This window comes from Leptospira harrisiae, from assembly GCF_002811945.1.
In the GTDB taxonomy this organism is placed as follows: Bacteria; Spirochaetota; Leptospiria; order Leptospirales; family Leptospiraceae; genus Leptospira_A; species Leptospira_A harrisiae.
This window is the reverse complement of the sequence record NZ_NPDX01000007.1, coordinates 115343-167900: the sequence shown is the minus strand read 5'-3', so window position 1 is coordinate 167900 and position 52558 is coordinate 115343. Positions and strand designations below refer to the sequence as shown.

Genomic DNA, 52558 nt, shown 5'->3' with positions numbered 1-52558 from the left:
ATTAGGGCGGGGAAATCTACTTTCTAATACCGTACGTTAAACTGCAGATAACCATAGCCTTCGCGTGAATTCTGGCCATAACTAACTGTAGACGGATTCAAAGGCAAATATCCAAACTCTAAGGTCTCTTCATCAAGCCCAAGGATATAAAACGTAGCTGCAGATACGAGCATGAGTCCCATCAAAATCACCATGGGACCTGCTACCAATTGACGATCTTTGCGGTTTTCCATTGGCAAGGTTCCCGCAGCACGTTTCAAACTCCTAGCCTTTGATTCTGCATCATCAATTACATGATTTTGCACACTATACCAAAAGAAAAATTCATTGGGATTATTTTGATAAAAAGAAGAAATTGCGCTAGCATTAACAAGAGTTACTTGTGATCTTGCAGCCGAATAGGCCTGCCTAGATGCATAATTCAAATATACATAACTTGCATAAAACAAAAGAGAACCATACAAAGAATAGGTGGCAAAATCCTTATACGTATGATCTAAAAAAACATTTTGTTTATTCTTATAATAGACATCAGTTTTTCCCTCTCGCATCACCGCATCAACCACGACTTCCTCGTTATCATGTGCATCAATACCACGAAAATAATCAATATGGCCTTCTTTGGATACCCGCAATCGATTCATACCAGAAGGAATGGCGATACGTTCTAACGGCGTTTTTCCCAAATATTGAATTCCTAAATAAACATCAGCTTCGACATTTGAATGAACAGAAATATATGAGTTACTAAGTTTGAGAGAAAGTTTGGCATCGAATTGAAACGGTTTCCCTTTATCTAGCTGGATATCTTGTTTGTGAGGATGAAAGCCTTCTTTAAAGATAAATAAGGATCTTTTGCCAACTGGAAACTTTTTACCAATTAACGGCGTTTTTCCCAAATATATACCATCTAAATAAACAAGGGCACCCTCTTCTCCTTCCGTTGAAACGGAAACGGTAGTTGTATCCTTTCCTTGCAACTTTTCACGAATGGATTCTCCGAGTGGCCCCATTTCCTGGTAAGCACGAATTACAGATGTTTTGTGTTCAAAAGGAATTGTTTTTCCTTCAAAATCATCAAATAAAAATACTTTTGTAAAAAGTTCATTTTCACGCACTTCATAACTACCTGTAATAATATAGTCACAATTTAATTTAGAAGCCAAACCAAATGATTCATCCGGTGTAGGGGCCTTCCTATCAAGAAGTTGTTTAATTGTAACTTTTACATAACGAGGATCTTTTTCGGGAGCCAATTGTTTTTTACCAGAACGTAGATCATCCAAATCTTTTTCATCGTTGATTTCTCTCTTTTTCCGTTTTACGTTCAAAGACTCTGCATCAACTTTCTCTTGCAAAGTTTTATCCGGTGAATCGCCAAAAGAATGATATACTACGTTTGGTTTGGGATATTCCACATAAGTATATTCTAAACTTCTTAAGTCTGAAAGTAATACCGAAGGAATTCCTTTAACTAAATATTCTTTCGTTGGATCTGGTGTGACTGCAACAAAAGAAAACAAACATAAATTACGAGAAGACTCATAAGTCACACTTCCCTTGTAACTTTGTTTGGGAAAATTGTAATAATCATCAATAGAAAATAAAGGCAGTGTATTGAATACAAGGCAGAGGATAATGAATGATGCGGAAATTTTATGTTTCATTCTTTTTTAGGTTAGATCCCAAAGAATACACCAAAGTTAAAATGGCAACGATCGGAAGCAAAACGGAAACTGGTGACTTATCAAAATAATCTTTAGAAAATGCGATTTGTTCTCCAAGCCCTGGCCCCGTATCACCAAGCGAAGTTTGGATTCCCAGATAGGAAAACAGGGCTGTAGTCATCACTACTGCCGGCAATCCAGAAAAAAACAAAAAACCAAAAATATCGCGAAGGGCAGGCAAATAATGCAAAAGAACTAAGTGATAGGATTTTGCTCCCATACAAAGGGATGCCGAAAGATAAGAGCTTTGTTTGATCTCACGAATTTTAGCAGTCAATGTTTCATAAGACAATGCCCAATCGGAAACCAAAATCGCAATAAAAATTGTAAAAGGACTGTTTGGCAACAAACTGATCACGATAAGAGCCGACAACAAAGATGGAATAGCTAAAGAAACAGAAACAATTCCAGAAAGTACAAAGTCCGTTTTTTTAGGGAAAAAGAGTGCAAATGAAGACAAAAGAAACGAAACAAAAATAGTAAAAATGCGCGCAGGAATCACAAGTATGATCGTTGATAAAGATCCATAACAGAATAACGCAAGATTGTCACGACCCAGTCGATCTGTACCCGCAAAAAAACCAGGAGAAAAAATCGGCAAGTTATTGTTTACTAAATCTACATTTGTGGGTTTTGGCAAAAACAAAACACCCGCTGTAACTAATCCAAAAAATAAAAATCTAACAATGGTAAGTAAATGACTCACTATAACAAGCCTCCAGAAAAAAATCTCTGAAGATAAAATCCAATACGATTCAAAATATAGAACAATATACCAGAATACATTAGTAATGTTGCAAGTAATCGTGTGTCCATCGATTTAATAGAATAATATAGAGACTTTCCGATTCCTGGGTAAAAGAAAATTTCCTCTACTACCATAGCTCCTGACAACAAGGATCCAAAGTCCAAAATCAAAAGAATCAGAGCAATCGGTAAGACTTTTAAAAAAATTTCTTTTCCGACTATATGACTCCAAGGATAGGATCTAGTTTTTAATAACTGAACATACTTCGATTCTGCTTCCTTGTGAATTTCTGGCAATAAATACAATGACATTCGAGCGTATACTCGCGAACCCAACGTAATCCCCGGCAAAACAACATAATATGTGTTCCCCGATTCGTAACCACCTGGAGGGAACCATTCCAATCGATAAAAAAATAAAATCAAAAGTAGAATAGCAACTATAAAGACTGGAGTAGACAAAATCAAATTAGAACTAAACGAAACCATATCATACAAAACTTTTGAACGAAAATAAGTAACGCCAAGAGAAAGCGCAAATGCAAAAATGGAACCAAAAAGAATACTAAATAATGCTAAATGTAAGGTTGGAAGAAAACGAGTTAGAATATGCGAATATACAGTTTCGCCATTTTCCGTTTTTCCACCAGATTCAAACACCAATGATTTCCAAAACTGAAAATAGGAAGATAAAAAATCTGCTTCCTTGTTTTGAACTTCTGAGATCCCAACATCTGCATAAAGATAAGATTTATCTTTTGTATGAAACTCAGATACAAAACTACTGATACAGGATAACAGCAGTAAAAAATACAGAAAACGGAATAGTTCCGACTTCACTGGATTAACTTTTCGAAAGGAATGCCTTTTGGATTTCTTCGAAATTTTTGGCTTTGATGAGTTTTTCTCTTTCTTCGGGGATATTTAGAGTTTTTGCAATCAATGCAAGTGTTTTGATATGATCCTGGAATTTGTTTTTCGGAACTATCAGCATGATAAAAATTTGAACTAAACCATGATCAAGTGCATCAAAGTCAATTCCTTGTGGTGCAATTGCCATTGCACATTTCAATTCATTTACATAGTGCACCGAACAATGGGGAATGGCAACCCCACTCCCAATTCCAGTCGACATTGATTTTTCTCTGTTCATTAAAGAAGAAACAGTCTCTTCTTCGTGGATAGGATCTAACGATTGTGTGGCGACCATATGCGAAATCATCTTACGAATGGCATCCTCTTTCGTGGTTGCTTTAAAATCGAAAATGATATTTTTAGGGTCCAGAATCTCCAGAAGTTGATTCATATGGTATAACTTACTCCCACCTTTTCAAGATAGACTTATTTTCCAAGAAAAACCCTAACTAAGAGACCTTCTAAAAGAAAAAAAACAACCAATACGGAAACTGCACTCGCACCCATTTTACCTACAAAAAACGCAATGGGAAGTAAAATGACAAAACCCAGCAAAGAAACATAATAGGATCCATAAAAATTCCTTCCTGGGCCTACATGTAAAAAGAAAGCAAGAGCTGAATAGGAAAGAATCCAGTTCAATCCTAATTGGCCGGAACCAATTCCCCAGATGGAAAACAAAATAAGCCAACAGAGGAAAAACCCAAGTAAAACGGTTCTTCGAAAAGATACCCAAGCAATTCCAACTAAAACATAAATCCCAAGACAATCCACAAAAGACAAATAATCAGTGAGTCGAATGGGAACATTTGAAAACCAAGGACGTGTGAGAGGTAAAATAGAATTTTCAAAGGAAATCCCAACCCAAGGGACAAACTCCACTGGGGTTCGAAAGGAATATCCTAACAATGAAAATACTGTATCCCAAATTAATACGAAAAGAAACACCAAACTAAAGAGAGGCACTCGCAAAGAATATTGTTGAATCAAAAAATAATGCACAACCACTGCGAAAAGATAAGCAACCGGTATTAAAATAGGATGTAACCACGTAGTAGGTAAAATCAAAAAAACAATAAGTAACTGTGACAGTAAACCCAACCAATAAGGGGACTGGTTGGCTCGAATACAAAATCCAAAATAAACTAAAGTGATAATTGATGCTATTGCGATCGGCAAAATTGGAATCGGTAAAACATGGGCCAACGAATACCCTAAAAACCCAATCAAAGTTAAAAAATAAAAAAAATCGGCAAATACTTCTGAAGATTTCACACCCCAACTATTTTCAGAAAGAATATAAAGATTCTTTAACATATAATAATGGTCGGTCGCTAAACCAAAACTCCTTCAATACGTTTCCGAATATCAATGCCTGATGGACAGTAAACTGTACAAATTCCGCAGGATATACATTGGCTCTTTTCGAATTCTTCAGTTTTCCCTTTGATCAGTTGCACAGGATTTGCATTGGTTGGGCAGTAGTTATTACATTCCATACAATCAATACAACTGAATTCTTTTCTGGATGCAGGAAGTTTTTCATAAAGTGTGATGGAGTATTGTTCATAAATATTAAAATAACCTAACGAAGCAACGTCCATTGGTTTTACTTCTTCAAACACGGTTTGGAATGATGCAATTTTATATCGTTTGTCTAAATTGGCTGGAATGAACGCCAACGATTGACCATTCGTTAAAAAAAACTGGCGAGGTTCCAAATCCATTCTTCCTTTACGATCTACTAAAAAAACTGCTAAATGTCGTTTCGTAAAAGGTTCATTATAATATAACATTCTTAAGATATGAAATATCGATTCAGCACCTAAAAATAATACTTCATGATTGATTAGTGATTTTCTAGTTTTGTCCACAGGTTCGTGAAATTGTTTGTGGAGAAAAAACTCAGGAATTCCATTCGGATGTTCAAAATCCAACGTTGGTAGTTCAAAAAAATTAGAGACTACTGCCTTTGGAAAAATTTGTTTGAGAAGTTCATTGAATGCTAGATAAGCATCCTTCATATCTCGAAGAATCATTTCTTCAAAGTTTAGATGTTGGTATCTGCAAAATGGTGATAATACAATTTTAAAAGTAGAGTCTTTCTTAAATTTTTGAAAGTAATCCTTTAGTGGAGTTTCAATCAAATCCAAAGAATACAAAGCACCCAAGTCAAAAGATTCCAATAGAGTTGGAAAATCAAACTGACGGAATTGATATGGTGAAGTAGTAGACCAAGATCCATCTTGTTTGATTTGAAAGTGTTTTTGGTCTGGAGTGAGACTAGCGACTCCGTTGACAGGTGCAAGCACCTTTTTTCCGTTATGCGCGAGCATAACCTGACCATGAGTCACTCGTGTGGGATAGGAATCAGAGAGAACGCTGCCCGCAGGAACGGGGATCAGGAATTGACCCTGAATCGTCCGTTCTTTTTTGTTTTCAGTTTTATGAAATTTGCGAGCGAAGGCGCGAGGTAACCTGGGAAACAACACGCCGGTAATGATTTAGACGGCTTTCACCATGTAGATTTCGTCTTTGATTGGGAGTTCTTTTTTCAAGTTCTTGATATAAGGTAGAATCTCTCCCATTTCTTCATAATACTCGCAGTTTGTTTGCATACGACGAGCTACAGTAAAGTATTTATAAAGTTTTTCTTCACCAGAACGTTTTGACCATTTCTTCTTGTTACATTTGACTCGAAGAATGTATTTATCTTGCTCCGATTCGTATTGGCGAACGACAACACAATGCAAACAGTTCGCGCAGTAGACTTTTTCACTCATGGATGACCCCTGAACCTAGGTTGAATTTACAGCTTTTTGGAAGGAAAGGTTTCGTCAAGTAAGTACCATCGCTCTTTCCTTAAGCGACGGCACGTAGTTCCTTTTCTGCTTTGGTCGCTGGTTTGAATTTCCAGAACGACTCCGCCACAGAAAGATAAGAGACATAGAAAAATCCGATGGAATAGAGAACCATAAAACCAATCATGTACGGTTTTCCGACCATGAAGGATAAATAAATGCAGAACACACAATAAGCGCCCATAAAAAATTCGAGGAACGCTCTGTAATCCACAGGGACCACATATTTGATTTTGTCCTGTAAACTATCTCCTTCTTTTTCAATTCGGAGTTTAGGAGTGCGTTTGAATCCCGATTGGACACCAAAAACGGCTTCGACCCAAGCATAGGTATTCATCACAGCAATCCCTGTTCCAATCATTACAAGAATAGGAAGATAAACCAATTTGGATTTCCAATTTTTGTGAATTTCTCTTTGTGAATAGGCGTAAAAAATCACAGGACCCATCGATCCGATGGATAGAACTGCCGCCGAACCAAAAAGAATTTCCATTGGGAGGTCATCCATTTTGAACCCTGCCCAAAATTCCATAAGAAGGAGAGGAGCTGTGAGAAGGATGTTGATGATCATAAGCGGGTGAACAGAATAATTGATTAAGTGAGTGATCGCCTCGCCTTTGATTTTCCAAGATTCTTTGGACTTCCAAATTCTTGGAATGAGTTTGACCGCAGTTTGGATGGAACCTTTGCACCAACGGAATTGTTGTGCTTTATAAGCGTTCATAGTAGCAGGAATTTCTGCCTTACAAACCACGTCTTTGATGTAACGGAATTTCCAACCTTTGAGTTCGGCACGATAAGAAAGATCGAAATCTTCCGTGAGGGTGTCATGTTCCCATCCACCAGCGTCTTCAATACAAGAACGTCTCCAGATACCGGCAGTTCCATTGAAGTTCATCCAAAGGCTTGCACCGTTTCTTGCGACTTGTTCGATCATAAAGTGACCATCGATTCCAAAACTTTGCGCTTTGGTTAAAATATTATATGTTTCGTTGATATGGCCCCAACGAGTTTGGACCATCCCAATGGATTTATCTTCAAAATATCCCATTGTACGAAGGAGAAAGTCGGAATCTGGCGTAAAGTCAGCATCAAAGATAGCAATGTAGTCACCTTTTGCTTTTGCCATACCTTCATCCAGGGCACCTGCTTTGTGGCCTTTTCGATTGGTTCTATGAACGTGTTCGATCCAAATTCCTTTTTTCTTGTACTGGGCAACTAAAGTTGCCACCTTTTCGATGGTTTCGTCAGTGGAATCATCCAAGACTTGGATTTGGAGTTTTTTTGCAGGATATTCGAGATTACATGCAGATTCAATCAATCGATCGACCACATAAAATTCATTAAAAATAGGAAGTTGGACAGTTACCGTAGGAAGGTTTTTGTCCTTTAAGGAAAGGACTTTGGTTTCATCCTCCGCACAGTTTTGTTTGTATCTGCTATACAGAAAAACCATGAGGTAAGTATGTAATCCGAAGTAAAACAGAACCAAAATATCAAAGCCGTAAAGAACCAAAAACGATATAGATAAAAACGTGAGCATAGTTATAGTCAAATTCGGCAAATAGGTCGTTTTGGTCAAACATTTTGTGCACCGCCAAATAAAATTAGATTTTCTTTGGTTTGCGAAAGTGACCCATCCGACATCTTTGGTAGCAAATTCTATGGATTCTCAATGGAAACGTTTCTGGGAAACCGGCCTCTTCCCCTCACTCGAGTTTAGTCTTAGCCTATCGATAGGTTATGTTCTTTCTCTATTTTTTTATGTAGCCGGATCTGAACTTGCACTCATCGATCGTACGGACACTGCATACCCTGTGCTACAAATCCTTCTTATTATTTTCTTTGCAGTAGGATTTATCTACAGGAAATACAAACAAACGTTACCTCTAAGTTTGGCACTTACTCTTCTTGTGGCAGCCATCATTCAAATTTTTTGGTTTTTACGTGCCAATTCTGCAGAGTTTCTTATCGATTATATTTTTTCCTTTGAATTGGTTTTATTCAGCGGAATCATATCTGCATTCGCAGTTGGGATCTATGGTGGGTCATTACGCGATTTCCGTTTTTTGAGTTTTGCTCTTGGTGTGACCGTATTCACATTTTACTCACTCTTTGAACCAAACCAAAATTACTCCATGAAAGTTCTGTTAGCGGTATTTTACATTTTGTTGTCACTGTATTTGATAAGCACGTTTGTACAAAGAAGCCCCTACGCTAGTAAGTTTTACAAAATTAGATCAAAAATCGGCAAACATCCGTTATTTGCTCCTTTCTATCGATCTGCACTGTCTTTACTTATCTCATACTGTATTTTACATTTATACTTCCAACCTGGCCCCAAGATTCCACTCATCCTTTCTGTTTCCTTTTCAGTAATCTTTGGAAGAGTTTTATCTCTACTAGGTGGTTTAAAAAAAGAAACTAAAGCTGTGTTTTTAATTGGAAGAGTTGCTCTTCTTTTTGCATTTTTCTTCTTTATTTACCAGACTTACTGGAGTTCTTTTTTTATCGCACTTTGTATCATCACAGGATCTATTGTTGGATTTTTTAAACCAAACAAAACTGCTTATAAAGAATATCTATTAATTGGATTTGAAACAAGTATCTACCTTGGTCTTTCTTTTTTGTTATACTTCTGGAATTTACCAATGGGTATCAGGACCATCTCAGCTCTGTTATTTGTTCCTGTTCTAGTATATCCTTACCTAATGCAAAAACATATTGTGCGTTTGCCAAGAATTATGATGTTGGCTGCAGCTACTTTCATTGTTTTACTTTTCTTTTCCCCGCCAACGATCAGAACCAACTCTCCGTTTTCTAAAAAAGAAATTTTTGATCCAATCCCATTTGCAATTACCAATATAACTTTCAATAACAAAGATTATATTTATTATAAATCTTTTTTACCATTTGAATCAAATCCATTTTTACCAAAACATTCGGAAATCAAAGATAAAACCGTCGTTTTAGGCCTTAGTTCCAACCAATCACAAATCATTTCTTACATTGAGAGATTGAGCCAGGAGCAACATCCATTCCTAATCTTAACAACTAGAAATAAATCCAATCAATTTCATCACATCAATGCCTTATCACTTTTGAGTCGAAAGTCATACTGGAATTTCGATATTTATTACCCAAGTTATTTAGAATCAAAAATTGGCTTTGCTAACACTTTGCCATCAGATTGGAAATTAAAATACTTCGCAGAAAAATTAGATAATGCAACTACCTTAGAGGTAGTAGCAGTCATTGATTCTGTATTGAAATATTCATCGGGTGATTTGAGAAAAGATGCACTTGAGATTAAACATCTTTATTACGAATCCTTTGCAGAATATGCAAGGTTTTACCATACGATTGGACAAAACAAACTAGCTTTGGATGCCATTGCCATCGCAAGGAAATTTGAACCACCAAAACCTGATTTACTGAGAATTGCTTTTAATAGTTTAAAATTCACAACGCCGGAAGCGGAATACATTCCCATTCTCGAGGACTTAAGTTCCGATGTTGAATTCCAAGAATTCGCTTGGAATTCTTTGATACCTATGTTTGAATCTTTAGGCGATTGGAACAATGCCCTTCGTACAATGAGTTCCTTGGAAAGATTTTATCGGATAAACAATCAAACTGACCAAGCAAATGAACTAGAGTTAGCGCGCGTTCGATTATTCATTAATCAGGAAAACTGGAAAGAAGTAGAACCTATTATCAGTGCAAGAATAAGAGAAAATCCTGATTCTGTGATTTGGGAAAGACTTAAAAACGAAGTTATAGAAAAAAAAGATTCACTCAGAAGGTTGAGTGTTCGACCAGATTTGAGAGAGGCAAGAATTCAATGATCCATTCCACATTACTCGGAATCCTCGCAGCCGTTTTATCGGTGTTTGTTGCAATTTTAATCGAAGGTGCATCGTTACGTTCCTTTTTTCATCTTCCTGCAATGTTGCTAATCGTAGGCGGAACGTTAGGTGCCACCTTTGCTTCCTATTCCATTTCACAAGTGACTAAAGCTGTTAGAGATACACGATTTGCACTTTCTAGAAAAAAAGAAAAAGATCTAAAGCTAATATTTTTTCGATTTTGGGAAAAAGCTAGAAAAGATGGGTTATTGTCATTAGAAGATGAAGCTAAAAAGTTAGAGAACCCGTTTTTACAAAAAGGGATTCAATTGATTGTTGATGGGTCAGACCCCAGAACCATTGAAGAAATTTTGTGGGAAGCACACGAAGAGGAAGAAAAGAATGATATAAAATCTGCAAAAGTTTTTGAAACCGCTGCAGGTTTCTCTCCCACAGTGGGAATCATTGGAACTGTTCTTGGACTTGTGACAGTTCTTGAAAATTTAGATGGAGGGACAAAAGTTCTTGGCCAAGGAATTGCAACTGCCTTCATCGCCACCTTTTACGGAATCTCATTTGCGAATTTAATCCTACTGCCTATCTCGAACCAACTCAAAGTGGTCGCCAAACGAGAGAGTAACGAACGACAAGCCATCATGCGAGGGATATTGTCTTTACAGTCTGGCGAAAACCGCAGAATTCTCGCCGAACGGATTGATCCTTTTGTTAAATATTAGTGGTTAAATATTGGGTTCTGGTTGGATGCAGAACAACTGATGAATTTTTTCATCACGAAAATCTGCTGGAATTGATTCTTTGGAACGGTTGACACAAATAAAACCACGTTCGGTCCACTCTTCCTCTTCAACTTCCATTTTGAATTTCCTAAAATTGGTAGAGAACCAAATTTCTCCATTATCAGAAAGAAATTTTGTTAAAAGTAATAACAGAAGATTTTTATGTTTTGTTTGTACATCCCATTCCTCTCGCATTTTTTTACTATTGGAAAAGGTTGGAGGATCTAGAAAAATTAAATCATAACGTTCCCGGTTAGGATTTTTTGTTTCTTCTTCGATCCATTGCAAAATGTCAGCATTTATAATTTGGTGATTGGCAGATTTAAAACCGTTGTGTTCCAAATTTTTCAATGCCCAATCGCAATATGTTTTGGAGAGATCTACACTTTTGGTTTTGTTTGCACCACCTGACGCTGCATAGACGGAAAATGCACCTGTGTATGAAAATAAATTCAAAACAGATTTACCTTTCGAAACTTTCCTTAACCAATCTCTTGTGATACGATGATCCAAAAAAAGTCCTGTATCCAAATAATCAGACAGATTGACACGAAATTCTAAATTAGATTCTTTTACCCATTGAAAATTTCCTTCAATAGCAAATTTGTCATATTGATCTGATCCTTTTTGTTTTTTCCGTCTTTTTAAATATAATTGTTCTTCTGTAATTTGAAATACTTCTCGCGCAATTGCAGCGATACGATCAAAACGTTCTTCGTGACCTTCCTCTGCTTGGAAACGTAAGGAACTTTTATCATATAAAACCAATCCATTGGGATACCGATCCAAAATACAAGGCACCTGAGGGATGTCTTCAGAATAGATACGGTAACAATCAACAGATTCTCGTTTTGCCCATTTTTCGCGTTCCTTCTTTAGTTTGCGAAGGCGATTTTCAAACATGGTAAGGGCACCAAATCCCCGTTCGGTCATGCATTTTCCTTTTTGGGCTGGATGGGATTTTTGGATAGATCTCCCCGCCCTATTGAGACTGGGTGGGGTTATCCACCCGCCACCCAATACGCTCCGTTTACCACGACACCGAAAAAAAGTCCTTCATAAATCAGAATTCAAAAGATTTTTTTATAACCAGTTCGTGTTTTTGATTGGTGAGGATTGAGTCACTAGAAAGACTGTCGGCTATGTCGACAAAAGATACCACCTTCATTTATTGTGACGGTAGTTCCCGCGGAAATCCAGGCCCTGCTGCCATTGGTGTTTCATTTCAAGACAATGATGGAATCGAATTTTTTTTTCTTTCTGAAAAAATTGGAACCGCCACAAACAATGTGGCAGAATGGCAAGCTTTGTACCGTGGGATGGAAGAAGCCATAAAACAAAACTTACAAAAAATTCGTTTCCGATTAGATTCTGAACTCGTCGTTAAACAGATGAAAGGCGAATATAAGGTAAAAAATAAAGACTTACTTGTTTTCAAAAATAAATGCGAAACCCTAAAGTCTTCATTTCAAAATTTTGAAATACAATATATTCCTCGAGAACAAAACTCACGAGCAGACCAACTCGCAAACATCGCCCAAGATAAAAAGGATTGATTGTGAAAATTAGTTTTTATCTTCTGTTTAGTTTTTTTTTGATTTGCTCCTTATCGAATTGTAAGAAATCAATCACGAAGCAGTTGGATGATCTTTTAGAAAATAAATCGCACTTCCAATCGGCAATTTTTTGCGAAAAAAACAAAACCTTACTCGTAGAAAGAAAAGATGACTGTGACAAAGTGACTCAAATGGCCAAAGAAGAAATCGATACCATTCTCAATCGAAAATTGGATTTAGGAATAGCGCCTGTCATTGTCGAAAAAAACAAAGGAAAAGAAATTGAGGCGCTTTTACAAATCCACACTCGTTTAGGAATTCGGTATTGGGAAATCTGGAAAGCAAACGTGATTTTAGAATAGACAATCTTCCCCCATCACAGGATAAACAAATCATGGCTGGTGATCCTTCTCAAATACTAAAAAAAATCGGACTGAAAGTTACGAAAAATCGTGAACAAGTTCTTTCCATTCTACAAGGATCTCCAAGGCCCCTCAACCACCAGGAAATTATGGAAAAACTCCCAAAAGAGGAGTCTTGGGACAGAGTAACCATCTACAGAGCCTTATCTGATCTAGAAGAAAAAAATCTTTTAAATTCCCTTCATTCCACAGATCGAGTCACCTATTTTGAGTTAAAGTCAGATGGGAACCATATAGTTTCTGCAGCACATGGACATTTAATCTGTAATGTTTGTGGTAAAATAGAATGTATTGATGATCCATGGAATGGGATTCCTTCCGCCAAACAACTAAAAGGTTTTTCTACAGAATCAGTTGAAATTGTTTTTAGAGGCAAGTGTAGAAATTGCCAATAGATACCCAATCGTTAATTCCCAAATTCAATTTAAACCACTTATTACAAATAAACTCTGCACTGAAAGGTGCAGGTTTTGAATGTTATCTAGTTGGTGGATCTGTGCGTGATTTGGTAATGGGCAAAATTCCAAAGGAATACGATTTAACGACAAATGCTGAACCAAAACAAGTAAAACGACTCTTTCGAACCGTCATCGATACAGGAATCGAACATGGAACAGTAACGATTGTTTTAGATAAAGTTAACTATGAAGTCACGACCTATCGGATAGACAAAGATTATACTGATGGCAGAAGGCCCGATCATGTAGAATTTGGTACAACATTATCCGAAGATTTAAAACGCAGAGATTTTACTATGAATGCATTGGCTTTTGATTTATCTACGGGAATTCTTGTAGACGAACACTTTGGTCAAAAAGATATCCAAGAAAGAACAATTCGTACAATTGGAAATCCAATCAAACGTTTTTCAGAAGATGGATTAAGGCCCATTCGTGCATTAAGATTTGCCAGTACTTTAGATTTTTTCATTGAAAATGAAACAAAGAAAGCAATTCACGAAACAAAACACGTCACCAAAAAAATATCTTTAGAACGATTTCAGGATGAAATTTTAAAATCATTTATGGGGCAAAATCCTGCTCGAATGATCCAACTCCTTAGTGAAGAAGGTATCTTTCAAATTTTCCTTCCCCAACTTCCAACAGAACTAAATCCCAAAAAAAATATTTTAGAAAGGTTGAATCAAACATCTAAAGAATTTATTGGATTACAATTAGCATTGGCTTTTTATTCGATAGCTGATAAATCCACTGCTAAGGAACTAGAATCAATATTACGAACTTTAAAGTTCTCAGGTCAAAATACCAAAGATGGTTTGTTGTTTTTTGAATTTATTTCCAAGTGGGAATCAAATCCTAACTTAATCAAAGTAGACGACTTTACTTTAAAAAAAGAATATTTAGCACCAGTTAAACGACATTTCCAAGCAAGATACCAAATCAATAGAGAATTCATCCTCAATCTACAACCAATTTTTGGAGATACAGTGAACCAATTGGTTCAGATTTGGGAGGAAGGGCCTCCATTGCTTCTCACTGACTTGAAATTAAACGGCAATCACCTCTCCGAAACCTTTCCAGATCTACCAAAAACCAATTATGGAAGCGTCTTAGCAAATCTCTTAGATCTTGTCCTACACTCGCCTAAAGAAAATGAATATTCAGGACTATTGCGTCACTCTGCTCAATTAATAAGCAAACTGATCAAATAAATTCAAAATTCCCGCTGATTTGGATTTTTTTTTGTTCTTTTATTAATCAAAATTTTATTTTTTTTTCGCAAGAACCCATTCAAATACAGTGTTTCTCTTTTTTCTTCCGAGCGCTGAAGGAATCTCCGCCAACCTGGTACACAACTTGCACAACAAGTTCACATAGGAGAAATGGCAAATGAGAAATAAATACACTCTGTTGGCGACGATCGTTGCTACCTTATTTTCCCAAGCTTCCCTTTTTGCTCAGGATAAAAAGGAAAAGGATAAGTCTTGGTATGAGTTGGTAAATTTTTCCGGATATGTGGATGTATACTATAACTATACTACAAACAACCGGCAAGGTGCTACCCAAGATACAGCGGGAACTTTCCACACTTACAACAAGCAGTTTGCTGTGAATGCAGTAAAACTCTCTATGGAGAAGTTGGCGGATAAAGAAAGTCCATGGGGTTTCCGTTTGGATATGCAAAACGGACAAAACAACATGTATCAAGAACGTCCGTATCAAACAACGAACTCTCTTCATAATATGCAGTTGTTACAACAAGCTTATGTTTCAGCATACTTCCCAGTACTCAAAGGGTTGACAGTTGACGTAGGAAAGATGGCAACACATATTGGATTGGAACTTCTTGACTCAAAGGATAACATCGCTTATACGATAGGTTACGTGTTCTTTAACACAATCCCATTTATCCATACTGGTGCGAGAGCAAACCTCCAAATTAACGATAGACTATCTACTGGTTTTTACCTTTACAATAGTGCCCAAGGAACTGGCTATACAGGAAATGGCCAACAATTTGGATATAGCGGATTGGCGCCTTATGGTGATCCAGTTGGTGGATCTAGTTTAACTAGCACACAACAACACGCTTACGCTGATGGTCCAAACCCTACGAGAGCAATTGGAACACAAGTAAAGTATGATGTAGTACCTGACAAATTCCAAGTAGTTTGGAACACATTGCAAGCGAATGATAACATCAAAGGTAGACAAGATAACTCCCTTTACTATCTAGAGCAAGCAACAGGAACTTCATTCCCTAAACAATCAGCTTTCAAAACTGACCACTGGATGATTCAAAACTTGATTTTGATCTTCAAACCAACTGATAAATTGACTACCATCTTTGACTATACTTACGGTGAAAGAACTGGTCAAACCAATACAGCTGCGTTCGGATACGAGGCAACTGGAATCACTAAAGCAAAATTGGATGCCGCAATGCCAGGTCTTGTTCCTGACTTAGACCCGGGGTTAGTTGCTGCTGGATTCACAAAAGACACAAGTTTCACACGTGAAAACAGAGTAAAACGAGTTTACCAAACTTACCAATTTCAAGCGAAGTACCAATTCACAAATTTATTTGCACTTGGTTTCCGTTTTGAGTATCTTGATGACAAACGTTACGGCGGATCACTTGTAGTTAACCCTCCTCTTTTTGCAGTAACACCTGCGGACAGATATGACCTCAAGTTCCAAGATGCGATTGGCGCAAGAGCAACAAGTAACTACGGACAAATCAAAACCCTCACTTTTACACCTACGTTTGACTTAACGGAAAACCTTCAAGTGAAAGTAGACTTAAGAAGAGATTGGGGTCCTGGTCAACAATTCGTAGATACTTCTGGAAGACCGGCTTCCCACCAAAATGGTATTATCGTCGGTATGGTAGCAAAATTCTAAGGAGAAAACGATGAAAAAGAATATGAAATCCTTTAAATCAGGTTTAGCAGGAATCTCTTTAGCACTTCTTTTGGCAGCCGGTATCGTTGGCTGCACGGAGTCTGGTGCAAAAAAAGAAGATAATAATTCAGCTTTACTTTACCTTGTTAACACTGGAAGTTTCAATGAAGTTCAACAAGTATGCCTAGGCGCTTACGTCGCAGCGAACTCTTGTGTTGGAGGAAAAGAATACTTCAACCCAGGAACAGGTTGTTCTTTAACCAAATTGGATGGTAAAACAAAAGATGATTTGAACGCACTGAAAGAATGTGTGCTTAAAAAAATCAATGACCCTATCCAACCATGTAACTTACCACAGTTTACTTATGGCCTTGCGCAACAAGCCCTTGCGGGTGCATTTGCAGCATGTAACGCTTCGTATACGACTTCAGCCGGCACAACAGTAGATTTGACCGGTTACTTGGTATACTAATAATAACAAAACCTAAGTCAGGAGATTTCCTCTCCTGACTATTCCATTGAAAAATCAGCACCAAACAATCCTAATTAAAAACGCTGAAGTTGTTATGGTTTTTTGTATTCGACTCTCTCAACAAATGACCTACGAAAGATCACCGTAATTTCTTTATCAGGAAGCGAATCTCCGGAAAACTTACTAATGGGCCTTTTATAAACCCAATACTCTCTATCACCACCATGTTTTACTTCATCCGGATCACCAATATACTCACGAACAAAATTTCCATTTTTACCTGGCAATGTGTCCTTGATATCTTTTCGAAGTTTCATTCCGGCAAGTTGCTCCACTGTTAGTTGAGCTAATACTTCTTCACGTTTTTCATCATCTGATTGTATGTCTTTTGCAGATTTGGACATAAATTCTCGACATTTGATTTCGTCTTGGAATGTCTTCATACAATTTTCAAAAAGGTTTTCTTGGTTTTTGACTTCTAATGTGCGAGCACAAGAAGCAGTTACGAACAATGTAATCAATACTAGGGATTTGTTCACAAACCCTCCCATTCTTACACCTATAAAATTAAATGATTGATTTATTGAAAATCAATTATCGTTAGAAGATAAGTGGAATTTTAATTCGTCCACTAGAGGAAGATACAGAGTTTTATGTCAAAATTTCTTTCTAGGTTTTCGATTCAAAGTAGATTGTTACTTTTACCGCTTCCTCTCATTGCATCACTATTCATCATTTTGCTTATTTTAGTGCGTTCACTCAATGGAACGATTCAATTTGCAGAAAAAGAACAACAAGGAATCCATACTCTAAAACCAATTTACCAAGCCTATCAAAAAGGATTAGAAAGACTTAAAATCGGACAAGAAAACACTGCTGACTTAATTCCCTTAATAGAAGCAGCAAAAAGAAAAATCAAAGAAACTGATCTACTACCTGATAACACAAAAGAATTAACAGCATGGGAAAAATATACGAAAGTAGATTTTTTTAACCAATCAACAAGCATTCTGTTTCTCGGAGATACACAAGAACTGGCATTGAAAATTGGAGACTTCTCTAACCTAATCCTTGACCCAGAAGTAAACTCTTACTATCAAATGGAAATTATATTCTTTAGAGTACCGGATATATTAAAGAATATTGCAACTTTAAAGGAAATAGCTCGAGAAGAATACACTAATGTAACTTACAAAAATAAACAGTTCACTAGCGTCAGTTTCACCAAAGCGCTCATTTCCATTAATTCCATTGAAACCACATGCAACGAAATTCAAAAATCGTATACAAAATCAATTGAGGACACTACACCTTATCAAAAAGAGCTAATGGAAGCGAAAGATCTTGCGAAATCATCATGTGAAAGTTATACACGAGATCTCAAAGATACTTTTATTAAAGCAACTACAAAACCTACCTCTTCCGATACATTGTTTACTACAATACATAGAGGTACGTTGATTGCAGGGAATATTCAGGATCGCTCCATTGAAATCCTTGAAAAATTAGTTTATGACCGAATCCAACTATTATCTTTTCAAAGAAACATAAACATTCTACTTGCCTTATTTTCATTAATGGTATCGTCATTTTTTGTAATTTCTATTTTTCGAAGTATCAATAATCCACTTGTGACTGTCCTTTCCAAAGTAAATGAACTTTCTAGCGGGGAAGCAGACCTAACTAAAACACTACCAAACTTCGGAACAAATGAAATTGGTAATATCACAGAATCGATTAATCGTTTTTTAATAAATCTAAATCATATCATGAATCAATTAAAGATTTCAGTTAGTGGTGCAGAAAAAGCGGCGTATAAATTAAAACAAGATGCGCTTTCTGTTTCAGACAATGCGTCATCGCTTGCTTCTATATCAGAAGAATCTGCTGCTTCACTAGAAGAACTTACCACATCTTTTGAAATCATGTTTGAATTTATTACGAATGAAACCAAAAACATTGTAAAAATTACAGAAGAGATGAAAAATATCGAAGGATCAATAACCAATATCGAAAAAGCACTCTTACAATTATCTGAACAATCCAATTCTTCTACAAATTTGGCAAATCTAGGTAACTCTTCGGTTCAAAATACAGATAATGCAATGACAGAAATTCGTTCTGTAACTAAAGAAATCACAGGAATTGTAGATCTCATTACTGAGATTTCAGAGAGGACCAACTTACTAGCATTAAATGCAAGTATAGAAGCTGCTCGTGCTGGTGATGCAGGAATGGGATTTGCTGTTGTAGCCGAAGAAATATCAAAGTTAGCAGACAAAACCCAATCTTCTGTTAAAAACATCAAACGTCTCATTGATAAAAGTAATTCAGTGGTAAATATTGGTGCCAACCATGTTCACGAAACGGTAAATGCATTAAGCGAAATTGTAGAACAATCAAAAAGAATGCAAGATAGCGTAGATGGATTAAAGGAAGAAATGTCAACCCAAACAAATAGTTTAACTAACGTTACAATTGAATTAAACGGTTTGCAAGAGATGGCCGAAACCATTGAATTTTCAAGCAGAGAACAGAAAAAAGCTTCTGAAGATATGGTAAACACAATCAACACACTTTCCACCAGCGCACAAGAACTCGCAAACAATTCGGCGGACCTAAACCAAGTCAGTCAAAAAATCGGGGAAATTGCGGGTACCATTGCTGCTGTTACCAACTCCTTTCGCACCCACTAACAAAGAAAAACGGCATTTCCCCAGAAAATACTAAAAAGAACCTTCACTTTTTTTAAAATTCATTAAAATCGATTTTAAAAATAGAATTGATGGATTGAGTAAGGTTTCCCTGTTTGGTTCCTATGTCTTCATTCTCTTACCAAAACCAGAAAAAACCAAAAGGATTTTTTTTTAGAATCTGTATATTTCCTTTCTTATACTTAACTCTTGCTAGTTGCAATTTCAAGAACAAAGACCTCAATCAAAATGAATTACTCATCAATTTATCACTTATCAATATAGTTTCCAATCATTTATCTGCAACGGAATTGCAAGCAGTAGTTAGAGAAAAAATTGGTATTTTGCCAAATCAAATCCCTGGCTCGGAAGTCGATACACTGGAAAAAATATCTTTAGGTAAAAAACTATTTAGAGATAACAAATTATCATCTAATCATGTCCAATCTTGTCACACCTGTCATCCATTAGATGGTAATTCTGCAGGGATGGATCGACAATCAACGTCAAGAGGAACATTCGGCCAAATTGGAAAAAGGAATACACCAACCATTCTCAATGTTGGCTTTTTACCTATTATTTTTTGGGATGGAAGGAGAGATACTCTATACAACCAAGCAATTGATCCATTTGTCAACCCGTTGGAGATGTCTTTACCTTCCGATACAGAATTATTAAATCGAATTCAGAATGATTCAAGTTACAATTCCTTTTTTGCAAATGCCTTTCCCGAATCTCCGAACCCTAACATAGATTCTATCCGTCTTGCTTTAGTTGCCTTCGAAAGGTCCCTGGTTTCAAAATCTCGATTCGATGATTTTGTAGAGTCAAATGTTCAGGCACTAAAAAAAGATGAAATGGATGGGCTCAAATTATTTTTAGAAGTAGGTTGTAACAACTGTCATACTAATAATCTACTTGGTGGATCACAATTTTCAAAATTAGATTCAAAATATTCTTACAATCCAAATGACTTTGGTAGATCTGAGTTTACAGGAAATCCTGCAGACAATTTTTTCTTTAAAGTTCCCCCGTTAAGAAACGTCGCATTGACTCCGCCTTATTTTCATGATGGCAGTGTTTCTTCATTGAAGGAGGCAGTAAAACGGATGAACCAATACAATCTGAACCGTAATATCAATGATTCAGAAATTGAATTGATAGTTTCCTTTCTAAAATCTCTTTCAGATAAAACAAAGAGTAATTAATTAGATTGACAAATAATATTGAGGTTGGAACTGTGGCATTACCTTCAGGGAGGAAACAGGTGAAAGTCCTGTGCTGACCCGCAACTGTGATGCACCAAAAATAGTTTAATCTATATTAGGTGATAAGCCAGATCTTCCCCGCAATGTTTTCTCGTGGATTGGGAACTTTGCACACTTATACCTTCGTATATCGAAGTTATAAAGGGGCCCCGAAGGTAAACTCGGGGCACCCGTATGGAAAAAACACTACTTACATATCTATCTATAGATTTTAAGACTCCTCGTCTTCTGACGTGGATAAACCTATTTCCTGTCCGTGTTCCCCTAAATTCAAACCAAGATTTAGGAGAATCTAAATGAAAACGACTACCAAACTAACAATCGTGATGTTATTTGCACTTTTTATCACTGCATGTGCAGATAATGGCAAAGTAGACAAATCAGAAGCTGACAATAATTTAGTATTAGGATTATTGAAAACAGCAGAGGCATCTGCAAAAGAAGCAGGTCAAATTGAAATCAGAGGAACATACTTTCAAGCTAGTTGTTCTGCGGGAACATGTAACGCTCCAGGTTCCAACACAGTTTCTATCCAATCCAATTTCGGAACCACAACAGGATATTTGTATGTTGATTATGTAAATGGTGCAGGTACATCAACCTATCGAGTAAACGCCGAAATCGTAGAGTATAACAACACGGATCGAGTGCTTTATTATAAACCAAAAAACAGTGCAAACATTTCGGCTTTAATTTGGACAATTACCGCTGATAATGAAATATTAATTTGCGATGTATTTAACGGAAAACCAACGTTAGCTGAAACTAAAACAGATCTGGCTTCAAGAAAAGCATCTGGAACAGTTTATACCACAAATCCCAAAGCAGCAGGCTGCAATGGATCATTTGCATTTAATTTTTTAACTAAAACTTTTTAATTTCAAAATTTTTGCCTTTGTTCATTTGGATAAAGGCAAATAGGAGACATTTCGTGAGTAGGTTCCATACAAAATCAAAACTATTATTCCTGTTCTTAATCACTTTAACTTTTTCACAATGTACCGAGAAGGAAAATAATAATGATCTCTTATTGCCATTATTAGCACTGCCACTTACAAACTCTTCTTCTGTGGGCCCGTGCCCACCAACATCGCTACCGATAACTATCCCAATTGCAAATACAGTTGTCTCTGCTAATTCCACTGTGAGTGGATTCAACGACTCATCGAAAGCAATCAATGGCATTTGTGGTGGTGGAGAGTTTTCCGGATCTTTAGATGTTTATGCATTAAATTTAACGGGAGTTGGCGCAACTATCATTTTGTCTTGGGCTGGAAAGACAGTAAAGAATGTTTCCGGAATTGATTTTATAGTATATGAAAATCCCTTCAGAGTTTCAGAAACTAGCGATCGATATGCGTTTGATCCAATGGTAGTTCAAGTTTCCTTTGAAGGAACAAATTACTGTGGATTTGATCTCAGCGGTTTTAATTCAAGTGTAGTCGATAGCAATAAAATTTCCTCTTGGCCTGGATTTGGTGGCCTTAGACCAGTTCTTTACAATATGGCAACGAAACCATTTACTTTAAATGAATTATTTACATCGACAGGTAGCGGATTTTTGTTAGGTGGCGGAGATGGATTCAATCTTGATGATTTAATCGTTGGTGGCCCTGGTGCCAATTGCGATTCGACAGCTCGTACAAATATCCAAACCAATGGATTCAAATTTATAAAAATGATTTCAGCTTCGGCTGTCACTAATCCAAATACGGGTTCGGGATATGCCTACCCGCACTCATATAACAATGGGCCTGACATTGACGGGGTCGTTGCCAAGTCTGTTGAATGATTGGTGATTCGTCAACTTTCGATCCATAAATATGGATAACTCTGATTGTAATGATTTAAAGATAAAACTTCTAACCCAGAGACTTAAAAATAAAAAAATATCACTATCAATTTGCTAAATCCAACTCTTATGAAACGCGAAAATATTCCGTTAAGAGTTGGAGTTGGATTTAGTCTTCTAAAAAGAAGTGTTGATTCGTTTACTTCTTTCTTCGACTCGATTTCCTTTCCGATCCACCACCAGAACTAGTGGTGGATGAAACCTGAGCTTTGGTTTTGTTGGATTTAACTTCATTCCCAAACATATCCACTTCTGCCCGTTGTTCTTCTCCAATTTTTTTGTATTCTTTTGGTGAAGAATCATCTTGATTTCTATCTGACTCGGTAACTTCAATTTTTAAAAGAAACGAAACTACTTCATTTTTAAGATTTTCAACCAGTTGATCAAACATCTTAAAACCTTGGAGTTTATACTCTATCAGAGGATTTTTTTCTCCATAACCTACGGTCCAAATCCCTTCTTTTAAATGGTCCATTGCATAAAGATGTTCTTTCCAACGATGGTCTAGAATGTCTAAAAATACATTCCTTTCAATCGATCTCCAAACATCTTCACCAATTGAAGATACTTTATATTCATAAAGATCTTTAACTAATTTGGATACAATTTCAAATACCTTTAACTGCGGATTTGATTCTTTTTTAAATTGTTTTGAATCAATCGACTCAGAAATACCTAAACTTTGTAACCATTCATTTAAAGAATCAGTTTCCCAAGCATCAACATTATTACCTTCACAATATAAAACTACTTGGTTCTCAACAACTTCATCAAAGAAATCCGCGATGGTTCGTGACATATTCCCTTTGTCTAAAAGTTCGTTACGAATTCCGTAGATATAAATCCTTTGGCGGTTCATCACATCATCATACTCTAACAAATGTTTTCTGATATCAAAGTTATGACCTTCCACTCGTTTTTGTGCACGGGCGATTGCATTTGAGACCATACTATGTTCTAACTCTTGGCCTTCTGGCATCTTAAGAGTATCCATAATACGTGCAATACGGTCGGATCCGAATATCCGCATCAAATCATCTTGTAAGGATAAATAAAATCTAGAAGAACCCGGATCACCTTGCCTTCCTGATCGACCACGAAGTTGGTTATCAATTCGACGTGATTCATGTCGTTCTGAACCAATGATATGTAAACCGCCTGCGACAATTACAAAATCATGATCGACTTTCCATTTTTTAGCTTCCGTTAGAATTTTATTACATTCTTTTTTGATATTTTCGTTTTTGATTTCAGAGGTTTTGGCTTCAGCCTCTTCAAACTTTTGTTTGATCAAATGTTCCCGAAAACTATAAATCACTTCCAACTCTGACTTAGCTTTAATTCCTAAAGAATCACTGAGATCATCTAACTTTTCTAAATCTTCTTTGTATTTAGGTGCCCCACCAAGAACAATGTCTGTTCCTCGACCAGCCATATTTGTCGCAATGGTAATGGCACCAGGACGACCTGCGTTCGCAACAATTTCCGATTCTCTTTCGTGTTGTTTTGCGTTTAACACATTATGTGCAATTCCATGCGAAGTTAAAAGTTTAGATAAAACCTCTGATTTTTCAATGGAGATAGTACCCACGAGCACTGGTTGTTTTTTAGATACCTTCTCTTGAATGTCTTTTACTACTGCATCAAATTTTTCGCGTTCAGTTTTATAAACCCGGTCAGCCATATCCAAACGTTGGATTTTCAAATTGGATGGAATCACAATCACATCTAAATTATAGATTTTTTTGAATTCTTCTGCTTCCGTATCAGCAGTTCCTGTCATCCCCGCTAACTTCTTATAAATTCTGAAATAATTTTGAAAAGTAATGGAAGCCAATGTTTGAGACTCTCGTGCAATCGGGACACCTTCTTTTGCTTCCAAAGATTGGTGTAATCCATCAGAATAACGTCGTCCCTTCATCAACCGGCCAGTGAACTCATCCACAATGATGACTTCTCCGTCTTGAACTACATAATCTTTGTCTCTATAAAATATTTTATGAGCTTTGAGTGCTTGTTGTACGTGGTGAACAAGTTCTATGTTTTCTGCTTGGTAAAGGTTTTCAACGCCTAACAACTCTTCGACATGATGAACGCCCGCTTCCGATAAAATTACATTTTTTGCTTTTTCATCAATTTCGTAGTCTTCACCCTCAATGAGTTTAGGGATGATTTTATTCACTTTTAGATATTTGTCTGTCGATTCTTCTGCAGGTCCAGAAATGATGAGAGGAGTTCTTGCTTCGTCCACTAAAATGGAATCCACCTCGTCCACAATAGCAAAGTTATGTTGCCTTTGTACACGGTGTTCTTTGTAACTCACCATATTATCACGTAAATAATCAAAACCAAACTCGTTATTTGTTCCATAAGTAATGTCAGAATTGTAAGCAACCTTTCTTTCTTCATGGTCCATATCATGTTGGATGACCCCAACAGAAACTTTTAAAAATTCAAACACTGGACGCATCCAATTGGCATCACGTTTCGCCAGATAATCATTGACCGTTACAACATGAACTCCTTCGTCTGAAAGCGCATTTAAGTAGATAGGTAAAGTAGAAGTAAGTGTTTTACCTTCACCCGTTTTCATTTCAGAAATATTTCCCCAATGTAGAGAAATACCTCCCATCATTTGTACATCAAAATGGCGCATTCCTAAAGTTCGATAGGCAACTTCACGAACTGTTGCAAATGCTTCAGGTAAAATATCATCTAGAGTTTCGCCAGACTTAAGTCTTTCTTTAAACTTTATAGTTTGCAAGGACAATGTTTCATCATCCATAGCTTTGATTGTTGGCTCAAAAGAATTGATTGCATCTACAATAGGATTTAATCTTTTTAAATCCCTTTCATACTTACTGCCGAATAAAATTGTTAATATTTTTTGAAACATACCAGGTCCGTTATAATTTTATAATATTTCGAAATATAGTTTTAGCAGTTTCTGCCATTACTCTTTGTTTATCTGCAATTTCAGAAAAATCGCCAGTTCCTTTTGCAATAAAATCTTTATGTACAGACTGCCATACATTCAGCATTTCTAAAGTAGGTTCTAAATGAGTTTGGAAAGCAAAAAGTTTATTTTTATAAGAAAACATTTGGTTTGCATAAAAATCACTCGCAAGTAAATGATCCGCACCAACGGGAATATCAAAGATATCTTCGTGAAGGTGAAATGCAAGGATTGAATCTTTTTCTATACCTTTAAAAATAGGATGTTCTGGTTTTAATAGTTGCAAATCAGAAAAACCTGTTTCAGGACCTTTCGTACCAGGCCGCACATTTGCACCTAAAGCCCTTGCAATGATCTGAGAACCCAAACAAATCCCTATTAATTTTTTATTGGGTAATGCAATTACGTTGTTTACAATATCATAATAAGGTTTAAAAAACTCTTGTTTCGCCGGATCAGCAACTGATTGCGGACCACCTAACATGACAATCAAATCAAAATTCAAATGAATTTCTGGCATCAAATGAATTCGCCTGTCATAAGCATTTTGATAACTAATACGATATCCTGCTTCGCGAAGTAAGGGTTCTAAAATTCCTGGACCTTCACAATCGATAAATCTTATGAATACTGCTCTCATAATGATTCCATTCCAAATTGATAACGAAAAAAATTGAACTTGGCTTCTTTTCGAATGAGATCAGTCGATGTTTGTTCTGAAATTGATCCTAAAAAATTATAATACAATCGCATAGGTTTTGTTACAAACAACATAGTTTCCGGAGTCCCAGTGATCAAACCCCCTTCCTTTACACGAAAAGGTGGTTTCATAAACAAAATTGGAACTTGAATTTTTCGATTTTTAACTTCAACTTCCATTCTTGCTTTTGCCAATTGATACACTTCACCAAACGGACGCTCGTCGGTTACATCCGGAACGATCTGATATGGATCGACAACCATGTAAAATGCTTTCGAAGGAAACCGACTTTCGATTTCTGCATGCAAAAGATTGAGAGCAGGTATCTCTTTCCAACAAGGAACACAGTCAGGCGAATAAACATTGATGGCGATTTGTTCTTTTTCCAACCTGGAAAAAGAAATTTCGGCACCAGAGGCAGTAAGCCCGGCCCAAGACTCCTCTCCAAAATAGGAAGATTTCGCCGGGGCACAGCTAATGAGACATAAACTAACAGTTAAAATGAGGGAGGCTTTCATAAATCCCATATGTTGGACGGTCCTTCCCCATGGTTTGGACTAGGAGAAGGTCTGTAAAGCCAGTTTTCGAACTTTCCCTTGACATCTGACCCCCACCCCTCAGTCTGGTCTAACATTCCACTCACTTCCTCCAGGGAATCTAAGAAAATGAGCCAATCGCACAAAGAAGACTTCGATATCGTATCCTTAATAGAACTTTGCCGGGAAAAAAAATACGAAACTTGCGTGGCCGGTTTCAGCACGATCGACAAAATTGATAAGATCACTCTCCCTAAAAAATTAAAAAACCGTAAATTGACAGTGCAAGCATTGTATGCGCTGACAAACGATATGGTTCAGTGGAAATACCTTTCTTCTGAAGAAAAAGCACTACTCCAAGCAGAAAAAGACAAACTGGCAGGTGTTACATCTACAGCCGGAACTTCCTTTGCTCCTCATGCTGAAGAAGATATTGAAGAAGATTTTATCCCTGAAGAAGAAGCTCGCAAACCAGAACTTGAAGATGGTTTTGAAGACGAATTCGGTGATGAAACAGAGGAAGAGGAAGAAGAGGATGATGACGATTTCGACGACGACTCTGATGACGATGATGATTCAGACGAGGATGAAGAGGACTAGAGGTTACTCCCATTCCTCTAATCCCTCACTTTCAAAACAACCTTCTCTATAACTTTCAAACTTCCGATCATTCTTATTTACACTCAAAAGTCTCCCCTGAAAAGGAGGCTTTGCGATTTCTTTCCACATTCTCTGAAGATTCCATTCCAGTGGTCCTTGGTCTCGGTGCTTTACATGCCGTAAGATCTTTCATTGCCAATCCGAACCACCCAATCATCATCTTTTGGGAACCCGAAAAAGACGTTTATGAATTAAATGAATTTCAAAGGGAATTGAATGAGCTGAAAGACCAAGCAAAGACAAAGGGATTGCTTTTACTTTGTCACACAGGTCCAACACCAAATTGGTCCGAATTAAAATCGGAAGTTCAAACGTTCCAAACGAAAACAAATTCATCTTTATCAAAATGGAAATTATACGTTACCCCAAGTTATGAACGGTTTTTTCCTGAGTTGGTATCTACTTGCAAAACCAATTTTTTATCGCAGTTTGTTTCCAATGGAATCAATCAAAATACCATCCAACACTTTAGTAAGATATGGACTCATAACTACTTAAAAAATAGAACGGGGCTTTATAATAACGATACAAGTATCCGTTGGTTCCAATCCTTTTCTGGAAAACGAACTTCTGTTTTATTTGTGGGTGCAAGCCCTGGTTTAGAATTGGATTTACCTACCATTAAAAAGGATCGTTCTTCTTATCTTATTTTTGCAAGTGATACCTCCATTGGTTACCTTTTGCCAAATGGAATCATACCCGATTATATAGTTTCTTTTGATTCTGGCCGGGGAACAACCTATCATTTTTTAACGGAAATTCCACCAAATATTCCCATCATTACTTGGTTAGGTGGAGCACCATATATCTTTGAACTGAAAAATCCAAAGATTTTGGTCAATACAGGTCATCCGCTCGACCAAATTTTGGAACATTTATTTCAATCTGAAATCGGTTCACGGTGGCCGCATTATCCCAATCCCAGTTTGAATTTACTTGGAATGGTTTTGTCGATTACGGATCAAATAGAAGATAGAGAATTTTTTGTAAGTGGAGTGAGTTATATTTCAGAGCGAGGAAAATCCCATTGCTCAGGAACTGGATATGAACGGTTTTATCTGCCAAACACCAATAGAAAAAAAAGTTTAGAACTTGCCACCAAACGTTTGTACTCTGGTGAACGAAAAGGCAAAAATCAAATAGCCTGGGAACAAATGAACCAAAAAGAATCTAATTTAGTTTTTTTAACTCTCAAAGGAACCAACGAAAATAATTTCCAAACCAAAACAAACTTAGGTCATTTTCTTAAATCTTTTCAGGGTTTTCCCCCATCTCTTTCGAATTTGGCAAAGTGGGCTAACCAAGACCAATCCGGTATCATTCATCAAAAAACCTTAACCACTTGGTTGCGGTTTTCACTAAGTTAAGCACCGAATAGAACTGGTATTTCTTGTAAGTTCCACTCCGCACGTTCTTTGTTTGCGGGAATTCGATCAAAATCTTTTGTTTTTTTTGATTTTCCCTTTGGCCTTCTTTCCATATCTTCAATAATTTTTTCCAATCTCTCTTGCATAAGCAAATGCAAATTCATTTGGTCTAACATATCCATAGTGATTTCCTCCACTGTTATCATCACTATACAAGTCCCCTGGGACAAATTAGAAATTGGAGGTGAAAAAAATATCTATTGCCTCCAAAAGAAATTAAAATATAAGAGTGTTACGGGAAAAAGCGTTTGTGAATTTTCAAGATATTATTTCTCAATTAGAGACCGCAAAAGAATCCAGAATTAACTTTTACTTTGTTACTGAAGAACAAAATCAGGAGATATACGCATTGCTTGTCCATGTAATGGGGTATATGGACAAACTCTATTTAGTAGAAGTCATCTTCACTGTCCTAAAAGAACTCCTCATGAATGCCAATAAGGCAAATGCAAAACGCGATTACTTTACCCGAGAAAATTTAGACATCCAAAATGCTGGTGATTATGCGAAGGGAATGTCTCGATTCCAAGAAAACATCATCATGAAATGGAACGAACAATTGGATCGTTTAGAAGGCGGAAATTACTACATCAGCCTTCTCATGAAAGTGGAAGGTAAGTCCATCCACTTTGCTGTAGAAAACAACGCACCTATTACAAAAGAAGAACTAGCAAGGATTAATCGAAGGATCGAAGTAGCAAAGAATTACAATGACCTTTCAGATGCCTTTACGGATGTTTCTGACAGTACTGAATCTGCTGGATTAGGATTAGTACTGATTCAACTCCTATTAAAAAATTCAGGAATTGGTTCTGAAAAATTTAAAATATTTACAAATGAAAAGATAACACGCGCTACACTATCTGTACCAGAAGTCACTACGCCTGTAGAAATTCAAACAGATCTAAAAACAAAACTTCTTAACGAAATTGATGGATTACCTCCACTACCACATTCTCTTACAAAAATCATTCAACTTTGTAACAATCCCGATTCTGACTTACATATGATATCTCAGGAAATCGAAAGAAACCCTGCTCTATCTGCTGATCTATTAAAACTTTCCAACTCTGCTTTTTTTGCGAATCGAAGCCAAGTTAGTTCCATTTTACAAGCGGTTAAAGTAGTGGGTCTAAAAAACTTACGAAACCTACTTTATGTATCTGGAGTCCGTAAAATTATGGAAGGCCAATATGGAAAGATGATGGATGTTTGGGATCATTCCAGTCGATGCAGTTATTACGCGCGTTATTTGGCTACAGAAAACAATCATACAAATAAAATTGCAGACATCATTGCCGTTAGTGCATTGTTACACGACATTGGAAAGTTCCTTTTACTATCAGTGGATCGAGGTTTTTTCAAAAAAATTGAAACCTACCAAAGAGGTGTCGATTCTGGAAACTCAACTCTGTTAGAGGAGATGGCAATTGGACTTAGCCACCCGCAACTTGGTGCCCTCCTTGCAGAAAAATGGGAATTCCCTCTAGACCTCAGAGTTGCCATTGAATACCACCACAAACCTTTTTTGGCACCAGCAGAACTACGTGATCTTGTCGAAGTCATCTATATGGCAAATATGATGGCCGATTATCATGAACAGAAAAAAGGGTTTTATGCCATTGACAAAATCCTACTCGCAAAATTTAATTTAGATAATATCGATGTGTTCTCTGCCGCAGTGAATAAAATCGAACTTCTATTTAAAAAATCGAATGAGTGAAGTGATTCGTTTTGATTCTGTTTCGTTTGTAAGAAACGACAAAAAAATTTTAGACAAAGTTCATTTTTCTTTAAACAAAGGTGATTCTCTCGCCATCATTGGAAGAAATGGTGCAGGAAAAACTACACTCATCAATTTGTTATTTGGTTATTCTTGGCCCACTACGGGTTCCATTTCTGCCTTTGGAGAAACCTACGGTGAAACTCCTATGGCCCCTCTACAAAATCGAATTGGAATGGTGCAACCAGGCCACCAAGAAACATTATTACAAAGACTCACTACAATCGAAATGGTTTTGACTGGAGTTATTGGAACTCTTGGACTTTATAAAGATCCAACGAAAGAACAGGAAAACACCGCAGAATCTTTGTTAACTTCTATTGGCCTTGGACATAAAAAAAGCCAAACTTACTCCACACTCTCGTCCGGCGAAAAAATGAAAGTGCTGTTATTACGAGCCTTCGGAGTGGGAAAAGAAATTTTAGTTTTGGATGAACCCACGGCGACCTTGGACATTACGGCAAGAACTGATTTTGGAAAATCCTTATCTCAATTAAAAAGTAATAATCCCAATCTCACAAGAATTCTCATCACTCATAGAATCGAAGAAATCCCCGAAGATTTTTCCAAGGTTTTGTTACTGAAAGAAGGAAAGGTGATTAGTTTTGGAAAAAAATCCGAAGTATTAACTGATAAAAATCTTTCAGATCTTTATGATCTCAATTTGCAAGTGGATCAAAAAAAAGGACAGTATTCCGTTACTGTCCTTTCGTAAAAATATCTGCTAAACTAGTTTCTTATTAAAAAGAATACATTGATCTTTCAATAAAGTTGGAAGCATTACATCCAGCAGTTCCCACATCAGAGATAGATTTATCCTGTGCGATACAGAAAATTTTCCACCAACGATTGGAATGGTTGGGCGCAATGGAATAATTTCTAACTTCCCCTACACTTCCTTTAAAGATACGAACGTTTGCACCAGAGACTCCCATAAGAGCTTCCCCAGACCAATTATAGATACTGTAATAACGGTTTGGTTGGTTCCAAATAGATCCTTGTACGGTGATCGTTTCCGGTCCGTATCCAGTAGTGATATCGTAGTCTAAACTTCCGTTTCCAGAACCAAGTGGAGTTTTATTGTTCCAAACAATTTGATCATTTGCTGCATTTCCATATTGCAAATGAGAATCCAAATCTCGTGGTTTTGCACCCCAAGAGAGTACGACTCGAATTTCGTTATCTGCAAGTATTGGTGTGACAAGAATGTTTTGGTTCGCAGGTGTTTCTGAACCAGCAGACACTACTGTCCTATATGTGGTTGCATAATTTTCTGAGATGGAAGTACAATCTCCTCTTTTTCCTGAACCAGAAACTTCCAAAGTATAGTTTCCAGGTGGAACCGAAGGAATCACATAAGATCCGTCAGTTGAAGTTTTGGCACTTGGGATTGTAACTCCATTGGCATCGATGGCATAAGGACCGGATTTTACATTCACACCAGGTCGAATGCGTGTTGTTAAGTTACAAACACCAGTATTATACAAAGCCGACAAGGCACGTCCAGAAATGGATCCGCTGGTTTGGCTTCCAGGAACAAAGGTAATGATATCGAAGTTCGTAGTCACATCGGCTTGGATGTCAACAATACCTTCTACCGTTTGGTATCCTGCAGAAACGAATCGAACCTTCCAACGACCTGCGTTGATATTGAAAATTGTGTATTGGCTTGCATTGGAAAAAATCGTTGATCCTGTTGCGATAGAAGCCGGTTGTACTCCTACTGATGGACGTAAAGTCCCACCATTCGGATCAACAATCTCTAAAGAGTATGTTCCAAGGAAAGAAAATCCGCCCGGTGTTCGTACTGATCCTGTTAAATGACCACGACCATCATTGGTTATGACCGGAGTATTCACAACTACAGTTCCGCCACCAGTTCCCACTTCCACAGGGAAGTAAGTAGTGATTCCATTTTTTTCAACACGGAGTTGGTATGAACCTGGAGAAAGGAATGGAAAACTATAACCTCCGTTCGACTGAGAAGAAATTGATCCTACTACTTGGTCAGATCCAAAAGTTCGTGTCGCAGAAACATTGCAATTAGGGGAATCAAAACCACCTGAACAATCTCTATGAACATCCGCTGTAAAATTTCCACTCACAAGACGTCCCAAAGTGATAGTGGCACCACTGATATTTTGAGTGGAGATTGCATCTGTCACCACACCCATAACAGTTGCTCTTGGGCTATGCATTACGGTACCATTCACATTATAAAGCGCAGGCGAAGACATATACTGGTTTGTTGCCACAGAAGATGTATCCACTCTCAAACTTGTAGAAGTTAAATAACTAACTTGATAAGAAGGAGCGACTCGATCCACAACGAACAGTTGGTAAGAACTTTGTCGGAAATTATACTCAGTCCCTCCGATGATATCGATTGAAGCAGTATTGTCATTAGCTCTGGCAACACTTGGCGTTTGTGCTAAGGTTGTCGCAAGGCCTGAACCTAATTGGTATAGGGCATAACCAACTCGACCGGCTTCATCATTCGTAAACGGTGGTGGTAGTACTGCAGGCAAAGTCACGACGTAAGAACTTCCACCAAAACTAAATTGGCCACTGGAAGTTGTCGTGATATGTGCCAAAGCAGAACCGTCGGAAGCCGTATTCCCTAACAATACGAGATACAATCCAGATTGATTGGAATGGACTGAGTTGGCAGTAGGTGCCGCATCACGAACCGATATGGTTCCTGTAATTTGAGAACGTGCGGCAATGGATGTCAGAGAAATAGTCCCCGCATTGTGGTTGTTTCCATTCAAACTAATTTGTAATGGATGCGAAGAACAAGGAGACACATTCGAACCACAGTAATTTTCAAACCCAGGAGCAGAAATATAATAAGCCCAAAGTCCACTAGCCGCAAGAAAAGAAACTTCTTTAGTGGTTGGATTGATCTCGTAAAGTTTGTTTCCATAGGTTTGGTATGACCATGGCACTGAACCTTGGTTTGCCACCAAACAAGAAGCAGTCGGATTGATCGCACAAGAACAAATCGACCCAGTTGAATTTACGGAACAATTGGTGCCTGCGACGGCACTCAACGCTTCAACAATCCAAAGTTTGATCGCATTTCCAAGAATTGGATCGTCTTTCAAATACAACAAACGTGATGGAGCTTGGTTTGCCGATGGTTTTACGTTGATGACAGTTCCAACAACATGATTCCCACTTAGATCTTTTACAAATCCCGTGACAAGAGATGGTTTGGCAACAATGTAGATAGGATCAACTAAGTTTATGTTTTTGGTTCCTCCGTTCGGGGAAGCAGTAAACAAAAAGGATTGAGAGACAGTATAAAAAACTGGATTGGATACTTCTAAATAATATACGCCATTAGAAAGATAACTGCCTTCAATGGCAAAACTTCCATTCCCGGTAATTTGTACGGATTGTAAAATAGCACCTTGTTCGTTCTTCAATTTGATTGTGAAAACAGAAGTGGAATCAGATACTACGGCACCATTCAGAATATTTCCAGTTAAGTGGAGATCACTTTCGGTTGCGGCCTTCCAAGGAAGGCTAGTTTCTCCCAAGTCCACGATTGCCACTGTATTTGGATTGGTACCTGGAAAGGTAAAATGAATGAACTCCGTTGTATTGGCAAAAGGTTGCCCAGAAACTTCTACTGAATCTCCAGAATACACAACCGTATAATTACCGTTTGGTAGTGGATTGATGTTTATCGCATAAGATCCATTCGTATTGGTCACACCAGTTCCTACAGTGTTTCCGTTGGCATCGATAATAGAAACTGTGATTCCTGCAATTGGACCTGCTGGTATTGTAACACCGCCACCAGAAAATCCAGGGCTTGTGACCACACCTACAAACTGAGCCGGGCCTTGACCATAGTACAGACGTTCAGCGAGAAGATTTCCAACATTCACTAAAGTATAAGGATTTTGTGTAGGATCAAATACGTAAGAAAAATCTTGGTAAGTATAATTGAGCCCAAAACCTGTATTGATAAGAACTCGATAATTATTGTTTGGAAGGTCACTGAGATCAAATTGAAACTTTCCATTTGATTCCGCATACGTAGAGGCAACGAGGGTATTTGTCTCTCCATTTGCCACTTCAATTTTAACAGAGATTAGAGTAAGATCGATACAACCAGGGGCCGCAGGAGCACCAGGGTTCCCACAAACAACATTGGCAGGGGTACCAGATACAACAGGAACTATGGTTCCTATGACACGGGCAGGTCCATGGTTTGGAACTTCTTGTTCCGAATTATTGCCTGGTACTTCGTCAGGGTCTGTGACGCCGGTAGAATCACCGGGAGTAGGAAGAGGAACGCCGTTAGAGTCAGCCGGAGTGTCAAGTCCCCCACTGGAACCAGCCACTGCACCACCAGCTCCCAGTAGGAACCAAAATGGCATCGATTTCTTTTTTCTGGAACAACCCACAAATACCAAAGAAATGAGAACGAGAACAGTAAAGATTCCTCGAACACGCATAGACTTACCCTCTAATCAAATTCGCTTTGTGGCAGAACCACAGTCTTTCAAATGCACTTCGGGAAATACCTAAGACTGACCGAAGTGTACCATTTGTAGTCTGTTTCCGTACAGAATGCAAATCTTTTTTAGGGGTATCGGCAAAAATTAGACAAAATTAACGAATCTTGGGGAAAAATAACCTGGGAATAGAATTTAGATTGCCCTTGGTTCCCTTTTTTTAGCCTACTCATAGCGGAATATGTGGGAGAATTGGTTAACACCAGAACAATGGAAGCTCCTCATGATTCCCTTCACTTATGGGTTTGTGGGTTGGGTGACTAACTGGCTTGCTCTAAAGATGACCTTCTACCCGATCCAATTTATGGGGATCCCTCCCTATTTGGGATGGCAGGGCATCATTCCGAGAAAGGCTCATAAAATGGCGAGTAAGTCCGTCGATGTCATTACGGAACGCCTTCTCAACATCAAAGAAGTATTTTTAAAAGTAGATCCCAAAAAAGCAGAGTTGGTATTTTTACCTGCACTAGACTCTAGCATTCGTTACACGATGAAGGAATTTTCCGATAGTTTGGACCCTAAACTTTGGGACATGATTCCTGAAATGGTTCGGGAAGAAATTTACCACAAAGTCAGACGTGAAAGTGGAGTGACCATTAGGAAGGTGATTCGAAAACTCCAAAAGGACATCGATTCATTATTTGATGTAAAGGCTTTGGTCTTGAAAAAACTTTCAGGGAAAAATGTTGGTCTTGTGGTAGAACTTTTTAAAGAAGTGGGGGCTCCAGAGTTTCGATTTATTGAAAGATCAGGGTTTTATTTTGGATTTTTACTTGGATTTGTCCAAATGATTTTTATGATTTATTTTCCCTTGGTCTGGACTCTTCCCATCCAAGGAGTGATCGTTGGATATCTAACCAACTACCTTGCATTAGAAATGATCTTTCGTCCCCTTTTGCCTAAAAAGTTTTTAGGAATTTTTACGTATCAAGGTTTGTTTTTAAAAAGACAATCCGAAGTATCCAGGCTCTATGCGAAACTAGTGAGTGAAAAAATTCTCACTCCAAAAAATATTTTATCAGAACTAATTTTTGGAAAAGCATCTGCAGATATCAACAACATCATTCGTAAGGAAGTAATTTCTCATGTGGACACAATTACTTTCCTTGCAAAACCAGCCCTTTTCGCTGCAGGAAAAATTGAAGAGTTTGATGCTGCCAAGGAAAGAATTGCGATCGCGATGGCAGACAACGCAGTGGAAAAATCATTCCATTTAGAAGCCTATTTAGGCGAAGCTTTGGAAATTGAAAAGATGATGGGAGATCGAATGTCGGCCCTTCCACCGAAGGAATTTGAATCCATACTTAGGTCTGCATTCCAAGAAGATGAGTTATTGTTAATTTTAGTCGGTGCTGCACTCGGTGCTATGGTCGGATGGTTTCAAATGGTATTTATCGTATGACAAAAACAATTCTTTTAACAGGTGGAAGTGGTGTTCTCGGAAAAAAAATTTTGAATGGATTGATCGATGAATATAAAATCATTGCGATTGGAAAAAACTATTCCAATTTTCCCGACTCCATTCGTTTTCATAAAAATTTTAAGTTTTATGAAAGGGATCTTTCTAAAATCACAAACCAAGAAGAGTTTTTAATTCCTGAATCTTTGGACTTAATCCTACATTTGGCTGCCGTTGTATCTGGGGCAAAAGTCACAGAAGAAATTTACCACCAAATCAACGTTAACTCTACAAAACTACTTGTAGAATTTGCAAAAAATAAAAATGTTCCCCACTTTGGATTTGTTAGTTCTGTTTCCGTTTACGGATCCAAAGAAATAAATTTGAATATCAACAGCGAACGAATGGGTACAACCATCTATGCAAAAACAAAAGCTTTGGCTGAAAACTACGTAATCAACTCGGGGAGACCTTATTCCGTATTTCGACTTGCAAGTATTTATGGCAAGGGAACAAAGAGTTTTATCTCTAAACTTCGTTCTTTGGCCAAACTAAAAATATATCCTTATATTTCTTCCAATCGGAAAAAATCTCTTCTCCATATCGAAGATGCGACTAATGCTATCCTCACTTGGACCAAACAAACATTAAATGGAAAACAGCCGAAACCTATTTATGTATTTTCACACCCCGAATTTGTAACGGTAAACCAAGTCATCCAGGTTTTCCGAGAATTAGGCATCACCAAAGGATTTCTTTTTCCCATTCCCGTGGGAGGAATCTGGTCCAAATTTGTAGAATTCTTTTTTAGATCGGTCTCGTTTTTAAGGAGAAAACCATTTCACGGGTCCCCACTCCAACCCCTTTTGGAATCAGTGGCTATCTATGATGCGCAGTCCTTTGAAAATTTAGGAATTTTTCCAGAACGAGATTTAAGAAAAGGCCTCACCGACTATCAATAATCAAGGTATTGGGGGCCGATATTCTAAGTATGAAAAAGCGACTTTGCGTATTAGTTTTATTATGTCTTACTCTTTCTCATTTGGATGCTGCAACTTGGATTGAAGATTCTTTAAGTTTTGCATTTGAATATCCAAGGGGCTGGGCAAAGTCCGTTCTGCGTTATCCCGATACAGTCCGAATTCAATTTTCCAAAACCAATCGAGAGGCAATCTTACAAATTGATGTGGCACGGAGAACAAAAGATTATGATATCGATCGTTTTATTGAAGAAACTGTAGATACATTTTTGACGAAATACCCTGATTTAAAGTTAGTTCGCGAAAAAGTATTGGAAAATGAAGTAGCAGGTTTTGATGAGTCCGTCTTTGTCGTGTTACACTATACTGAGCAAAAACAATTAGTTTCGAATCGATTTTTATTTCACAGAAAAGGTGGATTGTATTACGTAATTCAGGCAAAAACACCGAGATCCCTCTTTGCAAAATACTCTAAAGATCTAGACTTAGTGATGAAGAGTTTTCGCAGAGAATCACGAAGTAAAAACAGGTGGCGTAACGATAGTTTGGCGCATCTAGATCCAGTGAAAGATGAAAGAATCATTCAATACATCTCCATTACCATAAGACCCATTGACTCATACCCACATGAACAAGGTGCAGTCAACAAACAAGATGAAGGTTGGTTATTTTCTGTAGAAGGAAATAAAAAACCAAACCCTGCCGAATGGGACAATCGAACCAAACCTTCTCAAAATGACAGCAGTTATACTCCCGCAGATGTCAAACCAGATACACCTAGTTCCGACGAACCCGTTGTCATTCCAGATAGTTCGGGACTATAAACTACTCGTTTTTGGTTCGCTGACAATCGGCCAACTCTCCCCTGGAAATCTAGGGGAGCCTCTTCCCACCAAATCCAATGCACGTCTCCAAAATTCCATTTTCCCTTGACGGAAATACTAGGATTCCTTTTATCGTATATTTACGATATACTATGGCTTTGAACAAAAAAACAGAATTTCCCGAAGACATCCAAAGGATGGCGTCTTTTACCAAACTACTAAGTCATCCTGCAAGGCTTGCCATTTTGGAAGTTTTGGCGAAACGACAAACATGTGTTTGTGGAGAAATCGTTGAAATCCTCCCGCTAGCCCAATCGACAGTTTCTCAACATTTAAAGGAATTAAAAGAAGGTGGGCTTGTGAGGGGAGAGGTGGAAGGAACTTCTTCTTGTTACTGCATTGATTGGGAAAATTTAAGCAAAGCCTTTGATGAATTTTCAGGACATATCGCACTCATCAAACAATACCAAAATAAAAAAGAAGGAAACTGTTGTGAATAATCCAAAGAATATTTTAATCCTTTGCACTGGGAATAGTTGCAGAAGCCAAATCGCAGAAGGTTGGATGCGGTTTTATGCTAAGGAAAAAGCCAATGTTTATAGCGCAGGGATAGAAACCCATGGAGTCAATCCCAAAGCCATTGCCACAATGAAAGAGGCGGGAATAGATATTTCTAAACATACGTCCAACCATATAAATGAATACAAAGACATCCCTTTTGATTTTATCATCACTGTTTGTGACCATGCAAAAGAAAACTGTCCCTACTTTCCCAGTGATGCCAAAAGGCTACATCATAACTTTTCCGATCCTTCAAAATTAGTAGGAACAGAAGAAGAAGTAAAGGTCGCATTTGCGAAAACGAGAGAGGAGATTCGAAACTACTGCGAATCTTTTGTAAACACGGAACTATAGGAGAAAAAAATGAAAACACTTACTTGGAATGATTTGATCACAAATTTGGATTTGTATCCTGAACTTCATTTAAACTTTGAATACGAAAATAACCAAACCATATTCCCTAACTACCATATTACCGAATTCAAATTGGCAAAAATTCAATCAGTCGATTGTGGTGGGAATTCTGATTCTTGGACAGAAATTATTTTGCAAGTATTAGAACCAAAAATTGGAAAAGATACAGAATCGATGACACTCTCAAAAGTGAATTCCATTATCAAAAAAGTCACGAATGCAATGGAGATACCATCAAATGCAATTTTACGCGTTGAATTTGGGAACGATTCATCGGCAATGCGGCAATACTTTGTGTCGGAAATGATTCCAATGGAAAATGCACTTCTCATCCAATTAAAAGATGGAAAAACAGAATGCAAAGCATCAGCAACTTGTGGTCTTCCCAAAGATGTTGTTAGTTTTCCTAAATTAGAAAAATCAAACTCAAGCTGTTGTTCTCCAAAACAAAAAAACAAAACGAATGAACCAGCAGGATGTTGTTAGGTGAAAGTTTTATCTTTTTTAGACAGATTTCTTACACTTTGGATCTTTGGAGCAATGGTGGTTGGTTTACTGATTGGAAAATTTTTACCATCCGTTGTTTCCGGATTTTCCACTCTTTCCATTGGAACTACCAATATCCCATTGGCCATTGGACTCATCCTTATGATGTATCCTCCTCTTGCGAAAGTAAAATATAGAGAGATGGGAAAAGTGTTTCAGGATGGAAAATTATTAACTCTTTCACTGTTACTCAACTGGGTCATCGGTCCCATCCTTATGTTTTTTCTGGCGATTGCCTTTCTTGGGGATGAACCAGAATATAGAACCGGATTAATTCTCATTGGCCTTGCTCGTTGTATAGCGATGGTGATTGTTTGGAATGATTTAGCAGAAGGTGATCGTGAATATGGAGCGGCACTAGTTGCTTTGAATAGTATCTTCCAAGTTTTCTTTTATAGTTTTTATGCTTATTTGTTCATCACCATTTTTCCACCTTATTTTGGTTTGGCTGGATCGGAAGTCTCAATTCAGATTTCAGATATTGCAGAAACAGTGGGAATTTATTTAGGGATTCCATTTTTACTCGGATTTCTATCTAGGTATGGATTCGAAAAGATTGGAAAAAGAGACTTCTATGAAACAAAGTTCTTACCAAAAGTTTCACCCTTAACACTGTTAGCACTATTGTTCACGATTATTGTAATGTTTAGTTTAAAAGGCGAAATGATCTTTGAACTAAGTGACGACGTGGTTCGAGTGGCAATTCCCCTACTTTTGTATTTTGGGATTATGTTTTTTCTAAGCCTTTGGATCGGATACAAGTTAGGAGTGGATTATTCTAAAAATGCGGCGGTGAGTTTTACTGCAACAGGGAATAACTTTGAATTGGCGATTGCTGTGGCAATTGGTGTATTTGGAATCCAAAGTGGTGCCGCCTTTGTTGGTGTGATTGGTCCACTGATTGAAGTTCCAGCACTTATCATACTCGTTAAGTTTGCGATTGGATTTCGGAACAAGTTCTATAAAGAAAATAACAAACCTTTATAAACAACAAATTTTTAACTTTAGTCATGCTTGTCTAAAACTAAAGTTAAAAACAGTTACTTACTGATCATACAGATACTTCCATTTTTTTTATTTAGTTCGGCTGCGAATCCAATTTTGGTACCGTTTTGTCAATCGCGTCAGCCTAATCTGATCCATAACAAGCCTAATGATAGGAGATACTTTGGCTGTGGGCTTCCTATTTTCCGACAATCGATTCAATTGGTAACGAACCATCGCCATATTAGCCAAACCTTTTAGAGTTTTTGATTTCCAACTTGGGTCAGGCAGACGATTTTCTAGTTCTTGATTTTTTTTCCAATCGTTGGGAAGATTCGGGTTAAGAGCCAAGGCAGTGGCAATTCCTACCAATGGAACTCCCGATTCCAAAACTGATTCTGCAATTTGTTTTCTATGAATTCCGCCTGTCACCAAAATGGGAACTGTTGCAGTTTTTGCGGCCTCACTTGCAAATTCTAAGAAGTAAGCTTCCCTAGATAAAGTGGATCCATCACGAGATTCTCCTTGCATGGCAGGGGCTTCATAATTTCCGCCAGACAATTCAATAAAATCAACACCTAACGTTTGTATTCTGGATATTACTTCTTTGGCATCCTGAAACTGAAATCCACCTTTTTGAAAATCGGCAGAGTTTAATTTTACTGAAACAATGAAATTGGGTTTCACATTTTTCCTTACTGCTTTGATTACTTCTTCCAAAAACCTAGACCGATTTTCTAAACTACCACCCCATTCATCCTTTCTTTGGTTGGCAATCGGTGATAAAAATTGACTGATTAAATATCCATGAGCCGCATGAATTTCCACTCCATCGAAACCTGATTCCTCGGCCAACGAAGAAGTTTGTGCAAACCGCTGGATGGTTTCTTCGATTTCTGTTTTTGTCATCGCTCTTGGTTTTCCCAAAAGTTTGGAAAGTTTTCCAATATCCACTGCAATCGCAGAAGGAGCCCAAACTTCCCCACCTAACTTTGCTAATACTTGTCTACCGGGATGATTGATTTGCATAATGATCTTTCCGCCGGCAAATTTGGCTTTGGATGACCATTGGCGAAATCCTTCTAATTGGGAACCCTCCTCTAAAACCACACCACCAGGTCCAGTCATGGCTCTATGGTCCACCATTACGTTTCCGGTAATCATTGTCCCAACTCCACCTCGTGCCCATGTTTCATATAAATTCCAAAGTGCTTTGTCTGGTTCTAAATTGGGATTGGAAAGATTTTCTTCCATTGCTGCTTTTACAAGTCGATTGGGTAGGGCGACACCATTAGGGAGAGGGAACGGAGAAAATAGGAGAGAATTGGAATTCATTTGTCTAGATTAGACAAAAACTCAAACCCAGAGACGAAAGAATCCTTTAGGAATTTTCTCCTTTTTTTCGCGCCCTTTTGTTTTCGTACATACGGCTATCCGCTACCGCCACCAATGTTTCAGGTTCATATCCGTCATCGGAAGAAAAGGAAATGCCTATACTGGATTTGATTTGGAGTTTGGTCGTTTCGAATTGAATTTCTACTTCCACCATGTTTCTGGTCTGTTCCAACCGGTATAAAATGGATTCTTTGGATTCCTTATGGATGAGGATCAAACCGAATTCATCTCCTCCGAGCCTTGCCAAAATATCTTGGTTTTGGATGAGACGTGAAAGTCGTTGAGCAAACTGAACAATATAAAAATCTCCTGCCGCATGCCCGTAAGCATCATTTATTTTTTTGAGTCCATCCAAATCAAATAAAGCAACCGTTAACGAGGATCCATCGTTTGTAATTTGAGTGAGACCCTTTCTTAAACTATCATAAAATGCAGAACGGTTGTGAATACCAGTGAGTGTATCATGGCTTGCCAAATATGCCATTGATTGAAGCTTTTTTTCTTTTTCCGCCCAACGATATGCGTTGTGTAAAACTGCTGCCATTGTGCCAGATAACATATTGAGCACATAAGTATCGTTAGATGAATAAAACCCAACTTTAGAACTATAAACTTTTAACACACCTAATACTTCAGTGTCAAAGTATAAAGGAAGAACAATCATAGACCGAAGTCCCACAACACGGCAAGCCTCGCGGTTGACACGATCATCCTCTTCGGAATCAACACAATATAAAGTGGATCTTGATTGGAGGCTGAGACCAGAAAAACTACCTTTCATTGGTAGTCTTAGTCCAATTTGTTTTTCAGCTTTGCCACTGGCCGCACGGTAAACCAAATCATCGCCTTCCACAAGTTCGAAAACAGCACCTTCAGAGCCAGTAATTTCTTTGGCCCGGAGAGTGATGAGATCTAATAAATAAGGAACTTCTGGTTTAGCAGCCGTTAACTCTGTTTGGAGTTTGAGTATTCTTTCTAATGTTGAATCAGAAGAGGAGCTTTCCATAGATACTTAGGAAAGATTTTTTATTCTCCTCTATTTTAATCTAGCTTAATTTGCGAATTCCCTCTGCGATACAATAATTGGCGATCGCAAGTAAGATATGGAAGATATCAACGTTCAGGATAGGCCCTGTTGATCCTTTCGTACCAATCACAAGACCAGCAACAATAAATAAAACAGAACCAATGATTCCCATAATCGCTGCATTTGATTTTCTAGGGAAACGAACTAGTGAACTAATAAGAATGATAAACATGGCAATTCCACCAACGACTGTCGAGTAAATGCCCAGTGGGTAGAGATAAGAAAATGCTAGGTAAAGAAGAAATGCGACAGCTATGAAGAGGAAAAAAGTTTTTTCCGATAGAGAACGAAAAGTGAAGTGGAAAAAGGCGAGTCCCAAAAGAGGAACACCCACACAACCTGACAAACCCACAAAAAAACGATAGATAGAATCCAGTGTATTGATCCCTAGAAAATGGATCGAACCAAGACCAGCAGAAATTCCAATGATTGCAAATCCATACAAAGCGGAACGAGAAGGAATGGAAGACTTTCCGACGAACCTGTAGGCCATCGCCAAAGAAACTAAGGAAAGAATTAAGTCTGAAAGAAAAGTTGAGAAAACCATGGCACGAATTAGAACGAATTGAGTACAAAATACAAGATAAATTAAAGCTTCAGAAGAATTAATTTAAGGAACAATGACACGTTGGGATTTGAGTACGATGTCCTGAATGATATTGTCCAATTCCTTTGCTGATTCAAGCAAATGGTCCAAACTCCTACGTTCTTCCTCTATAGACAAAGTCCCCATTTTGATTAAATCAACAAGACCCATAATCCGAGCCAGAGGATTCCTTACTACATGTGACTGGGTCCAAGCAATGGCCTTTAGTTTTTCGTTTTGCGTTTGGATGGCAGTAATTTGGAACACTCGTTCTGTCACATCATGAAAATTATCAACAATTCCACCAATGGATTCATCCTCGATTAAGTTGGTAATTGTAGACTCAACCCACCGCCAAGATCCATCTCGATGTTTGATTCTAAAATTATAACTAGGGAGGGAACTTCCAATAGGTATATTACGAACCTCTTCCAATCGTTTGGAAATTTTGGATACATCATCATGATGTAAAAAATCGAATAAGTTCATATGCATGGCATCTGATTCCGAATAACCCAGAACTTTTGTTATGGAAGGAGATACATATTTAGCTTTCCCTTCCGTGCTAAGAATCGCGATGACATCAACCCCATTTTCTACAAGAGCTCTATATCTTTTTTCGCTAGCAACGAGTTCCATTCGTTTTGCCATCAAATCGGTGATGTCTTTTGAAAAGCAAGCTAGACCTGTGATTATATTTTCAGCATTACGGATAGGATTAAAAAATACTTCTCTATGTTCTTCCTGTCCTGTGATCGGACTAATGAACCTTTCATAAGTTTTGAATGACTCACCGGAAAGACCTCTTTCATAATATCCTTTCCATTTTTCATAAAAGGCTTCACCTTGGCTCATGATAAGAACGGAATCTCCTTCTTTTGCAATTGATCCACGAAGAAATCCCATCACATCTAAAAATGATTTATTTGCAGCTATTAAACAAAAGTTAGAATCTAAAGACCAAATCAAATCAGATGTACTATTGATCAGGGCATCTTGGTTTCGTTTGATCCGAATTAATTTTTCTTCAGCGATGACTTTTTCAGATATATCTCTTGTGACACTAAGAACAGAAATGATTTCTCCAGTTTGGTTTTCTAAAGGAACCGCCGTACTTTCCAACCATCGTTCCGTGCCTTTAAACCCGATGATTCGAAATCGAGTACTCGACTTAATTCCTTGCAGAGCATTGTTATGAATTGTTTGATAAAATTTTAAATCTGCAGGGTTTACTAATTTTTCAACTTTTTGTCCGATGGCATCTTCTGGACAATTTGCTTCGATCATTTGTAATCCTGCAGGATTCATCTCTACAAGAATTCCATCTGGTGAAACTACTTTCACACATTCTGGTTCAGATTGAAGGATTGTGCTAAGTCTTAATTCTTGCGCGAGCAAAGTTTGATATGCTTCTCTTTGTTCGGTGACATCTTGAAAAATTCCTACGATTTGTTGGGGTTCATTTTTTTCATTTCGAACCACTTCCGCAAGAGAATGAACAAATTTGACTTTTCCCGTTGTGGTAATCAGTCTACATTCCAAATCGTAACGAATTCCTTTTTCCAAAACCTCTTTCATATGTTGGGTAGCAATGTCTCTGTCTTCTGGATGTACAAATTGATATCCAGTCTCTAGGTCGACAGGCATGGAAGAAGGATCCATTTCTAAAATGTGAAACACTCCTTCTGACCAATGTAAGGTTTGGCCTACAAAATCGACTTCCCAGTGCCCCAGTTTTCCTAGGGTTTCCATTTGTCTTAGGATGAGTTCTTGTTTTTTGCCTTCTGCTTTTACGGTGGAAGGAGGGATTAGATTGTCGTTTTTCTTCTTTTTCACAAAGAGCCACCCCCATAAAACAGAAGTATGATTTTGTCAGAGTGAGAAAACGAAGTCAGCCCTTTTTTTATAGAAAAATTAAAAAATCAACCTAATGATTTCCTATGGATTTGCCGCAAATTCTCCAACTAACAATTTCATGTCGTTAAGCATGGTTTTTATCGATTCACTCCGGTTTCCATTATAGACTCCTCGAAAATTTAAATTGGGATCTATTAAAAAAATTTGTTCTGAGTGAACGAAGTCCTTCGTTGGATTTTTGTTAGTTGTATTTGTATCCGCTTGGAATGTATTACGAGCAATTTCGAAGATTTTTTCTCTATCTCCAGTTAACAAACTCCAATACTTAGCATAAATCCCCTTTTCCTCTGCAAATTTTTTTAATTCAGGCGGAGTATCCAAATCAGGGGTAACAGAATAAGAAACAATCTGAATGTTTTGAGATTTGGTAATCTCCGATTGAACAAATTTCAAATTTCGGATGATATTTGGGCAAATCCCATGGCACCTAGCAAAGAAAAATGATACGACTGTTATTTTTCCTTTAAAATGTGATTCATCGATATTTTGACTGAGTTGGTTTTGAAATACAAAAGGATCTACCTTTCTTGCAGAATTTGGTGTTTGGCCTTTATCCACCCAAAATGCTTCTAAATCGCGACCACGAAAATAAGGTAGTGAATCTTTTTTAGGCGTATCAAAAAAAGTTATTTTAGAATCTTTTTCTCCATCTTCGCGTTGGAACCAACCACAAGAGAATAATTGTATGCTGATTATGAAAAATAGAAAATTAAATCGAATCAATTTGATCATGGATTGATAACTGTTTTTTTATTTGTCTCATCACCTTTGAGTTTAAAACAAAGTTTGGAGCCAATCACTCCATACAACCGCTCAGGAGTATATGAATAATTGGAATATATTTTACCGTCTTTTCGCCAAACTTTTGTTCCAATGTTGGTCCCATTTTTAAATTTGGCAAACCGATAGACAGTTCCGTCTTCGTGCCATTCCCAATGGTCACCTTCCGCTAAATCATTCTCATATGAAAACTGGAATCTGGCTTTGCCGTTTTCATACCAACCTCGATGAGTGCCAGTGCGTTTCCCTTGTTTGTAAAAATACTCTGCACCCAATTGACCGTTTGCATAGATATCAACGGTTGGTCCATCTTCCAGGCCGTCCCTAAAAGATGTCATACGAATGGTTCCGTTTGGATGGATTGATTTCATTTTTCCAGAAAATTTTTGGCCCTTATAGTAATAGATACTTTCCAATCCAAGACTCAAGTCTGGATCATTATCCATCACCACCTCTCCGCAATGAACAAAAGAGGTGAGAAGAACCAAATAAAGGAAAATTTGACTTCGTTTTACCAATTCCATGATTTTAATTTTGGAATTTAGTTTGCTGATCCACCGGATCCAATGAGTTTTCCGGAAAGTAGAATTCCGTTTACCTCGGAACCATTATTCACATGGTAATGACGAGCTGATCCAGCTGTTTTTTGATTATTGTAATCGGTTGCTCCAGCCCAAGTGGTTGGCACAGCAGTAGTTAATCCACCACCCGTACACTGTGTACTACTAGTGGCTCCACCTAAAGTAAAACCAGTAGTTAAACCCGCTGTGGTCGAATCATGTTTTTTTCCAAAAATCAAATAACCGTCTTGAGCGATACCTACTAGTTTGCTGTCGTTATTGGAAATTTTTGGAGGTTCCACGTGATAATGATAAGATCCCGTATTCGTAGGGTGTCCTTGCGAAGAATCGAATGTATAATACTCAGTCGACAAAGAATCACCGGGTGCGGCTTGGTCATTATAAATAGCAATTCCATTAGTTGAAACTCCAATCATACCAAATCCAGAAGACGGAGCAGAAGTATTTGTATTATCGGCTGGAACTGTCAAAGTATAGTTTTGAGATTTAATTAAATTGGGGTTTTTCGCATTTGCTTGACCCGAATTCACATACATCGTCGATTCATACCCTGCACTAGAGGAACCCCAATAAATACTTTTGTATGTTGGCAGTGAGTTAAATTTAAAAACATAATTAGATCCACTGACAGACACAGTCACACATGTAAAACTTGTTTGGATCCAAGAAGGAACTCCGGCACCGAAGGTTGTTGTACAAGTTCCTGTATATCCTGAGGAAGAACTGCTAAGTAGACCAAGCAGTGCTAAGGAAGTTACATCTGTTTCTTTTTTGTCACCAGCACATTGAATTGCAAAGAAGAGAGCGAAGATAAGTGAGAGTGTTTTTTTAAACATAGGGAAAAACATAGGAACAAAAATTCGTATGTAAAGTTTATTTTTAAGCGATTAGGTTTTTCGATAAAACAACTTGATAACAATCGAGTGGATACACTAGGGAATTATCCGCAAATATTTCTACTTAGCAAAGAACGTTTTTAATAGAAAATCTGAGAATCCCGAAGTATAAATCGCTCAGATTATTATTTTCTCAAAACAGATAGCAGTGGGATCTGTTATCCATTTACCAAAAGCGGGAATTTCTTTGAATCCAAAGTTTTTATATAAAGTTAATGCCTCTGGTTGTGGGGCACCAGCTCGTAAGATCAAGGAAGAATAATGGTCGGTTTGTGCTTGTTTTTCTAAGTCATTTAACAAAGATCTTGCGACATTGTTTTTTCGAAACTTTGCAAATACATAAACCGCATCCAACTCACACTGCGTATCACTGAACTTTGAATATGCGGCCGATCCCATCACTTCACCCGTTACGGAATGTTCGGCGAGGAAAAACCTTCCCAGAGGTGGCAAAAAATCTTGGAAGTCCATGGGATTCGGCGCTTGGAATCCATATCGATTTTGGATTTCTTCCCATAGATGGTGCAAACAAAGACTGGCTTTGGGATGATCTAGGGAATCGACCACTCGGATTGTGAAATTTTGATTCATGGATGTAGAAAGATGAACTTCCTTATATTAAAATTTGCAAATACATTTTTTAGGTAGTGAGAAATGGGAGGATGTTGTATAGGGAAGTTATTGGGTGGCGGGTGGTCACACCCCACCCAATCAGGGTGGGGATACGTACATCCAATCCTGTACCCCACCAAACCCCAAATCCTCTCCCAAAATAAAAAAACCCCCTGACAAACTTGCCAGAGGGTTCTCTCTAACCATTCGATTCTAAAAATCGAATTAGTCTTTTTTAGAAGCTGCTTCTTTGATTACGTAAGCTGCAATTTCGTTCTTTTGGATTTGAGTGGTTCCTTCAAAGATTGTGAGGATTTTTGAATCTCTCATTAACTTCTCAACTGGATACTCTTTCGTGTATCCGTATCCACCAAAAATTTGAACTGCATCAGTAGCACACTGAACCGCACATTCAGAAGCGTATGCTTTTGCAATTGCAGAGTATTTTGGAAGGTTAGGATCGTTTGCATCAGAAAGACGAGCTGCTTTGTAAGTGATTTCTCTTGCAGTTTCTACTTTAATAGACATATCAGCTAACATGTGTTGTACTGCTTGGAAAGTTCCGATTTTAACACCGAACTGTTCTCTCTCACGAGCGTAACGAGCTGCGTGGTCAAGTGCTGCTTGCGCTACACCCACTCCCATCACCGCTACGAACGGACGAGAAGCATTCAAAGTTTGAAGAGCGTAAACGAAACCTAGGTTTTCTTTTCCTACGAGTGCGTCTTCACCGACTTCACAATCTTCAAAAATAACTTGGTGTGTGGAAGATGCTCTAATTCCGAGTTTATCTTCTTTTTTACCAACAGTTAAACCTTTTGCGTTACGTGGAACGTAGAAACAAGAGACTCCACGTGTTCCGCGGTTTTTATCAGTATAAGCAAATACAGTAAAGGCTTGGGCATCAGAGGCACCAGTGATCCATTGTTTTGCACCGTTGATGATCCATTTGTCGCCTTTTTTCTCAGCGCGAGTGGTCATACCAGGAACGTCAGAACCAGCACCAGGCTCAGACAAACAGAAAGAAACTCCGAACTTACCGTCCGCAATTTCAGGAAGCCATTTTAATTTTTGTTCGTGAGTCGCACCTTTAAGAATTGGAAGGATTCCAAGACCAGTGTAAGCAAATCCTAATGCGATTCCAAGGCATCCACGAGAAAGTTCCTCGATGGCCAAACACTGTTCTATCGCACCAAGTCCCCATCCACCGTATTCTTCTGGAATGACAAGACCGTTAATTCCAAGTTCCGAACGCATTTTATTGATGAGTTCAGTTGGGTGTTGGTTTTTCTCATCCCAGTGCAATGCGACTTCATGTGGGATTTCTTTTTTTACGAAGTTACGAACTAAATCTCTGATTTCAAGTTGTTGCTCTGTGAATTGGCTATACATTCCGGGATGTTCCTTATGAGAATGGGGTATTTACTACCTTTTTTCGTACGACCCTTCCTATGCCAAGGGTTTTTCTCTCTTTACAAGAAAGCAAATCCAATGTAATATTTTCCATTTGTATGGCTAAATCGTGTTCTTTATTCCACAACCTTCGACAGCTGTCTGCTGTTTTCCTTATCACCGTTTCCTTTGTATTAGTTTCCTGTGCGGGTCGTCCCAAGTATGAACCAAAAGCAAATCTAAGTTATGCGAACTTTGAAGTTTACTTCCAAGAGAAGTTAGCCGAGAGTAAACGTAAAAACCATAGACCGGGAAACGAAGAACGTTATATCAGTTTTGGTAAAAAAACTCCACTGGCATTTTTATACATCCATGGATTTGGTGCCTCTCGTGCGGAAGGTGAAGAAGTGATGGAAAAACTGGCTAAAAAATTTAAAGCCAATACTTACTTACTTCGATTGCCGGGTCATGGAACGAACAAAGAAGACCAAAGAGATCAAAATTTTAACAACTACTTAGATGCTTCTCGTGAAGCTTTATACATGATGCAATCTCAAGGAGATCGCGTGATTGTGTTTGGAAGTTCGATGGGAGGCCTTCTTGCTACTTGGCTTGCTTCCGAATATCCCGAAGAAGTAGATGGGCTCGTTTTAGCGAATCCGTTTTATGCACCTGTGGATGGAAGTTTGAATATTCTAAATTACCCTGGTGGACTCACTTTCATTCATTTACTAAAAGGAAAAGTTAGATCATCCTCCCACAATAATAATCCCAAAGTATTACCAGAACGAAATAACTTTTGGTATCCAGAACAATACTTTTCAGCTCTTGTGGGTGTGAATGATTTAAAAAACTATGCTGCGGTTCCTTCTGTCTTTCGTAAGGTAACTTCACCCGCCTTACTCTTGTACTACTATAAAAATGAAAAAGAACAAGATCCAACAGCGAGTGTCCCAAAGATGTTAGAAGGTTATACTAACTTTGGATTAGATAAAACTCCAAGTCCACTCAATCGTAAGGTGGTCGTGGAAAATGGAATGCACGTTCTTATGTCGAAGTGGGTGATCACAGACAAAGCCTTTATTGAAGCACAAACCGAAAAATGGCTTACAGAACTATCTAAGGCCAAGTAAAAACAGTCTATAGTAGAGCAGTAGGTTTGAAAAACTACTAAAGGAGATTTGATTTCTATGAAAACATCCAAGGAACGCATTGCACTGGTCACAGGAGCCAACCGAGGGATTGGAAAACAAGTCTCCGTCGATCTGGCAAAACAAGGAATCTATGTTCTGATTGGTGCCAGAAATCCAGGAGAGGCCGAAGATACTTTAACGGCAGTGAAGGCTGTCGGAAAAGGAGAAATCCTTTCTCTGGATGTTTCGAAAGAACAAAGTATCAGTGCGGCTCTAGATACCATCACAGGCAGTTTTGGAAAACTCGATATCCTTGTGAACAATGCCGGTATCTTTGCCGATCCTGGTTCTTTTTTTGATACTACAAGCGAAGATCTTCATAGAACCCTTCTTGTGAATCTTTACGGTCCCCTTCGTTTGATCCAAACATTTCTACCTATGATGATTCAAAATGATTTTGGTCGCATAGTGAATGTTAGTTCTGGGATGGGACAACTCTCCGAAATGGGCAGTGGGTATCCCGCATACCGTATTTCTAAAACAGCCATCAATGCCCTTACCAATGTTGCAAGTGCTGAAGCCGTTGGTAAAAATATTAAAATCAATTCGGTATGTCCTGGTTGGGTAAAAACCGATATGGGCGGGGCCAGTGCCACAAGGCCTGTGGAAAAAGGGGCAGAGACTATCGTTTGGGCAGCAACATTACCTGATGGTGGACCTACAGGAAAATTCTTTAGGGATAAAAAAGAGATAAGTTGGTAGGTGGGGAATTCCGGTTTTCTTTTTATTCCATCACATTCGATTCAAATAGTTTTGCAAAACCGATTGGTATTTCCAAACTAGAGGAAGGTGATATTATCTTCCATGAATCACTCTCTGAACAAGCAACGGCCATTAAATTAGCAACAAAATCTAGATACACACATGTCGGAATTATTTTCAAATATGGGAATACTTATAAAGTTTTAGAAGCCGTTGAACCGGTAAAATTAACAGACTTAAATTCTTTTATTACACAGAGGAACAAAGGATCAGTATGTGATCAAACGCATTCACAATTCAAAACAAGTCTTAAATCCTGAAACCGTTCGCAAAATGAAAGATTATGGAAACTCTCTTCTCGGTAAACATTATGATCTTTATTTTGAGTGGTCAGCGAAACATGTCATTTCACCAATTGACATGTTCCAGTCAAAAGAATTGATTACAGTGAGAGAGTGACATGTAAATTCCCTGTTAGGAGTGGTTTAATTTTTTTGTGACAAGTTTGACAATGTCGTCAAAAGAATTTATGTTTTCAGCTTCTTCATTACTAATTTCTATTTTGAAATTATTTTCCAACCTTTCGATGATT

The 52558-nt window shown here is 37.8% G+C and carries 50 protein-coding genes, 1 pseudogene and 1 riboswitch (1 of these 52 only partly in view); of the genes and pseudogenes, 26 read left to right on the top strand and 25 right to left on the bottom strand.

Annotated elements, in window-relative coordinates:
* Positions 1-23: 23 nt before the first annotated feature.
* From CH364_RS18150 to CH364_RS18115, 8 genes are all read right to left on the bottom strand, one after another.
* Positions 24-1667 carry a PEGA domain-containing protein gene (locus CH364_RS18150; RefSeq protein WP_100744197.1) on the bottom strand — a complete coding sequence of 548 codons (1644 nt, stop codon included), beginning with the start codon at positions 1665-1667 and terminating at the stop codon, positions 24-26.
* Positions 1657-2433: an ABC transporter permease subunit gene (locus tag CH364_RS18145; RefSeq protein WP_100744196.1), complete on the bottom strand. Its 777-nt coding sequence runs from the start codon at positions 2431-2433 to the stop codon at positions 1657-1659. Before CH364_RS18145 ends, CH364_RS18150 begins: the two co-directional genes overlap by 11 nt.
* Entirely contained in the window at positions 2433-3314 is an 882-nt protein-coding gene (locus tag CH364_RS18140; protein ID WP_100744195.1) for an ABC transporter permease subunit, read from the bottom strand. The genes CH364_RS18145 and CH364_RS18140 overlap by 1 nt, the downstream gene beginning before the upstream one ends.
* 4 nt (positions 3315-3318) lie before the next feature.
* Positions 3319-3780: a PTS sugar transporter subunit IIA gene (locus CH364_RS18135; protein WP_100744194.1), complete on the bottom strand. Its 462-nt coding sequence runs from the start codon at positions 3778-3780 to the stop codon at positions 3319-3321.
* Positions 3781-3815: 35 nt separating this feature from the next.
* Positions 3816-4706: a hypothetical protein gene (locus tag CH364_RS18130; protein ID WP_100744193.1), complete on the bottom strand. Its 891-nt coding sequence runs from the start codon at positions 4704-4706 to the stop codon at positions 3816-3818.
* A 17-nt stretch (positions 4707-4723) separates the two neighbouring features.
* Positions 4724-5725, bottom strand: coding sequence for an ATP-binding protein (locus CH364_RS18125; RefSeq protein ID WP_100744770.1), 1002 nt, complete (start codon positions 5723-5725; stop codon positions 4724-4726).
* A 168-nt stretch (positions 5726-5893) separates the two neighbouring features.
* Complete coding sequence (locus CH364_RS18120) at positions 5894-6172, bottom strand: hypothetical protein (RefSeq protein ID WP_002973362.1); 279 nt, start codon at positions 6170-6172, stop codon at positions 5894-5896.
* 79 nt (positions 6173-6251) lie between these two features.
* The gene (locus tag CH364_RS18115) at positions 6252-7793 is read right to left on the bottom strand and encodes a cellulose synthase family protein (protein ID WP_165779511.1); all 1542 of its coding nucleotides are present in this window, start codon (positions 7791-7793) and stop codon (positions 6252-6254) included.
* 121 nt (positions 7794-7914) lie between these two features.
* On the opposite strand from CH364_RS18115, the gene CH364_RS18110 reads away from it, so the two are divergent.
* Together CH364_RS18110 and CH364_RS18105 are read left to right on the top strand one after the other, a co-directional pair.
* On the top strand, positions 7915-10098 hold the full coding sequence (locus CH364_RS18110; protein WP_100744768.1) for a hypothetical protein: 2184 nt from the start codon (positions 7915-7917) through the stop codon (positions 10096-10098).
* Positions 10095-10835, top strand: coding sequence for a motility protein A (locus tag CH364_RS18105; protein WP_100744192.1), 741 nt, complete (start codon positions 10095-10097; stop codon positions 10833-10835). The genes CH364_RS18110 and CH364_RS18105 overlap by 4 nt, the downstream gene beginning before the upstream one ends.
* 3 nt (positions 10836-10838) lie before the next feature.
* On the opposite strand, the gene CH364_RS18100 is transcribed toward CH364_RS18105, so the two are convergent.
* On the bottom strand, positions 10839-11828 hold the full coding sequence (locus CH364_RS18100) for a class I SAM-dependent methyltransferase (RefSeq protein WP_100744191.1): 990 nt from the start codon (positions 11826-11828) through the stop codon (positions 10839-10841).
* Between the two features lie 209 nt (positions 11829-12037).
* On the opposite strand from CH364_RS18100, the gene CH364_RS18090 reads away from it, so the two are divergent.
* From CH364_RS18090 to CH364_RS18065, 6 genes are all read left to right on the top strand, one after another.
* Positions 12038-12451, top strand: a complete 414-nt coding sequence (locus CH364_RS18090; RefSeq protein ID WP_100744189.1) for a ribonuclease HI family protein — start codon at positions 12038-12040, stop codon at positions 12449-12451.
* A gap of 2 nt (positions 12452-12453) precedes the next feature.
* Entirely contained in the window at positions 12454-12813 is a 360-nt protein-coding gene (locus CH364_RS18085; RefSeq protein WP_100744767.1) for a hypothetical protein, read from the top strand.
* Between the two features lie 32 nt (positions 12814-12845).
* Entirely contained in the window at positions 12846-13268 is a 423-nt protein-coding gene (locus CH364_RS18080; RefSeq protein ID WP_004786486.1) for a Fur family transcriptional regulator, read from the top strand.
* Positions 13259-14545 (top strand): CCA tRNA nucleotidyltransferase, encoded by a 1287-nt coding sequence (locus tag CH364_RS18075; RefSeq protein ID WP_100744188.1) that lies wholly within the window; start codon positions 13259-13261, stop codon positions 14543-14545. The genes CH364_RS18080 and CH364_RS18075 overlap by 10 nt, the downstream gene beginning before the upstream one ends.
* A gap of 178 nt (positions 14546-14723) precedes the next feature.
* Positions 14724-16238 carry an outer membrane beta-barrel protein gene (locus CH364_RS18070; protein ID WP_100744187.1) on the top strand — a complete coding sequence of 505 codons (1515 nt, stop codon included), beginning with the start codon at positions 14724-14726 and terminating at the stop codon, positions 16236-16238.
* Between the two features lie 10 nt (positions 16239-16248).
* Entirely contained in the window at positions 16249-16710 is a 462-nt protein-coding gene (locus CH364_RS18065; protein ID WP_100744186.1) for a hypothetical protein, read from the top strand.
* Between the two features lie 92 nt (positions 16711-16802).
* Here the strand turns inward: CH364_RS18065 and CH364_RS18060 are convergent, their stop codons facing one another.
* Positions 16803-17249, bottom strand: a complete 447-nt coding sequence (locus CH364_RS18060) for a hypothetical protein (RefSeq protein ID WP_243401379.1) — start codon at positions 17247-17249, stop codon at positions 16803-16805.
* A gap of 114 nt (positions 17250-17363) precedes the next feature.
* Here CH364_RS18060 and CH364_RS18055 point away from each other — a divergent pair, with 114 nt between their 5' ends.
* The 4 genes from CH364_RS18055 to CH364_RS18040 all read left to right on the top strand — a co-directional run bounded on the left by CH364_RS18055 (position 17364) and on the right by CH364_RS18040 (position 22463).
* A complete protein-coding gene (locus CH364_RS18055) occupies positions 17364-19406 on the top strand; it encodes a methyl-accepting chemotaxis protein (protein WP_100744184.1) in 2043 nt (680 codons plus the stop codon).
* 122 nt (positions 19407-19528) lie between these two features.
* Positions 19529-20611, top strand: a complete 1083-nt coding sequence (locus CH364_RS18050) for a cytochrome-c peroxidase (protein WP_100744183.1) — start codon at positions 19529-19531, stop codon at positions 20609-20611.
* A gap of 4 nt (positions 20612-20615) precedes the next feature.
* Positions 20616-20768, top strand: a riboswitch (cobalamin riboswitch).
* Between the two features lie 199 nt (positions 20769-20967).
* Positions 20968-21549 (top strand): hypothetical protein, encoded by a 582-nt coding sequence (locus CH364_RS18045; RefSeq protein WP_100744182.1) that lies wholly within the window; start codon positions 20968-20970, stop codon positions 21547-21549.
* Positions 21550-21602: 53 nt separating this feature from the next.
* Entirely contained in the window at positions 21603-22463 is an 861-nt protein-coding gene (locus CH364_RS18040) for an LIC_13355 family lipoprotein (protein ID WP_100744181.1), read from the top strand.
* Positions 22464-22662: 199 nt separating this feature from the next.
* Here CH364_RS18040 and secA read toward each other — a convergent pair whose 3' ends face one another.
* The 3 genes from secA to CH364_RS18025 are packed head-to-tail and all read right to left on the bottom strand — an operon-like array spanning position 22663 to position 26697.
* The gene (gene secA, locus CH364_RS18035; RefSeq protein WP_100744180.1) at positions 22663-25419 is read right to left on the bottom strand and encodes a preprotein translocase subunit SecA; all 2757 of its coding nucleotides are present in this window, start codon (positions 25417-25419) and stop codon (positions 22663-22665) included.
* A gap of 10 nt (positions 25420-25429) precedes the next feature.
* On the bottom strand, positions 25430-26119 hold the full coding sequence (locus CH364_RS18030; protein ID WP_100744179.1) for a type 1 glutamine amidotransferase: 690 nt from the start codon (positions 26117-26119) through the stop codon (positions 25430-25432).
* On the bottom strand, positions 26116-26697 hold the full coding sequence (locus tag CH364_RS18025; RefSeq protein ID WP_243401378.1) for a hypothetical protein: 582 nt from the start codon (positions 26695-26697) through the stop codon (positions 26116-26118). Before CH364_RS18025 ends, CH364_RS18030 begins: the two co-directional genes overlap by 4 nt.
* A gap of 147 nt (positions 26698-26844) precedes the next feature.
* On the opposite strand from CH364_RS18025, the gene CH364_RS18020 reads away from it, so the two are divergent.
* Both CH364_RS18020 and CH364_RS18015 read left to right on the top strand, forming a co-directional pair.
* Positions 26845-27315, top strand: a complete 471-nt coding sequence (locus CH364_RS18020) for a DNA primase (protein ID WP_100744177.1) — start codon at positions 26845-26847, stop codon at positions 27313-27315.
* Between the two features lie 110 nt (positions 27316-27425).
* Entirely contained in the window at positions 27426-28742 is a 1317-nt protein-coding gene (locus CH364_RS18015; RefSeq protein ID WP_100744176.1) for a 6-hydroxymethylpterin diphosphokinase MptE-like protein, read from the top strand.
* On the opposite strand, the gene CH364_RS18010 is transcribed toward CH364_RS18015, so the two are convergent.
* Positions 28739-28948, bottom strand: coding sequence for a hypothetical protein (locus tag CH364_RS18010; protein ID WP_243401377.1), 210 nt, complete (start codon positions 28946-28948; stop codon positions 28739-28741). The genes CH364_RS18015 and CH364_RS18010 overlap by 4 nt on opposite strands.
* A 104-nt stretch (positions 28949-29052) precedes the next feature.
* On the opposite strand from CH364_RS18010, the gene CH364_RS18005 reads away from it, so the two are divergent.
* Positions 29053-30525, top strand: coding sequence for an HDOD domain-containing protein (locus tag CH364_RS18005; protein ID WP_100744765.1), 1473 nt, complete (start codon positions 29053-29055; stop codon positions 30523-30525).
* The gene (locus tag CH364_RS18000; RefSeq protein WP_100744175.1) at positions 30518-31300 is read left to right on the top strand and encodes an ABC transporter ATP-binding protein; all 783 of its coding nucleotides are present in this window, start codon (positions 30518-30520) and stop codon (positions 31298-31300) included. Before CH364_RS18005 ends, CH364_RS18000 begins: the two co-directional genes overlap by 8 nt.
* 25 nt (positions 31301-31325) lie before the next feature.
* Here CH364_RS18000 and CH364_RS17995 read toward each other — a convergent pair whose 3' ends face one another.
* The gene (locus CH364_RS17995) at positions 31326-35057 is read right to left on the bottom strand and encodes a Cna protein B-type domain protein (protein ID WP_100744174.1); all 3732 of its coding nucleotides are present in this window, start codon (positions 35055-35057) and stop codon (positions 31326-31328) included.
* 283 nt (positions 35058-35340) lie between these two features.
* Between CH364_RS17995 and CH364_RS17990 the strand changes: the two genes are divergently transcribed.
* The 7 genes from CH364_RS17990 to arsB all read left to right on the top strand — a co-directional run bounded on the left by CH364_RS17990 (position 35341) and on the right by arsB (position 40828).
* Positions 35341-36519 carry a DUF445 domain-containing protein gene (locus CH364_RS17990; protein ID WP_100744173.1) on the top strand — a complete coding sequence of 393 codons (1179 nt, stop codon included), beginning with the start codon at positions 35341-35343 and terminating at the stop codon, positions 36517-36519.
* A complete protein-coding gene (locus CH364_RS17985) occupies positions 36516-37478 on the top strand; it encodes an NAD-dependent epimerase/dehydratase family protein (RefSeq protein WP_100744172.1) in 963 nt (320 codons plus the stop codon). The genes CH364_RS17990 and CH364_RS17985 overlap by 4 nt, the downstream gene beginning before the upstream one ends.
* A 29-nt stretch (positions 37479-37507) precedes the next feature.
* Positions 37508-38320, top strand: coding sequence for a hypothetical protein (locus tag CH364_RS17980; protein WP_100744171.1), 813 nt, complete (start codon positions 37508-37510; stop codon positions 38318-38320).
* 152 nt (positions 38321-38472) lie between these two features.
* Entirely contained in the window at positions 38473-38820 is a 348-nt protein-coding gene (locus CH364_RS17975; RefSeq protein ID WP_100744764.1) for an ArsR/SmtB family transcription factor, read from the top strand.
* Positions 38813-39235 carry an arsenate reductase ArsC gene (locus tag CH364_RS17970; protein WP_100744170.1) on the top strand — a complete coding sequence of 141 codons (423 nt, stop codon included), beginning with the start codon at positions 38813-38815 and terminating at the stop codon, positions 39233-39235. Before CH364_RS17975 ends, CH364_RS17970 begins: the two co-directional genes overlap by 8 nt.
* Positions 39236-39244: 9 nt before the next feature.
* Positions 39245-39781 carry a DUF6428 family protein gene (locus tag CH364_RS17965; RefSeq protein ID WP_100744169.1) on the top strand — a complete coding sequence of 179 codons (537 nt, stop codon included), beginning with the start codon at positions 39245-39247 and terminating at the stop codon, positions 39779-39781.
* Positions 39782-40828 carry an ACR3 family arsenite efflux transporter gene (gene arsB / locus CH364_RS17960; protein ID WP_100744168.1) on the top strand — a complete coding sequence of 349 codons (1047 nt, stop codon included), beginning with the start codon at positions 39782-39784 and terminating at the stop codon, positions 40826-40828.
* Positions 40829-40915: 87 nt separating this feature from the next.
* On the opposite strand, the gene CH364_RS17955 is transcribed toward arsB, so the two are convergent.
* The 9 genes from CH364_RS17955 to CH364_RS17915 all read right to left on the bottom strand — a co-directional run bounded on the left by CH364_RS17955 (position 40916) and on the right by CH364_RS17915 (position 50071).
* Complete coding sequence (locus CH364_RS17955) at positions 40916-42160, bottom strand: NADH:flavin oxidoreductase/NADH oxidase family protein (RefSeq protein ID WP_100744167.1); 1245 nt, start codon at positions 42158-42160, stop codon at positions 40916-40918.
* A 46-nt stretch (positions 42161-42206) separates the two neighbouring features.
* Entirely contained in the window at positions 42207-43226 is a 1020-nt protein-coding gene (locus CH364_RS17950) for a sensor domain-containing diguanylate cyclase (protein ID WP_100744166.1), read from the bottom strand.
* A gap of 40 nt (positions 43227-43266) precedes the next feature.
* Positions 43267-43854, bottom strand: coding sequence for a DUF6962 family protein (locus CH364_RS17945; protein WP_100744165.1), 588 nt, complete (start codon positions 43852-43854; stop codon positions 43267-43269).
* A gap of 63 nt (positions 43855-43917) precedes the next feature.
* Complete coding sequence (locus tag CH364_RS17940; RefSeq protein WP_100744164.1) at positions 43918-45729, bottom strand: PAS domain S-box protein; 1812 nt, start codon at positions 45727-45729, stop codon at positions 43918-43920.
* 102 nt (positions 45730-45831) lie between these two features.
* Positions 45832-46542 carry an SCO family protein gene (locus CH364_RS17935; RefSeq protein WP_100744163.1) on the bottom strand — a complete coding sequence of 237 codons (711 nt, stop codon included), beginning with the start codon at positions 46540-46542 and terminating at the stop codon, positions 45832-45834.
* The gene (locus CH364_RS17930) at positions 46539-46961 is read right to left on the bottom strand and encodes a toxin-antitoxin system YwqK family antitoxin (protein ID WP_244280426.1); all 423 of its coding nucleotides are present in this window, start codon (positions 46959-46961) and stop codon (positions 46539-46541) included. The genes CH364_RS17935 and CH364_RS17930 overlap by 4 nt, the downstream gene beginning before the upstream one ends.
* A 170-nt stretch (positions 46962-47131) precedes the next feature.
* Positions 47132-48007, bottom strand: a complete 876-nt coding sequence (locus tag CH364_RS17925) for a YHYH protein (RefSeq protein WP_243401375.1) — start codon at positions 48005-48007, stop codon at positions 47132-47134.
* A gap of 177 nt (positions 48008-48184) precedes the next feature.
* The gene (locus CH364_RS17920) at positions 48185-48658 is read right to left on the bottom strand and encodes a GNAT family N-acetyltransferase (RefSeq protein WP_100744161.1); all 474 of its coding nucleotides are present in this window, start codon (positions 48656-48658) and stop codon (positions 48185-48187) included.
* A 246-nt stretch (positions 48659-48904) separates the two neighbouring features.
* Complete coding sequence (locus CH364_RS17915; RefSeq protein WP_004785316.1) at positions 48905-50071, bottom strand: acyl-CoA dehydrogenase family protein; 1167 nt, start codon at positions 50069-50071, stop codon at positions 48905-48907.
* 59 nt (positions 50072-50130) lie between these two features.
* Between CH364_RS17915 and CH364_RS17910 the strand changes: the two genes are divergently transcribed.
* The 3 genes and pseudogenes from CH364_RS17910 to CH364_RS17900 all read left to right on the top strand — a co-directional run.
* The gene (locus CH364_RS17910; protein WP_100787880.1) at positions 50131-51204 is read left to right on the top strand and encodes an alpha/beta hydrolase; all 1074 of its coding nucleotides are present in this window, start codon (positions 50131-50133) and stop codon (positions 51202-51204) included.
* 57 nt (positions 51205-51261) lie between these two features.
* Positions 51262-51966: an SDR family NAD(P)-dependent oxidoreductase gene (locus CH364_RS17905; protein ID WP_100744159.1), complete on the top strand. Its 705-nt coding sequence runs from the start codon at positions 51262-51264 to the stop codon at positions 51964-51966.
* A 29-nt stretch (positions 51967-51995) separates the two neighbouring features.
* Positions 51996-52359 (top strand): annotated as a pseudogene (locus CH364_RS17900) (YiiX/YebB-like N1pC/P60 family cysteine hydrolase); the annotation flags it as partial.
* Between the two features lie 81 nt (positions 52360-52440).
* Here the strand turns inward: CH364_RS17900 and CH364_RS17895 are convergent.
* On the bottom strand, positions 52441-52558 hold the 3' portion of the coding sequence (locus tag CH364_RS17895; RefSeq protein ID WP_125178696.1) for an acyl carrier protein. The gene runs 251 nt beyond the window's last position; only the last 118 of its 369 coding nucleotides appear in the window; the start codon falls outside the window, past its right edge — the gene reads right to left on this strand; it ends in the stop codon at positions 52441-52443.

Coding starts and splice junctions, on each gene's coding strand:
- CH364_RS18070 (WP_100744187.1), top strand. CDS start 14,724: ATGAGAAATAAATACACTCTGTTGGCGACGATCGTTGCTACCTTATTT.
- CH364_RS18135 (WP_100744194.1), bottom strand. CDS start 3,780: ATGAATCAACTTCTGGAGATTCTGGACCCTAAAAATATCATTTTCGAT.
- CH364_RS18080 (WP_004786486.1), top strand. CDS start 12,846: ATGGCTGGTGATCCTTCTCAAATACTAAAAAAAATCGGACTGAAAGTT.
- CH364_RS18125 (WP_100744770.1), bottom strand. CDS start 5,725: ATGCTCGCGCATAACGGAAAAAAGGTGCTTGCACCTGTCAACGGAGTC.
- CH364_RS17980 (WP_100744171.1), top strand. CDS start 37,508: ATGAAAAAGCGACTTTGCGTATTAGTTTTATTATGTCTTACTCTTTCT.
- CH364_RS17995 (WP_100744174.1), bottom strand. CDS start 35,057: ATGCGTGTTCGAGGAATCTTTACTGTTCTCGTTCTCATTTCTTTGGTA.
- CH364_RS18150 (WP_100744197.1), bottom strand. CDS start 1,667: ATGAAACATAAAATTTCCGCATCATTCATTATCCTCTGCCTTGTATTC.
- CH364_RS18130 (WP_100744193.1), bottom strand. CDS start 4,706: ATGTTAAAGAATCTTTATATTCTTTCTGAAAATAGTTGGGGTGTGAAA.
- CH364_RS17950 (WP_100744166.1), bottom strand. CDS start 43,226: ATGGAAAGCTCCTCTTCTGATTCAACATTAGAAAGAATACTCAAACTC.
- CH364_RS18030 (WP_100744179.1), bottom strand. CDS start 26,119: ATGAGAGCAGTATTCATAAGATTTATCGATTGTGAAGGTCCAGGAATT.
- CH364_RS17945 (WP_100744165.1), bottom strand. CDS start 43,854: ATGGTTTTCTCAACTTTTCTTTCAGACTTAATTCTTTCCTTAGTTTCT.
- CH364_RS18105 (WP_100744192.1), top strand. CDS start 10,095: ATGATCCATTCCACATTACTCGGAATCCTCGCAGCCGTTTTATCGGTG.
- CH364_RS18055 (WP_100744184.1), top strand. CDS start 17,364: ATGTCAAAATTTCTTTCTAGGTTTTCGATTCAAAGTAGATTGTTACTT.
- secA (WP_100744180.1), bottom strand. CDS start 25,419: ATGTTTCAAAAAATATTAACAATTTTATTCGGCAGTAAGTATGAAAGG.
- CH364_RS18115 (WP_165779511.1), bottom strand. CDS start 7,793: ATGCTCACGTTTTTATCTATATCGTTTTTGGTTCTTTACGGCTTTGAT.
- CH364_RS18000 (WP_100744175.1), top strand. CDS start 30,518: ATGAGTGAAGTGATTCGTTTTGATTCTGTTTCGTTTGTAAGAAACGAC.
- CH364_RS18120 (WP_002973362.1), bottom strand. CDS start 6,172: ATGAGTGAAAAAGTCTACTGCGCGAACTGTTTGCATTGTGTTGTCGTT.
- CH364_RS17910 (WP_100787880.1), top strand. CDS start 50,131: ATGCCAAGGGTTTTTCTCTCTTTACAAGAAAGCAAATCCAATGTAATA.
- CH364_RS17975 (WP_100744764.1), top strand. CDS start 38,473: ATGGCTTTGAACAAAAAAACAGAATTTCCCGAAGACATCCAAAGGATG.
- CH364_RS17955 (WP_100744167.1), bottom strand. CDS start 42,160: ATGAATTCCAATTCTCTCCTATTTTCTCCGTTCCCTCTCCCTAATGGT.
- CH364_RS17930 (WP_244280426.1), bottom strand. CDS start 46,961: ATGAAATCAATCCATCCAAACGGAACCATTCGTATGACATCTTTTAGG.
- CH364_RS17905 (WP_100744159.1), top strand. CDS start 51,262: ATGAAAACATCCAAGGAACGCATTGCACTGGTCACAGGAGCCAACCGA.
- CH364_RS17915 (WP_004785316.1), bottom strand. CDS start 50,071: ATGTATAGCCAATTCACAGAGCAACAACTTGAAATCAGAGATTTAGTT.
- CH364_RS17920 (WP_100744161.1), bottom strand. CDS start 48,658: ATGAATCAAAATTTCACAATCCGAGTGGTCGATTCCCTAGATCATCCC.
- CH364_RS18100 (WP_100744191.1), bottom strand. CDS start 11,828: ATGACCGAACGGGGATTTGGTGCCCTTACCATGTTTGAAAATCGCCTT.
- CH364_RS18050 (WP_100744183.1), top strand. CDS start 19,529: ATGTCTTCATTCTCTTACCAAAACCAGAAAAAACCAAAAGGATTTTTT.
- CH364_RS18045 (WP_100744182.1), top strand. CDS start 20,968: ATGAAAACGACTACCAAACTAACAATCGTGATGTTATTTGCACTTTTT.
- CH364_RS17965 (WP_100744169.1), top strand. CDS start 39,245: ATGAAAACACTTACTTGGAATGATTTGATCACAAATTTGGATTTGTAT.
- CH364_RS17990 (WP_100744173.1), top strand. CDS start 35,341: ATGATTCCCTTCACTTATGGGTTTGTGGGTTGGGTGACTAACTGGCTT.
- CH364_RS18020 (WP_100744177.1), top strand. CDS start 26,845: ATGAGCCAATCGCACAAAGAAGACTTCGATATCGTATCCTTAATAGAA.
- CH364_RS18010 (WP_243401377.1), bottom strand. CDS start 28,948: ATGATAACAGTGGAGGAAATCACTATGGATATGTTAGACCAAATGAAT.
- CH364_RS18025 (WP_243401378.1), bottom strand. CDS start 26,697: ATGAAAGCCTCCCTCATTTTAACTGTTAGTTTATGTCTCATTAGCTGT.
- CH364_RS18110 (WP_100744768.1), top strand. CDS start 7,915: ATGGATTCTCAATGGAAACGTTTCTGGGAAACCGGCCTCTTCCCCTCA.
- CH364_RS18090 (WP_100744189.1), top strand. CDS start 12,038: ATGTCGACAAAAGATACCACCTTCATTTATTGTGACGGTAGTTCCCGC.
- CH364_RS17935 (WP_100744163.1), bottom strand. CDS start 46,542: ATGATCAAATTGATTCGATTTAATTTTCTATTTTTCATAATCAGCATA.
- CH364_RS17925 (WP_243401375.1), bottom strand. CDS start 48,007: ATGTTTAAAAAAACACTCTCACTTATCTTCGCTCTCTTCTTTGCAATT.
- CH364_RS18065 (WP_100744186.1), top strand. CDS start 16,249: ATGAAAAAGAATATGAAATCCTTTAAATCAGGTTTAGCAGGAATCTCT.
- CH364_RS17985 (WP_100744172.1), top strand. CDS start 36,516: ATGACAAAAACAATTCTTTTAACAGGTGGAAGTGGTGTTCTCGGAAAA.